Source organism: Necropsobacter massiliensis (assembly GCF_000827595.2).
Lineage (GTDB): Bacteria > Pseudomonadota > Gammaproteobacteria > Enterobacterales > Pasteurellaceae > Necropsobacter > Necropsobacter massiliensis.
Genome location: NZ_LN776186.1, coordinates 102236 through 159906, shown reverse-complemented (window position 1 = coordinate 159906; position 57671 = coordinate 102236). Strand labels below are relative to the sequence as shown.

The window sequence follows — 57671 nt, the reverse complement described above, 5'->3', positions numbered from 1 at the left end:
AAGCGCGGCTTCAGCTTCCGCCAGATACATTACCGGCGGCGCAATCGCTACATCGCAGCCCTCAACCCCCGCAAGTTCGACGTTTAACCCGTTGATCAACGCTTTGGTAAATGCTTTGCTACCGTTTAATTTCCAGTTACCCATAACTAAAGGACGACGTGCCATTTGTTTTTCTCCATTTCATTAATAATAAAAATAACCGGTTTACTATACCAAATTTTTCTATTTTTTCGGCACTTTTTCGCCGTTTGCAAAAAAATTTTTTCGCAACAGATGATTATTGTGCGGCAAAAAGATACAATCCACTGTATGAATGTTACAAAAAATAGCCGATTGACCGTAATATGAAGATCTTTAAAGCCGAACAATGGAATCTTGACAGTCTGCACGCTTTATTCGAGCGCTATCGCATGGCACAGGGCATGCCGGAAAGCCCGGAACGCACCCGCGCCTTTCTGACCGATCGTATCCGTTTTAGCGAAAGCATCTTTTTCATGGCGGTGGATGATGTCCGCCAACCGCTTGGCTTTATTCAGCTTTATCCCCGTTTGTCTTCGCTTCAGCTTCAGCGCTATTGGCAGCTGACGGACATTTTCGTCGCCGAAAGCGCTAATTACACCGAAATTTATACCGCACTTATCGCCAAGGCGAAAGAATTTGTGCGCTATACCCAATCTACTCGCTTGGTGGTTGAACAGCAATCCTGCCAGGAGGCGATGTTAGCGCGCGAAGGATTCAGAATTAACCCGCAGAAACGCATTTTCGAATTGAACTTAACCGAATCACCGCAATAAAACAGGACAACGCCGGTTGCCCTCAAAGTAATGTTTGAATCTGTGGCGGGATCACTTTCGGTGCCGGAATCAAAATCTGCTTATGCCGGCTTAACGCGCCTTTTTCCAACACAATCGTGCTTTTCGGCACTTTAAACGTTTTGCTCAGAAACTTCAGTAAGTGGGCGTTCGCCTGTCCGTCTACCGGCGGTGCGGTGATGCTGACTTTCAATTCTCCGTCATGCACGCCCGCAATTTGATCCCGACTCGCCTTAGGCTGTAGAAAAATCCATAGGCGTAAATCATGGTTTATTTTCTCTGCTACCGGCATAAAAAACCCGAAAAAATGACCGCACTTTGCCGCTTAAGCCAGCGGCCACAGCGCCGGGAACACATCATACAGCACGCGGTTAGCGTAAAACAGGATAAACGCCAAAATCATCGGCGCAAAATCGATCATGCCGGTGTTCGGCAAAATCCGTCGAATCGGATTTAGTAGAGGCTGCGTCAGTTGGTATAAAGTATATTGCAGCGGGTTTTGGGCGCGGTTAAACCAGCTCATGATCGCCTCAATAAAAATCACATACAGCGCCGCTTCACCGAAGGTGCGTAAGCTGTGCAGCAAACCGATAAACAAATAATTGATCGGATTGGCCACCACCAGCGTGGAACCGAGCATATTCAGCAACGGATATTTGATTGTACCGAGTATGATTGTCAGCGCAAGCGCCGCCAGATTCAGATTTTTCACCGTCGGAATCAGTTTTTGCAGCGGCGCCAACAACGGATTGGTCAGCTTTACCAAGGTTTGCGACAGCGGATTATAAAAATCCACCCGACAAAACTGAAACCAAGCGCGCAGGAGCAAAACGAAACAATACACATTAATTAACGTATAGACTAAAAATTGAATTGAATTTAATCCCATTGTGATTCCTTTGAATTATAACCAGCCTTTGTGTTTAAAATATAAATAAGGCGCAATCGCAGCCAACACCATTAATCCTAACGCCATCGGATAACCGAAAGCAAAATTCAATTCCGGCATATCGTGAAAATTCATGCCGTAATTGGAGGCGACCAATGTCGGCGGCAGAAAAATCACCGACACCACCGAGAAAATTTTAATAATCCGGTTCTGTTCAATATTAATAAAACCCATTGCCGCCTGCATTAAAAAATTGACTTTTTGGAACAACGATTCATTATGCGGCTGCAATGATTCAATATCGCGCAGAATTTCCCGCGCCTGTTCCAGCTGATTGGCGGGTAGCCGCGTTTTGCGCACCAAAAAGCTCAGCGCACGCTGCGTATCCATCAGACACAGGCGCACTTTTGAACTGGCGTCTTCCTGTTCGGTCAAGGTTGCCAGCGCCTCATCAAAGGCTTCACCCTGTTTACCGTCTAAAATCACCCGGCTTAATTTTTCCAGATCTGCATACACATTTTCGATTACGTCCGCCAGCTGCTCAATTTTGGTTTCAAACAGATCCAACAGCACTTCATAGGCGTTGCATTCCACCAGCCGCTGATTGCGCGAACGCATGCGATATAAACGAAACGCTGGCAATTCGCGATCACGCAGGGTAAACAAACGCCCGTCGCGCACGGTAAATGCCACGCTGGCTAAGTCGGCGTAGTCGTCTTCGTCTTCACAATAAAAAAACGAGTGCAGATGCAAACCGTCTGCGTCTTCAAAAAAACGCGCAGATGCCTCAATGTCTTCCAGTTCAAGGAAGGATGCCAGACTTTGCCCCAGCCCTTGCTGCAAAATCTCACGTTCTTCACGGCTCGGTTCGAGCAGATCCAGCCAAATGGCAGTGTCCAATTCAGCATTGGTTTCATCAATACGAACCAAACGCGCTTCTTCAAGTGCGAAAGCATTAATCATTTCTTCATACTCCTTTGAAGGAATTATGAACAACGCTATGAACAAAGAAAAATCAAACAATATCCCCGCTGACTGCGCTAGAAATTTTTATTATTCGATTTAAAAGATACCTATGAAATAAGGTAATGAAAACTTACCCGCGAAACCCCGCCGATAAGCTAATGACGAGATTTAGATAAAAGATTGCAATCGGTATCGACTATGACTGTCCAAAGTGTGTGTCCTCTTGTTACTAAATCGTGCCGAATGTTACGCCCGAAAGACTACTTCGTCAAGAATTTTACACAACAAAATCCCGCCTTTAAGACGGGATCGACAAAACACTTATTTAGCCGGATAATCCCACCAAATATCAAACAGTTCACTGATTTCAACCTGCTGCAATCCGTTATTTTGCAACCAGTTTTTCACCGTCTCACGGTGACTTTCGTCGCACTTGCCCAGTTTTTCCAGACAAACCAAACCTTCCCAGTGCAAATAGCCGCTGCCTTCGTATGCCAGACCGTGCGGGCGAATCACTTCGTTAATAAACCGATCCACCACTTCGTCAACCTGCTCAATTGGTGTATTTTCCGCGAACTGCCAGTTGACCAGAAAACCGAGCTCCTGAAACTCCGCCAAGTGCATTTTTTTACGTTGTCTTTGATTGCGTTTAATCGCCATATTATTCTCCTTTTGCAGATTAATCTTTAATAAAATACAAATCCCATACGCCGTGCCCCAAACGCTGACCACGTTGCTCGAATTTAGTCAGCGGACGAAAATCGGGGCGCGGAATATAATCACCGGTTACAGAAGTATTACGCAAACCGACCGCACTTTGCAACACCTCCAGCATTTGCTGAGCATAATTTTCCCAGTCAGTTGCCATATGGATAAATCCCTGCGGCGCCAGTTTGCACGTCAGGCTTTGCACAAAGTGCGGCTGGACAATGCGGCGTTTATGATGTTTGGCTTTATGCCAAGGGTCGGGGAAAAACAACTGCACCCCGCCGAGGCTGCCGTCGGCGATACAATCGCGCAGAATTTCCGTGGCATCATGACAAATCAGGCGCAAATTGCGCACCTGTTTTTCCACCGCATAGGCGATACAGGCGCCTACGCCCGGCGTATGCACTTCAATTCCCAGATAATTTTTATCCGGATTGTGCAGCGCCATGTCCACCAGTGATTTTCCCATGCCGAAGCCGATTTCCAAAATCACCGGATGATGATTGCCGTAAATGTGTTCAAAATCAAACGGCGCGTGCTGATGTTCCAACCCATAAAATGCCCAGTGCTGATTCATCATCGCCCGCTGAAAATCGCTCAGCCGCCCGGTACGCAGCACAAAACTGCGTACTTTACGTTTATAACGCCCGTCAGCAGTAAATTCCGCGGTTTCCACGGTTTTCCGTTTCTGATCGGCAAATGTTGTTTTCTGTTCTGTCATGCTTATCCGAATTACAATAAACGGCGCGCATTATGTCTACGCCGCAGTCGGCAGGGATTATAAGAGGTTTGCCGCAAAATGCAAAGTGCGGTATGTTTTTCGCGTGTTTTCGGCGGCGGGTTTATGCTAAAATCCCACCGTTTTTAACCGCACTTTTTGATTTTATGCAGGCACAATCAACCATTGACGCGCCTTTTGCCCGCGCAGTGTTGGCGTGGTATGACAAATTCGGGCGCAAACATTTACCTTGGCAACAGAACAAAACACTGTACGGTGTTTGGCTGTCGGAAGTGATGCTGCAACAAACCCAAGTCGCCACGGTGATCCCTTATTTTCAGCGTTTCATTGAACAATTTCCGAGCATAACTGCCCTTGCCGACGCGCCCTTGGACGAGGTGTTGCATTTATGGACCGGGCTGGGCTATTACGCCCGCGCCCGCAATTTACACAAAGCCGCACAGACCATACGCGATCAGTATCGGGGCGAATTTCCCACCGACTTTGCGCAGGTTCATGCCCTAAGCGGTATCGGGCGCAGCACCGCAGGGGCGATTTTGTCTTCCTGCTTAAATGCGCCTTATCCGATTCTAGACGGCAATGTCAAACGGGTGCTGTCGCGCTGTTTCGCCGTTGCCGGCTGGGCGGGAGAAAAAGCGGTGGAAAACCGTCTTTGGCAATTAAGCGCGCAGGTTACACCGGGCAAACGGGTGGCGGATTTTAATCAGGCGATGATGGATCTAGGCGCCATGGTCTGCACCCGCAGCAAACCAAAATGCACGCTCTGCCCGCTGGCAGCACACTGCCAGGCAAATGCACAGCGCAACTGGCACGATTATCCCGGCAAAAAGCCGAAAAAAACCCTGCCGGTGCGACACAGTTACTTTTTAATTCTGGAAAATCACGGCAAGGTCGCCCTGGAACAGCGACAACATAGCGGTATTTGGGGCGGCTTGTATTGTTTTCCACAATTCGACAGCAAAGCGACGCTGCTGGCTTATTTGGCGCGCCGACATATTGAGCATTATCGCGAATGGCCGGCGTTTCGCCATACGTTCAGTCATTTCCATCTGGATATTTATCCGATTTATGCTCAATTGCACCCGCGACCTTGTGATGACGTACGTACGGAATGGAAAAAAGTGGCGGAAATTACACCTGAATATGAATCTTCGGTACCAAGTGCGGTCAAATATTGGTATGATCCGCAAAATCCTGATCAAATCGGGCTGGCTACGCCGGTAAAAAATTTGTTACTTCAATTTGAGAAAGAGAAAGCATTATGGCAAGAACGGTATTCTGCGAATATTTAAAACAGCAGGCGGAGGGACTGGATTTCCAGCTCTACCCGGGCGATCTGGGCAAACGTATTTTTGATCACATCAGTAAACAGGCATGGGGCGAATGGATGAAAAAACAAACCATGCTGGTTAACGAAAAAAAACTTAATATGATGAATGCGCAACATCGCCAGCTGCTTGAGCAGGAAATGGTCAATTTTTTGTTTGAAGGCAAAGACGTTCACATTGAAGGCTATGTTCCACCATCCGAAAAATAATCTATGAAAAAATTCGTTATTATCGCGTTAATCCCGTTTCTGTTTGCGTGCGGCGGTTCGACGCACAAGGGCATTAATTATGATGAAGCCTTTGCCAAAGATACGCAGGGATTAGATATTCTCACCGGTCAATTTTCCTATAATATCGACCAAATCTGGGGCGTGAACGAACTGTTGGTGGCGAGCCGTAAAGATTACGTTAAATACACGGACAGTTATTATACCCGCAGCCACGTCAGCTTTGACGAGGGGATTATCACCGTGGAAACCCACAGCGACATCAATCGGCTGCATAACGCCATTGTCCACACCCTGCTGATGGGCTCCGACGCCAAAGGTATCGATATGTTCGCCTCCGGCGATGTGCCGATCAGCTCACGACCGTTTTTGGTCGGTCAGGTCGTGGATCATCTTGGTGGTTCGATCAACAACACTATTGTTGCTGGCAATTTTGCCACCTATCTGATCCAAAACAAGTTGCAGGTTCGCCGTTTAAGCAACGGTAAAACCGTGCAGTTTGTGGTGATTCCGATGATTGCCAACCACGTTGAAGTGCGTGCACAGAAATATGTGCCGTTGGTGCGTAAAGCGGCGCGTCGTTACAATCTGGACGAAAGCCTGATTTTAGGCATTATGCAAACCGAATCCAGCTTTAACCCGTATGCGATAAGCTACGCCAATGCCATCGGTCTGATGCAGGTGGTGCCGCATACCGCGGGACGCGATGTATTCCAAATGAAAGGACGCGGCGGACAGCCGTCAAGAAATTACCTGTTCGATCCGGAAAAAAATATTGACGCTGGCGCATCTTATCTGTGGTTGCTACAAAATAAATATCTGGACGGCATTAGCAACCCGACTTCCAAACGGTTTGCTATGATTTCTGCCTATAACAGCGGTGCCGGCGCAGTATTGCGCGTCTTTGACGAAGATCGCGATATGGCGATTGATAAAATCAATCAACTGTATCCGGAACAGGTCTATCGCATTTTGACCTCCAGCCATCCCTCTTCACAGGCAAGAAATTATCTGATGAAAGTCGATAAGGCGCAAAAAAGCTATCGCGTCAGACGCTAAAGCGTGGCATTTAAATGAAGATAAGAGCGGGCCGACAAGCGCGCTCTTATTTTTTAAACCGAATCCGATTTATTTCTATCCTTTTCGTTTGTTAAATGTTCAAACGGGCGGGAAAATAAAAAAATTCTTAAATTAAAGGTTGACTTAACTGCGAAAAAAACGTTTAATACGCACCACTGATGAGTTGCCTCGATAGCTCAGTCGGTAGAGCAGGGGATTGAAAATCCCCGTGTCGGTGGTTCGATTCCGCCTCGAGGCACCACTTTTCCTCCTTAGTTCAGTCGGTAGAACGGCGGACTGTTAATCCGTATGTCGCTGGTTCAAGTCCAGCAGGAGGAGCCAAATTCTGAAAGCCGTTAATGCAAATTAACGGCTTTTTTCATGTTCTTACGGAGTAGCCACGATGTTGAAAAAAACTGCATTAATTCTGACCGCACTTTTTCTGTCCGGCAGCACATTTGCCGCCGACCCGACTTTCACCTTCGGCGCGAAAAAAGCCGATTCGGTAAACGGTCCTTGGTTAAGCGACGGACGTGTCTATGCTAAAAACAATAACAACCGTCAGTTCTGCTGGGAATTAAAACAGCTGCCGGAAACCGCACAGCCGATGAAATTTACTCTCATCATCACCTCACCGGACAAAGCCACCTTCCATTTCAACACTGCCACCAGTGCAGATAACACCCGACATGAATTTGCTTTTTCCGCCGTACCGGACAACGGTCGCATCATTAACTGCTGGAAATTCGATCACTCCGACCCCATCGGCGAATACAGCCTGAAACTGCTTAGCGACACGGCAGAATATCCGCTGCAACGCTTTGAACTCAAACCATAACACCAAGGCGCGCAGTTTGCCGATAATTATCGATTCCGTTTATTTCATCAGGGCTTTAAAGACACATTAAAGCCCCTTTAATATGTCTTCTGCCGTTTTCAATAATCCGCTCGTGGTCGAAACCCAGTCGCGCTTTTCTATTTGTACTGACTCGGGAAAATATCTATAATCTAGCCCTATGACAACACAACAGGACAACATAATGAACGTAGCGGAATATCATCAAAACATCGAACAAATCTGGTTAAAAATTGAAGACGAGCTAGAAAAACAGGATTGTGACGCCGATTGCGACACCCAAGGCTCTGTGTTTACCATTACTTTCGCCGACCGCAGCCAAGTGGTCGTCAATAAACAGGAACCGCTGCTTGAACTATGGCTTGCCAGCAAAGCCGGCGGCTTTCATTTCACCTTCAAAAACAATCAATGGATTAGCGCCGACGGGCAATTATTCTGGCAATGTCTGGAGCAGGCATGCCGCGCGCACGGAGAACAAGTGAGCTTCGCCTAATGAACAATCCGGCGCCAGAACCGGTCGAAAGTGCGGTGCATTTTACTCAAGATTCCGCACCAAGCGACACCGCATTGAATATACTGCGCTCGGTTTTCGGTTATCAATCTTTCCGTCAGGGACAGCAAGCAATCATCAACGCCGCCTTGGCGCGGCGTGACAGTTTGGTCATTATGGCGACCGGCAACGGCAAATCGCTGTGCTATCAAATTCCCGCGCTGTATTTTGCCGGACTCACCTTAGTGATCTCGCCGCTGATTTCGTTAATGAAAGATCAGGTGGATCAACTGGCGGCAAACGGTATTCAGGCCGATTATCTGAACTCAAGCCAAACCTTTGAGCAGCAACAACAAGTGCAGCACAAAGCCATGTCCGGGCAGCTGAAACTGCTGTATATTTCACCGGAAAAAGCCATGACCAACAGCTTTTTTCATTTCATTTCTCATTGCAAAGTCAGTTTTATCGCCATCGACGAAGCCCACTGTATTTCCCAATGGGGGCATGATTTTCGTCCGGAATATACCCGACTCGGCGGTTTGAAAAGCTGTTTTCCGCAAGCGCCGATTATGGCGCTGACCGCCACCGCCGATCAAACCACTCGGCAAGATATTCTACAGCATCTGAATTTGCAGGATCCGTATATTTATATCGGCAGTTTTGATCGCCCGAATATTCGTTATACGCTAGTGGAAAAATTCAAACCCATGGAACAGCTGTGCCGCTTTGTGCTGGGGCAAAAAGGCAAAAGCGGCATTATTTACTGCAACAGCCGCAATAAAGTGGAGCGCATCGCAGAAAGCCTGCGCAAACGTGGTGTGGCGGCGGACGCCTATCATGCTGGTCTGTCGAGTGAACAGCGTGAACGGGTGCAACACGCATTTCAGCGCGATAATATTCAGGTGGTGGTCGCTACCATCGCTTTCGGTATGGGCATTAATAAATCCAATGTCCGTTTTGTCGCACATTTTGATTTGCCGCGCAGTATTGAAGCCTATTATCAGGAAACCGGTCGAGCTGGACGCGACGATTTAGCGGCAGAAGCCGTGCTGTTCTATGAGCCAGCCGATTACGCTTGGCTGCAAAAAATGCTACTGGAAAAACCAGAAAGTCCACAGCGCCAGATAGAACAGCATAAACTGGAAGCTATCGGCGAATTTGCCGAAAGTCAAACCTGCCGCCGGCTGGTGTTGCTTAATTATTTCGGCGAACGGCGCCAAACACCCTGCAATAACTGCGATATTTGTCTCGATCCGCCGAAAAAATACGACGGTCTGCTGGACGCGCAAAAGGTCATGTCCGCGATTTATCGTGTTGGGCAGCGTTTCGGCAGCCATTATGTCATCGGTGTGCTACGCGGATTACAAAACCAGAAAATTAAAGATAACGCTCATGACCAACTCAGCGTGTACGGTATCGGCAAGGAACATAGTCAAGAATACTGGCAGTCGGTTATTCGTCAGTTAATTCATTTGGGATTAGTGCAGCAGGTGATTGATCAATTCAGCAGCAGTCTGCGCCTGACCGAAAGTGCGAAGCCGGTGCTGCGTGGTGAACAGCCGCTGCAACTGGCAATGCCGCGCGGTTCATCGGTCATCAACGCACAGGCACCGCTGAAAAGCGTGTTGCCAAATTACGATAAAGATCTGTTTGCGCGCCTGCGTTTTCTGCGCAAGCAAATTGCCGACAAGGAAAATATCCCGCCGTATATTGTCTTTAATGACGCCACATTACAGGAAATGGCGCAATATCAGCCGACCACCAGCCACGAAATGCTACAGATCAACGGTGTCGGGGCAATTAAGTTGGAACGCTTCGCACAGCCGTTTATCAGCATCATCCGAGAACACCGCTCAACTATGCAACGCAATAAAAACCCGCTGCAATTGCGTTAACTCTTCCCGTTGCCGAAATTCTTGCTAAAATGACCGCACTTATTCGTTACACAGGAGAAAGATGCTATGAAACTGTATTATTTGCCGGGCGCCTGCTCGTTCGTGCCGCACACTGCGCTGGAATGGATCGGACAACCGTATCAGGCGCAAGCCGTTTCGCGCGATATGCTGAAATCCGCAGAATACCTTGCGCTTAATCCGTTAGGCAGCGTGCCGGTATTGGAAGACGGTGAGCTCGTGCTGTCGCAGAATATCGCGATTTTGTCTTATTTGGATGATGTATATCCCGATGCCCGCCTGTTCGGCAGCAAAACCGTGCGCGATAAAGCCAAGGCGATGCGCTGGCTGGCTTTTTTTAACGCCGATGTACACAAAGCCTTTGTCCCGCTGTTTCGCCTGCCGAACTATGCAGATGCCAACGATGCACTCGGCGCTGCCGTCCGGCGTGATGCAATCCAGAAAATACTAGCGTATCTGAGCGTCGCCCATCATCATCTGGAAAGCCATATTTTCTTTGGCGAACAAATTTCTGTCGCCGATATATATTGCTATGTCATGCTGAACTGGTGCGGCAAACTGGGTATTGATATCAGCGCATTCAATCAATTCAAAGCCTTTATTGCGCGGGTCGAAGCGGATAACGGCGTGCAAAATGTCAGAAAGCAGGAAGGATTAGCCTGATTGAGCGGCGTTTTCGCCGATTACCCATAAACAAAAGACATTGCGCCTGACGCGCAATGTCTGTATTAGCCGTTTTCGCATTATACCTTCACCGAAAACCGGATTACATATGCACCGAAAAGTGCGGTGTATTTTTTTACAGTTTTTCCACCAATTCCACCGCGGCACCGATATAAGTGGCGGGGGTAAGCTGTTGCAGACGGGCTTTTTCTTGTGCCGGAATATCCAGCTTCTCGATAAAGTCGTGCATCGCCTGTTCGTCCACCCGTTTGCCGCGGGTAAGTTCTTTCAGTTTTTCATACGGTTTTTCAATGCCGTAGCGGCGCATTACGGTTTGGATCGGCTCTGCCAGCACTTCCCAGTTTTGGTTCAACTCATCACGCAGATGCTGTTCATTCACTTCCAGTTTGCTGATCCCTTTACAGGTCGCAGCATAGGCAATCAGACAATAACCTAAACCGACACCGAGATTACGCAGCACGGTGGAATCGGTAAGATCGCGCTGCCAGCGGGAAACCGGCAGTTTTGTCCCTAAATGCGCCATTACCGCATTCGCCAGACCGAGGTTGCCTTCCGAGTTTTCAAAATCAATCGGATTGACCTTATGCGGCATGGTGGAAGAGCCGATTTCGCCAGCGACAGTGCGCTGTTTAAAGTGATTCAGCGCAATATAGCCCCATAAATCGCGGTCAAAATCAATGATAATGGTATTAAAACGCGCCACCGTATCAAAAAATTCGGCGATATAATCGTGTGGCTCGATCTGTGTGGTGTACGGGTTCCACGTCAGCCCCAACGACGTGACAAAGGCTTCACTGAATGCGTGCCAGTCAATTTCCGGATAAGCAGACAAATGGGCGTTATAATTGCCGACCGCACCGTTAATTTTACCCAGTATATCCACTTGTTGCAGTTGTCTGTACTGGCGTTTTAAGCGATATGCCACATTCGCCATTTCTTTACCGACGGTGGACGGCGATGCCGGCTGACCGTGGGTGCGGGATAATAACGGAATGCTTTTATACGCCTGTGCCAAACGGCTGATTTCGTCAATCAGGGTTTGCCATTGTGGCAAAATTACGTCTTCGCGTGCGGTTTTCAGCATTAAGGCGTGCGACAAGTTGTTAATGTCTTCTGAGGTGCAGGCAAAGTGGATAAATTCACTGACGGCAGCCAGCTCCGGCAGCGCCGCACTTTTCTCTTTCAGGAAATATTCCACCGCTTTCACATCGTGATTGGTGGTACGCTCGATTTCTTTAATCCGCTGCGCATCCTGCAAACTGAAATTTTCCACGATATCGTTAAGGTAATCGTTTGCTTGTGCGGACAACGAAGGCACTTCCTGAATCTGTGCAGTGGCAGCCAGTTTTTGCAACCAGCGAACTTCAACGGTAACACGGAATTTTAACAGCCCGAACTCGCTGAAAATGCCGCGCAGCGCGCCGGCTTTATCCTGATAACGCCCGTCGATAGGGGAAAGTGCGGTTAATGCGTTGAGTTGCATAGAAATTTGCTCCTAGAGAGATGAATAAAGTTGTTGTGCCATCGCGGCGATTTTACGGCGTGAAAAGAGAATCTGCCATTTACTGCCGCCGACCTGACGCCATAATACGGCAGAGCGAATGCCCGCTAACAGGCAAGCGCGGATTCGATTATGCATCGGCAGCTGCTGTAAATACTGCGGTGCGCCTTTCACTTGAATTTTGTTGCCCAACGGGCTGATTACATCGACATAAATGCTGGCGATAGTGGACAGCATCTGTTCGTCAAACAAATCATAATGCTGTAGTTGGGTCGGCAAATACTGAATTCGACGCGCCAATTCGGCTTTTGCCTGCGGATTCTTATGCAGCTTGCCCTCTAACGCCAGTAAACTCAGCCAATAACGGTTCAGTTCCGGCTCACTGCCGTTCAGCTGTTCCATTAAAACCTGCAACCCCAATGTCAAATGACGTTCGTGCCCACCGTAAATCGCCAGAATATTTTCCGGAGCGGTTTGCAGCAAAGTAGACAGCGAAGTATGAAACGCCTCCTGATCCGCTTGTCCGTGCAGGGCGAACTGCTGAACCAGTTTGGCGGACTGACAAACGCCGGCAAGGGCTAAGGTGATGTCGTAGTAATTAGCCATAGGAATCGTAATAACTCGTTGTAATCAAAAGCAAGCCGAAAAATGTGAGCAATATAGCATTTTTCCGCGGTGTTTTAAAGGTTATCCCAAATGCTGTTATAATAACGCCGCGTTAATCATAGAGGATAAAAACCATGAAATTCTTCACTAAAACCCTGCTGATTTTGACCGCACTTTTGCCCTTGAGCGCGTTCGCCGATATTATTGCGGAGCAGCCCGTAGTGTTTGCCACCGCAAAAGCCGGCGAGCCAAGCGCGGTGTTTATGCGCCTGACAAATACCGCCGACCAACCGGTTAATCTGGCGCTGGCGGAAAGTGCGCTGCCATCCCGTTTGGAATTACACGGCATGCAAAATGGTAAAATGCTGACGCTGGCAGGCATTGAAATTCCGCCGCACAGCAGTGTCGAATTAAAACGCGGCGGGCTGCATATTATGGTGTTCGATTCGGCGCAGGCATTGACGCCAGACAGCGAATTTCCGCTAACGCTATTTTTCGATAACGGGGAAACCCTGCCGCTACGCGCGAAAGTCATTGCTCACTAGAGCAGGCTTTTGGAAAAATAATTAAACCGGTTATGCAGCGTCCAGCCGGCTTTTTGCCAGAACACCGCTGCCGCTTCATTGGACTTAAACGCCAGCAAGCGACCTTTGGTGATATGTTTAGCTTTCAGCACATTTTCCACTGTTTCCAGCAGCGCGGTGGCAATGCCTTGCCCGCGATACGCCGTCGCCACCGCAGCATGATAAATGGTGGCGCGGCGTCCGTCGAATCCGCACATCACTACGCCTACCACCTTGCCGTCTGCTTCGGCAATATAATTCAGATCGGGATTAAAATCTAAAAAGGCGGCGATTGCCGTCGGATTGTCGTCCACTGCATGCAGATCCATGCCTTCAATACTGTTCCATAACGCATAAACCTGCTGATAATGAGAAGCGAGCATCGGTTTAATAATAACGTTCATATTTCCTCGTTGAGTAGAAAAGTAGAAAAAGTGCGGTCTTTTTCACCGCACTTTGGTCGAATAGTCAATACATTATTTGATTTGCCGTTCTATCACGCCGCCGCCAAGGCAAACTTCGTCTTGGTAAAATACGGCGGATTGCCCTGGTGTGACGGCAATTTGCGGCTGATCGAAACGGACTTCGATACAATCGTCCGCCAGTGGAATAACTGTGCAGGCAATATCCGTCTGACGATAGCGGGTTTTCACCGTACAGCGCAACGGTTGGCTCAAAGGACGGCGATCCACCCAATGCAATTGTTGAGCAATTAATCCGCTGGCAAGCAGGGCGGCATTATCCAGCCCCTGAGCCACCACTAACACGTTATTTTGCAGATCTTTTTCCACCACATACCACGCGTTTTCATCTTTGCCTTTAATGCCGCCGATGCCGAGCCCCTTACGCTGCCCAAGGGTGTGATACATCAAACCGTCATGACGGCCAATAATTTCGCCCTCAGTGGTTTTAATCTCGCCCGGTTGTGCCGGCAGAAAACGCGCCAGAAAATCTTTAAATTTACGCTCACCGATAAAACAAATGCCAGTAGAATCTTTCTTCTTCGCGGTAACCAGCCCCAGCTCTTCGGCAATGGCGCGCACTATCGGTTTTTCAATGTCGCCGACCGGAAACAGACTTTGCGCCACCTGACGATGACTTAGGGTATAGAGAAAATAGCTCTGATCCTTATTATTGTCCAAACCGCGCAGCAATTGCGTCTGCCCGTTGACATCGCGCCGGCGCACATAATGTCCGGTAGCGATATAATCGGCGCCCAGATCTTCTGCGGCATAATCCAGAAAGGCTTTGAATTTGATTTCTTTGTTGCACAAAATATCCGGATTTGGGGTGCGGCCGGCTTTATATTCCGCCAGAAAATGTTCAAATACGTTGTCCCAGTATTCGGCGGCAAAATTAATTTTATGCAGACGAATGCCCAGCTTATCGCACACTGCCTGCGCATCGGTTAAATCTGCCGCGGCGGTGCAATAATCAGTGTCGTCGTCTTCTTCCCAATTTTTCATAAACAGGCCTTCAACCTGATAGCCCTGCTGCTGCAAAATGAAAGCGGAGACGGAAGAATCCACTCCGCCCGACATGCCGACAATCACTTTTTTGCGGCTGTTATCGGCAACCTGCGCCGCGCTCAATATCGGCGAATGCTGTCGGTAAGTTTCTGATTTCATGATATTCTCCGGCACAAAAGTGCGGTCGTTTTTGATAAAGTTTTGCGGTTCGGTTTCATTCGGATGATTTTGCCTGACGCCGCCGGCTGACAGTTTCGCCGCCAATGCCCCAGTTATCCATATCCACTTCATCGATAACTACCACCGTGGTTTCCGGATTTTTACCCAATACCCGCTGTAGCAGATCGGTTATCCCGCGGATAAGCTCGGCTTTCTGTTGCGCGTTCGGCGCTTCTTCGCCGCCGGTCACTTTGATATTCACGTAAGGCATAATGCACTGCTCCGAAAAATTATTTTACTTCGTAAAACTGTGTTTGATTTTTATTAAAGCGCGCTAACTCTGCCGGATCCGCTTCACCTTTCGCTACTTTCTCTTTCAGATTATCGCAAGGTTCTTCACAGTCGCAGACTTTTTTTAGCCCGAGGCTGGAAATACCGCCACAGCTGCCAGCGATGGATTTTTTCTTTACGATATAGCCTAATGACATCCCGAGAATGACCAGAATAAATAGCCCGAACGTGATTAAAAATAATTGCATAAGTTATTCCTTGTTATTGATCAGTTTTTCAAATGCGGAAGACATTTTGGTGCTGAAGCCGTCTCCCGTTTTAATAATCAGATACACTGGCAAATCGTATTGTTCCGCCACTTGTAGCGCTTTATCCTCACCTAATACGAACAAACCGGTGGATAATCCGTCGGCGCTCATTGACGATGGGTTCAACACCGTAATTGAGGCAAGGTGGTGCTGAATCGGGTAACCGCTTTTCGGATCAATTTCGTGTGAAAAACGTGTGCCGTTCTCTTCAAAATAATTACGGTAATCGCCCGATGTCGCCATTGCCAAATTACCCAGTCCGATCACCTGTTCCACCGCTCTTGAGCCGTCAAAAGTCGGTTTTTCAATGGCGATTTGCCATGGTTTTCCTTCAATATTGCGCCCCTTGGCACGTACTTCGCCACCGATTTCTACCAAATAATTATCGATGCCGATATGTTCAATATATTGCGCGACCTTATCGACACCAAAGCCTTTGGCAATGGAAGAAAGATCAACATAGAGTTCGGGAACGGTTTTTTCAAGATAAAAATGCCCGTCCTTTTCTATTAATTTCAGCTTTTCAATGCCGACCCATGCCTGCCGCTGCGCCAATTGCTGCGTACTCGGTTGTTTTTCAACCCGTTTTTCCGGACCGAATCCCCATAAATTCACCAACGGTCCAACGGTAATATCCAGCGCGCCCTCGGTGATACGATTTAAACGCAGCGCTTCTTTGATAACCGTAGCCAAATCAGCTGAAATTTCAACCGGCGTGTCTGTTTGCCGATACTGATTAAAGCGACTGAGCTCCGAACTCGGAATATAGGTGGACATTTTGTCATTCACGTCTTTTAAAATCGCTTCGATCTGCTCGTGGGTCTGTTCGACCGGCTGGGTCGCATCATCATCGTTGATATATTTAATATGATAGGTGGTACCCATGGTTTTGCCGCTCAGGCTGATAATCTCCGGCGCTTTCTTGCAGGCGCTCAAGCTCAAAGTGAATACCAGCGCGCAAAACCAGATAACAAGTTGTTTTCTTTTCATAATGTCGAAATGCCTGAATATCTCATTGCAAAATAGAAATACCTGTGGCATTAAAATGGATTATTTGTTTAATTCTTCCAGCAACACCGGAATGTGACTTTTTTGCGGATTTTTCACCGCACTTAGCAACAACACATTATGATGCTGCTGCGCTAACGCTTTTAACTGCGCCAATCCCTGCTGTTGTTCGGTTCCAAGCAACTCCTGACGATATTGCACTTTGAACAGGTCAAAATTGGCGTCCGGATCCTGATGAAACCATTTGCGCAAGGCATTGGACGGCGTAACGGATTTCAGCCATAAACAATGCTGAAACAACGCCTTACGCACGCCGCGCGGATAAAGCCGGTCAACGAACACCGCACATTGATTTTCCTGCGGGACGAAATCATAAATACGCTGGACACTGAACATAATTTTCTCCTTATCCTATTTATCGGTTAAATACCGGTTGCAATACAAGAAAGGATTTAGCGTTTTGCCTGCCGAATAATGGTTAAAGCGGTCAGATTTCTGACCGCTCTTTTTAAGGTTCGTGGTTTATCAACCGCCGAAATCATCTAATAGGATGTTTTCGTCTTCTACACCCAAGTTTTTCAGCATGCCGATAACCGCGGCATTCATGACCGGCGGTCCACACATGTAATATTCACAGTCTTCTGGCGCTTCATGATTTTTCAGATAATTCTCATACAGCACGTTGTGAATAAAGCCGGTGTAGCCGTCCCAGTTGTCTTCCGGCAACGGATCGGACAACGCCACATGCCAAGTAAAGTTCGGGTTTTCTTCCTGCAATTTATCGAAATCTTCCACATAGAACATTTCGCGTTTGGAACGTGCGCCGTACCAGAACGAAATTTTGCGTTTGGAATGCAGACGTTTTAACTGGTCGAAAATATGCGAACGCATTGGCGCCATACCGGCACCGCCGCCGATAAACACCATTTCTGCATCGGTATCCTTGGCAAAGAATTCGCCAAACGGACCGGAAATCGTTACTTTATCGCCCGGTTTCAGTGACCAGATATAAGAGGACATTTGACCCGGCGGCACATCAGGATTACGCGGAGGCGGTGTAGCGATACGCACGTTCAGCATAATAATGCCCTTTTCCTCCGGATAAGACGCCATGGAGTAAGCCCGGATGATATGCTCGTCCACTTTAGACACATAGCGCCATAAATCATATTTATCCCAGTCTTCGTGATATTCCGCTGGCACATCGAAGTCTTTATAGTAAACCGTATGCGGTTCGGCTTCAATTTGAATATACCCGCCGGCGCGGAACGGCACTTCTTCGCCTTCCGGAATCGCCAGTTTCAGCTCTTTAATGAAAGTGGCTTTGTTATCGTTGGAGATAACGGTACATTCCCATTTTTTCACTCCGAACACTTCTTCCGGCAATTCAATTTTCATGCTGTTCTTCACGTTAACCTGACAGGAAAGGCGATAGCCCTCTTTCGCTTCACGCTTAGAAATATGGGAAAGCTCGGTCGGCAGAATATCGCCACCGCCATCGGTAACTTTTACCACACATTGACCGCAGGAACCACCGCCGCCGCAAGCCGAGGACACAAAGATACCTTTGCTTGCCAGCGCACCTAATAATTTACCACCGGCAGGCAGGCTGATCGCTTTGCTCGGATCGTTATTGATTTCAATTGTAATGTCACCGCTGTTTACCAGTTTGGATTTAGCGAATAGGATAATCACCGCTAAAACCAACACGATCACCGTGAACATCGCAATACCAAGAGTAATTTCCATTGTCTATCCCCTTTCTTACAACTGAATACCTGAGAACGACATAAAGCCGAGCGCCATCAGACCTACGGTGATAAAGGTGATCCCTAAACCGCGCAGACCGGCCGGTACATCGGCATATTTCATTTTCTCAGTAATCCCTGCCAGTGCCACAATCGCCAGCATCCAGCCAGTACCTGCGCCAATGCCGTACACAACCGATTCGGCGAAATTATAATCGCGCTGTACCATAAAAGATACGCCACCGAAGATTGCGCAGTTTACGGTGATCAGCGGTAAGAAAATCCCCAATGCGTTGTACAAAGCGGGGAAAAACTTATCCAACACCATTTCCAGAATCTGCACTAACGCAGCGATCACCCCGATAAAGGTAATGAAGTTCAGGAAACTTAAGTCAATGCCTTCTACCAACGCACTGTCTTTAAGAATTAAAGAATACACCAGTTGGTTCACCGGTACGGAAATGCCCAATACCACAATCACCGCAATCCCTAAGCCGAACGCGGTGGACACCTTTTTCGACACCGCCAGAAACGTACACATTCCGAGGAAGAAAGACAGCGCCATATTTTCGATAAATACGGATTTAACAAATAAGCTAATATAATGTTCCATCGATTATTTCTCCACCTGTTCCGGTTTCCACGTTCTTAAACCCCAGATTAAGAAACCAATGATAAAGAATGCGCTCGGCGCAAGTAAGAACAGACCGTTAGTCTGATACCAGCCACCGTCCTGAAGAGTTTGAAAGACGGTCATACCGAATAACTTACCGGAACCGATTAATTCACGAATAAAGGCGACAGTCACCAAAATAGCGCCGTACCCCAAACCGTTGCCGATGCCGTCTACAAAACTTTCCACCGGCGCCGATTTCATCGCGAATGCTTCCGCACGTCCCATTACGATACAGTTGGTAATAATCAAACCGACGAAAACGGATAATTGTTTTGATAAATCATAGGCATAAGCGCGCAGAATCTGATCCACCAAAATAACCAGCGAGGCGATGATCGCCATCTGCACGATAATACGGATACTGTTCGGTATATAGTTACGGATTAACGAGATAAAGAAACTCGAAAACGCCGTAACCAAACTTACCGCGATTGCCATTACCACGGCGGTTTCAAGTTTCGTCGTTACCGCCAGCGCAGAACAGATACCTAAAATCTGTAATGCGATCGGGTTGTTATCAATTACCGGTGAGAACAATAACTTTTTAAGATTTGAACCAGCCATCAGTTAGCCCCCGCTTTTAATTTTGCCAAATACGGACCGAATCCTTTCTGACCCAACCAGAATTTAAAGGAATTATTCACCCCGTTACTGGTTAAGGTCGAACCGGAGATCGCATCAATGCCGTGTTCTTTATTGGATGCAGCACCTTTGCCGACAAATAATGCCGCCTTATCGCCGTCAAATAATTTCTTACCGGCGAATTGCGCCTGCCAGCGCGGATTTTCAATTTCACCGCCCAATCCCGGCGTTTCACCATGCTCGTAATAAGTAATACCGTTGACGGTATTGCCATCCGGCTGGACGGACAGAAAACCATACATGGTTGACCATAAGCCGCGCCCGTAAATCGGCAATACGACCTGTGAAACCTGCCCGTCACCACCTTTGACCAAATACACTTCCGCCAGATTAGCGCGGTTGCGGATGCCGGCCTGATCCTCTTCGGCGGAAAGCGCCTGACTTTGTTTCGGATCTTTCACTGCCGCTTTAGCATCAAAGTTAGCCGGGCAATCAGTGTAATCACCGCTATCCAACTCAACGCAGCGGGCTTCAATATTTTTAGCGAAAATCTCTTTGATTTGCCCGGTTTTGGTATCCGCTTTTAATAAACCGGCGACACTGAGAATATTCTTTTGTTTATCAAGTTGTTTTTGTTCTTCCTGAGTCGGTTTCAGCAATACCGCCGAACCCGCTACAATAACGGAACAAACCAAACTTAGCAGCACAACAACCGAGATTGTTCCGCCGATACTGTCTTTATTAAATTTAGCCATTGCGTGCTCTCCGACGTTTAATATTTGCCTGAACTACAATGTAGTCGAATAACGGCGCAAACAGGTTAGCGAATAAAATAGCCAACATCATGCCTTCCGGATATGCCGGATTTACTACACGGATAAGCACCGCCATAACACCGATCAAGGCACCGTACCACCATTTACCTTTATTGGTGAATGCGGCGGAAACAGGATCGGTTGCCATAAACAACATACCTAAGGCAAAACCGCCTAACACCAAATGCCAGTACCACGGCATAGCAAATAGCGGATTAGTGGCTGAGCCGATAACATTAAACAAGGTTGAAGTGGCGATCATACCGATCATCACACCGGCGATAATCCGCCAAGATGCGATGCGGGCGACCACAATAACCAGCGCTCCGATTAACAGCGCAAAGGTGGACACTTCGCCGATAGAACCCGGCAGGTTACCTAAAAAGGCATCCATCCAAGTAATCGGCTGCCCAGTCGCAACATGTTTTAATGCCGCCTCACCGCCGCTTGCCCATTGAGACAATGCGGTAGCGCCGGAAAAGCCGTCGGCGGCAACCCATACCATATCGCCGGAAATCTGTGCCGGATATGCGAAGAATAAAAACGCACGCCCCGCTAGCGCCGGGTTCATAAAGTTTTTACCAACACCGCCGAACACCTCTTTCGCCACCACGACACCGAAGGTCGTCGCCAGTGCCGCCTGCCATAACGGCAATGTCGGCGGTACGATTAACGCCAACAGAATGGAGGTGACGAAAAACCCTTCGTTGACTTCATGTTTACGCACCATGGCAAACAGGACTTCCCAGAAACCGCCAACCAAAAAGACGACCAAATAAATCGGTAGGAAGAAAATCGCTCCCAGCGCCATTTTTGCCAGCACCCCGGCATCCGATGTAACCAGACCCAGCGCATTGGCTAAAGCAAAATGCCAGTCGCTAACCACACTTTGCGCCAGATTCTGCGCGAAATCGCCGACATTCAACGCAGCAATCGCCTGTTCTCCGACATTGAACATACCGTAGAACATCGCCGGAAACAATGCCAGCCAGACCAATACCATCATGCGTTTCGAATCCAACGCATCGCGGATATGGGACGCTTTTGTCGTTACCGTACCCGGCGTATATAAAAATGTCGCCGTCGCTTCGTATAATGCGAACCACTTTTCATATTTACCGCCCGGTAAAAATGCAGGTTCCATTTTCTCTAAAAGATGTTTTAAACCCATTTTTAACCTTCCTTCTCGATCTTATCCAGCGCTGCGCGCAGCATCGGGCCGTATTCATTTTTACCCGGACAAACGAACGTGCATAACGCCAGATCCTCTTCGTCCAGCTCCAAACAACCTAATGCCTGCGCACTGTCCGTATCGCCTGCGGCTAAATCACGCAGCAATAATGTCGGAATAATATCCAACGGCATTACCCGCTCATAAGCGCCAATCGGCACCATTGCGCGATGACCGCCGTTCAAGGCGGAAGTAAAGTTAAACAACTTATGTCCGAAATGACCTAATACGGTGCGGGTGATTGAGAATTTATTCGCGCCCGGCATAATCCAGCCCAAAAACTCTTTATCACGGCCCTCGGCAATCACCGACACCTGCAACGCATAGCGCCCCAGATAATCTACCGGGCCGGCAGCAGTATGACCGCTTAACACAGAACCGGAAATCACACGATTTTCACCGTCTTTCAATTCATTTGCAGTGAGTTGATCCAGTCTGGCGCCAAGTCGAGTGTAAATCAGACGGGGATTTTTCACCTGCGGGCCGGCTAACGCCACCACCCGACCGGTATATAGTTCGCCGCTGGTAAATAATTTACCGATAGCAATAACATCTTGATAATTAATATACCAAACCGATTTGGCGGCGCCGACTGGGTCAATGAAATGAATATGCGTACCGCTTAGCCCGGCCGGATGCGGACCACTGAAATCATGTACCGCCAGATTCGGCAACTCGACAGTCGGAATGCTGCTGCCAGCGGCTTTACAGAGGTGTAATTTGCCCTCATGCAGCCGACTTAATACGGTCAGCCCGTTGGTAAAGTCCTGTTCGTGTTCTTTTAACACCACTTCCGGATTTGCCGCTAGCGGATTGGTATCCATGGCGTTGACAAAAATCGAGGCGGGTACCGCATCAACCGCCGGAATTTTACTGAACGGACGGGTACGAAGTGCGGTCCATAAACCCGAAGTTTGCAGATTTTGACGAACCTGTTCGGCGCTCAGCGTATTCAGCTCGGCGGCGGAATATTTAGCGAAAGTGATTTGTTCATCACCTGCAATTTGAATTACTACGGATTGTAATACTCGCTTGGCACCGCGATTAATCGCGCTGACGGTTCCGCTTGCCGGCGCGGTGAAAAGCACGCCGGGATTCTTTTTATCTTCAAAAAGCACCTGACCTTTTTTCACCACATCGCCTTCCCGCACCTTCATGGAAGGACGCATTCCCACATATTCTTCGCCAAGCAAGGCAACTTCGGTAACGGTGTTACCGCTACGGATTACTTGTTCCGGACTTCCCGCAATAGGAAGATCCAAGCCTTTTTTAATCGTAATCATATTGTTTGCACTACTTTTCGTTAGATTAAAAATACAGTTACCGCACTTTTATCGCTTAACGGTCAAAAGGCGGCAACCTCGTCTTGAGTAATGATTTTCAGAGCTATCCGGACTATCTGCAAACATGACAAAATAGTAATAATAGTTCTCCAACCATATAAAATTTAAAACTCAAATTCTGTTGTGTCGAGCGTCTATTTTGTGAACAAAATATAACGTTAAAATTTCGTAAAAATTAGCGACTCATTTTAACCAAATAATAAAGTTCATTCCACTTAAGCACGGCATTTTTCAGTGTTTTTGCGAAAAAAAAATAGAATACTTGCCAAAAATCAACTTTTCATCTCACGAAAAAATCCTGCCGTACCGACAATGAGGTAGCCGACTGCGCATTACTGCCCGACGCCAGCGCAATTGGTAGACGGTGGAATCTGACAGTTTAGATTTTCCCATTCCGACGGACTGTAAGTATGTAATGCCAGCGCATGAATGCCGTTTTGTAAATCCGCCGCCAGCAATTGATAAATACGGCGGTGACGCGCAACTTTCGGCATGCTGGCAAATAACGCACTGACAAGCACGATCTTAAAATGCGACTCACCGCCGCGCCCCGAACTGTGACGATGACTTTCGTTTTCAATGTGCAAAAAGTGCGGTGCAAATTCGGCATGAATTTTAGCCTCGAGTTCCTGTTGTTTGGACATCTTATTTCCTTAATAAATTTTTGCTGCTTTTCGCGCCCAGAGACTATACATTAGACGGGAAGTTTGCAAGAATAACAGTCACTTTTTTTGACTATTGAGGTGAATTATGGGTTTTAAAAAACTTTCCGCCGCCGTATTCATAGCCGGCGCGGTGCTACTGAGCGCCTGCCAAAGCCAACCGAGCAGTACATTACGTTTCACGCCGCCGGCACCGACGACGCAGTTTAACGCAGCAAACCAGAATGCGGTGCTGAATGTCGCAACGCGTGATGCGCGTACACAACCTGAAATATCCAGTTATGTAATCGACGGCAACGTGTTTAAACTGTTTGCCGAACCGACCGTGACCCAACTGTTTGATCAGGTAATCAAACAGGATTTGAATGCCAAAGGCTTCCGCATTGCCGCCACGCCGGCGCAATCTAACAGCAACGTATTGGTCGACGTGACGAATTTTTATGCCAAAGTCGAACAGGGCAATTTGCGTTATAAAATCGATTCCAGCATACAGCTGAATGTACAGGTACAGGGCGCCAAAGGACAATTTACCAAGAAAATCGGCGGTACCAGAACGCAAGAAGGTGCGTTCAGTGCGAAAAACGACGAAATTCAGAAAGTGTTAAACCAAACCTTCTCTGAGGTGGTACAGGCGATTTATCGCGATCAGGAAATCGCCGCGGCGATTAACAAATTCAGCCATTAACCGCCCATCAATGTTGCATTGATCGCTGTGTCAAACGGTGATCAATGCTTTTAGTGCACAGCATTTTCCTTATCTACCGACCACAAAGATTGATTATACATTTCAGTTATCAGTGGCTTTTTTATTGCGCTGCCCATACAATAATTCGATTATCGTTTAGCGTATTCTACCGCTCAATCAAGGTTCGTTATAAAATCGCAGCGCGCCGAAAATAATCGGACAATCAAATAATAAAAACGGATAACTTAATGAAATTAGACAAAAATACTGATCAGCATACGCCAATGATGCAGCAATACCTTCGTTTGAAAGCAGAAAATCCCGATATTCTTCTGTTTTATCGCATGGGCGATTTTTACGAACTGTTTTACGATGACGCCAAAAAAGCGGCGGCGTTGCTGGATATTTCACTGACTAAACGCGGACAATCAGCAGGACAGCCGATTCCTATGGCGGGCGTGCCTTATCACGCGGTGGAAGGCTATCTGGCAAAACTGGTGCAGCTCGGCGAAAGTGTGGCGATTTGTGAACAAATCGGTGATCCGGCCACAGCGAAAGGACCAGTGGAACGCCAAATCGTGCGCGTAGTCACCCCCGGTACAGTAAGCGACGAAGCGCTCCTGCCGGAACGGCAGGACAACCTGATCGCGGCGGTATATCAAGAAAAAGAACGCTTCGGTCTGGCCACATTGGATATGACCTCTGGGCGTTTTCAGCTCAGCGAGCCAGACTCCAAACAGAGCCTACAGGCAGAATTACAGCGGATTCAGCCGGTCGAGTTGCTATATTGCGAAGATTTTGCCGAGATGTCGCTGATTGAACAGGCAAAAGGTTTACGTCGTCGCCCGATTTGGGAATTTGAATTAAAAACCGCCGTCCAGCAATTAAACCGCCAATTCGGCACCAACGATCTGCGCGGTTTCGGCGTAGAAAACGCACTGCTGGGACTGTGTGCTGCTGGCTGTCTGCTGCAATACGCACGGGAAACCCAACGCACCGCGTTGCCGCACATTCAATCTATCAGCCTGCTGCAAAACAGCGATAACATTCAGTTAGATGCCGCGACTCGGCGCAATCTGGAACTGACCCAAAATCTTGCCGGCGGTACGGACAATACGCTGGCATCGGTGCTGGATAAATGCGTCACTCCGATGGGCAGCCGTCTGATTAAACGCTGGATTCATCAACCGATTCGCGATATCGACAAACTACGCCAGCGCCAACAAAAAATTAGTGCCATTTTACAACAGGATCTGATCAGCGAATTGCAGCCGCATTTGCAGCAGGTCGGCGACATGGAACGGATTCTGGCACGCATTGCGCTGCGTTCTGCGCGCCCGCGCGATTTAACCCGCCTGCGCGCTGCGCTGGAACAAATTCCCTCTCTCAAACAATTGCTACAAGGCGAAAGTTGTCAAATTTTGACCGCACTTTCACAACAAATAGACGATTTTTCAGCACAATTAGATTTACTACAACGGGCAATTATTGATAATCCGCCGCTGCTCATTCGCGACGGCGGCGTAATCGCCACCGGTTATCACGCCGAACTGGACGAATGGCGTTCGCTGGCCGAGGGCGCCACGCAATATTTGGAAGATCTGGAAAAACGGGAACGGGAAACAACCGGCATCGATACGCTGAAAATCGGCTTTAACGCCGTACACGGCTATTATATTCAAATCAGTCAGGGGCAGACGCACAAAGCGCCGATTCATTACGTTCGCCGTCAAACCCTGAAAAATGCCGAGCGTTACATTATTCCCGAGCTGAAAACCTACGAAGATAAAGTGCTTAAAGCCAAAGGCGCCTCTCTGGCGCTGGAAAAACAGCTTTACGAAGAAATTTTCGACCAATTATTACCGCACTTGGGCGCATTACAGCGCGCCGGGCTGGCGCTGGCGGAGCTGGATGTGTTAACCAATCTGGCAGAACGGGCGCAAACGCTGAATTATGTGCCACCCCAGTTCAGCGAACAGATCGGCATCAATATTCAACAAGGGCGTCATCCGGTGGTGGAACAGGTGCTGAAAGCGCCTTTTATCGCCAATCCCGTGCAGTTGGACGGTTCGCGCCATTTACTGATTATCACTGGTCCGAATATGGGCGGGAAAAGTACCTATATGCGCCAAACCGCACTGATTACTTTAATGGCGTATATGGGCAGTTTCGTGCCAGCGGAAAGCGCGCTTATCGGTCCGATTGATCGTATATTTACCCGCATCGGCGCCTCCGACGATCTGGCATCTGGGCGTTCGACATTTATGGTGGAAATGACCGAAATGGCGAATATTTTGCATCAAGCCGGCGCTCACAGTTTAGTGCTGATTGACGAAATCGGGCGTGGCACATCCACCTACGACGGCTTATCCCTTGCTTGGGCATGTGCGGAATGGTTGGCAACACAGCGCCGCTCGCTGACCTTATTCGCCACCCATTATTTTGAACTGACCGTATTGCCGCAACAGCTACCCGGCACTGCCAACATTCACCTCGACGCCCTGGAACACAACGACACTATCGCCTTTATGCACAGCGTGCAAGACGGAGCAGCCAGCAAAAGTTACGGGCTTGCCGTCGCCGCGCTGGCAGGCGTGCCGCAGCCGGTGATTAAACTGGCGAAACAAAAACTCAAACAGCTGGAAAAACTCTCGCTGCAAAACAGCAGCCTCGAGCCGCGTGCAGTGCTGACCGACCAACATACACAGGGCGAACTTGCTTTAATGGAAGAAGACGAATGCCAACACGCCGTACTGGCAATGCTGGAAAAACTGGATCCCGACGACATGAGCCCCAAACAGGCACTGACGTATTTATACCAGCTGAAGAAAATGGTTGAGTAAACGAACTCGCTAAAAAGCATAACAAAATGATATTGTTATGCTTTTTATTAGTTAAGTGACATTCATCGCTTGGCGGGAAGATCAACCGCCCGATTCCGCCGTTTCATCCTCGGCTTTTATAGCTATCAATTTTTCCACTTCCAAATCATGATGCAGCAGCGCCACGTCCGGCAACGTTTTGGTGGCTTTGGCGGATAGATCCTTAAACCGTCCAACTTTGCCCGCCAGACCTTGCTGCCCCACCAGTGCGGTGACGGTGCTGTTATAATGCGTGCTGACGGTGGCAAGCGTGCTGCCCAGCTTTGCTAGACGCTCCGCCACCAAACAGATTTGATTATAAATCTCGCCGGCTTTTTCGCTGATTTCTTTCGCCTCCCGATTGCCGCGCTCAATGCGCCACAGGTTCGCCACCGTACGCAAAATCGGCATCAGAGTGGTATGGGAAACCATGATCACATTTTTTTCATAGCCGTAATTAAACAGGGTGCCGTCTATTTGCAGCGCTTCGATATAAGCCGGCTCCAGCGCAATAAACATCAGCACGAAATTCGGGCTGCGCATGCCGATCAGGTTGCTGTAATCCTTATGCGACAAATCATCAATATGATGGCGCAGGGCTTTAATATGTTCACGCAGAAAATGCTGCCGTTTGCTTTCATCTTCGGTGTTGACCGCACTTTCATACGCCACCAACGACATTTTACTGTCGATAATAATATGTTTATCGTCGGGCAAATTCAGGATGAAATCTGGATAATTATGCTTGCCCTGCGCATCTTTGAAATGCGCCTGCGCGCTGTAATGGGCATGTTTAACTAACCCTGCCAGCTGTAGCGCCCGTTCAAGTTGCACCTCGCCCCAGTTGCCCAGCGTTTTTTTCTCACCTTTCAGCGCCGAAGTCAGATTATTGGCCTCTTGCGACATAGCCAACCCGACCTGCAACACTTTTTTGATTTCCGCCTCCAATCCCGCGTTGCCTTTCACGGCTTCGGAATGAATTTCATTAACCCGTTTTTGAAAGCCCTCAATTTGCTCCCGAAACGGTTTTAGCAGGCTGTCTAGCGCCGATTGGTTGCTTTGACTGAAACTGCGGCTTTTCTCCTCTAAAATCCGGTTCGCCAGATTCTGAAATTCGACACCAAGCTGCTGTTTGGTCTGATTAAAATTCTGCTGCTGTTCGGCGAAGTGCTTTTCTTTTTCCGTTAGACTGGTTTTCAGTGCCGTCAATTCACGCAAAAGTGCGGTGCTTTTTTCGTTTAAATCGAAATATTCCCGCTCTTTGCGCGCCAAACTGTCACGGCTTTGCTCAAGCTGCCGACTTAAACTGTCCGCTTGCGCCCGGGCTGCGCCAAAACGCTCATTTAACGCGGTAATATGGGCGGCGACGGTTTCATGCCGGGCTTGCTCTTGGTCTAGTTCTTGTTGCAGATATGCGATTTTGTCATCCCGCTCCAGCAAGCGTACCTGCAATCCGTCGGCGGTGGTCTGCGCTTTAATCAGCCCTTGTTCCGACAACATTTTTTGCTGCGACAGCTGCTCATATTTTTCCAGTAACTGATTGTAATCATTAATATTTTTATTTAAATCCTGTTGTAGGCGCTGAATTTCCTGTTTACGCCGGATGCAGATAAACAACAACACCAAGCCCAGCAAAACACACAGCAGCGCCGCTAACCATTGATTCTGAGTAAATTCAAGCATAGCTATTCCTTATTTTGCCGCTTAAGTATAAACTAATTTCTTTTTGAATAAACCGCCAACTGATTTTATGTCAACCACTCAGCTTTATCTTGCCTCCAACAGTCCGCGCCGCTTACAGCTGCTGCAACAGCTCGGATTGCAGGTCGAGGTTTTCAGCGCCGAAACGGACGAAACCCCGTTCAGCGGCGAATGCCCGTCCGCTTATGTGCTGCGCATGGCGCAACAAAAAAACAGCGCCGCGCTGGCACTGTGGCAAAAACAGCGACAAAAACCACCGCACTTACCGTTTCTGTCCGCCGATACTATCGTGGTGGCGGAAGGGCGGATTCTCGGCAAACCGCGTAACGAGGCGCATGCCGTGCAAATGCTGGCAAGCCTGTCTGCGCGCAGCCATCAGGTAATAACCGCTGTCTGCCTATTTCATCAAGGTCAGCGGCATTGCCTCACGCAAATCAGCCGGGTATGCTTTAAGGCGCTGACGGAAGATGAAATTCGGCGCTATGTTGCCAGCAAAGAACCGCTGGATAAAGCGGGCGCCTATGGCATTCAGGGCATGGGCGGCGTTTTTGTCCACCATATTGAAGGCAGTTTTACCGGCATTATGGGGCTGCCGGTATTTGAAACCGCACAGCTGTTATGTCATGCGGGCATACTGCTGCCATGAAAACGACACATTGTCGATACGTTGCTTTCCTGTGTATTGTCGCTTAAAATTGCTGACGGTAAAAGCAAAAACGGTACGCCGGCGCCAACATAGACGGCTTATCGGCGACACCTAACCAACCCAATTTTGATACCGGAACGCCTTATGAACAACAGTCTTTTTCAACCAACCAAACAGACCGAGCGTTGCCCGCAGTGCGGTTCACCGCTGGTGATGAAAAAAGGCAAAAAAGGCTTGTTTTTAGGTTGCAGCCATTATCCGCACTGCGATTACCTCAAACCCTTACATCCGCAACATGAAAATAAAATCATTAAATCGTTGACTCAGCGCTGCCCGCAGTGCGGTCACTGGTTACAGTTAAAACAAGGCAGTTACGGCATGTTTATCGGTTGCAGCAACTATCCACAATGTCATTTCGTGGTACAAGAAGAAACTCCGCCGCCGCAACAGGCAATCGGTTGCCCGGCATGCGGGCAGGGTAATTTAGTGCCGAGACGCGGACGGCAGGGAAAAATATTCTACGGTTGCAGCCGATACCCGAAGTGTAAATTCACTTTAGCCGACCAACCTTATGCTATCACTTGTCCGGCATGTGGCGGACAGGTGTGTAGCTTAAAAAAAGAAAGCGAAACCCACCGCACTTGGCAATGCGCTGCACGCGGCTGCCGGCATATTTTTGAAACAGCATTATGAACACACAACAACAATCCAATGTTCAATTTATTGTTGAACAACTCAAACAAAATCAGGTTGTCGCTTATCCCACCGAAGCCGTATTCGGTCTGGGCTGCAATCCGCTCAGTGAAAGTGCGGTAAAAAAATTACTGGTTTTAAAGCAACGCCCTGTGGAAAAAGGCTTGATTTTAGTCGCACCAGCCTTGAGTTATCTACAACCTTTTATCAATATTAATCAGCTCAACGCCAGCCAGCTACAGCGCCTCAACACCCGTTATGAGCGCCCGACCACCTGGCTGGTTCCTGCCGCGCCCGCTGTGCCGACATATTTAACCGGACGGTTCGACAGTATTGCAATCCGTCTGTGCCAACATGAAGCGGTGCGCTTGTTGTGCGAACAAACCGGCTTTGCGCTAACCTCCACCAGTGCCAATTTAAGCGGACTGCCGCCCTGCCGAAGTGCGCAGGCGGTTAAAACACAGTTCGGGGCGGATTTTCCAGTGTTAGAAATGGCAATCGGACAGGCGAAAAATCCGTCGGAAATTCGTGATCTGCTGACCGATCAATTGATCAGACAAGGATAATTATGGATAAATACGCGGTTTGGGGTAACCCGATTGCACAAAGCAAATCCCCGCAAATTCACCGGCTGTTCGCCAAACAATGTCATCAACAATTGGAATATACGGCAAGGCTGGGCGATTTACAGCAATTTGAACGCCAACTCAGCGACTTTTTTGCCGCCGGTGCACAGGGCTGCAATATCACCGCACCGTTTAAAGAACGGGCATTTCAGCTGGCGGATTGCCACAGCGAACGCTGTCTGAGTGCTGGCGCCTGCAACACGCTGAAAAAACAGGCGGACGGCAGCCTCTATGCCGATAACACCGACGGCGCCGGTTTGGTTAGCGACTTGCAGCGTTTAAACCTGCTGAAAGCGCATCAATCGGTGCTGATTTTAGGTGCTGGCGGTGCTGCCAAAGGCGTGCTGTTACCATTATTACAGGCGCGCCAGCAACTGACCGTCGCAAACCGCACCTTAAGCAAAGCACAAGCACTGGCGGAAAATTTTGCCCGTTACGGTACAATTCAGGCATTAGCGATAAATGCCATCCCGCTGCAACAATTTGATTTGATCATCAACGCCACGTCTTTAGGTCTACAAGGCAAAACCGTAGATATTGAGGCGCGGATTGTGCAGCAAGCCGGTGCGGTTTACGATATGCAATACGCCAAAGAGGCAGATACGCCATTTCTTGCGTGGTGCAAAAGTCTCGGCGTGCAACATTGCCATGACGGATTCGGTATGTTGCTCGGACAGGCGGCACATTCCTTTTACGTGTGGCGCGGCGTTATGCCAGATATTAATCCGCTGCTGAATCATTTCTGCTAAAACCTCAAATAATTGATCAATTGTTGCGAAAATAGCGAATAAAATACGCTTTTTTATCCCTAGCGTTTTATTCGGCGGTTTTCGCAGTTTTTAGCAAGATAAATTAATTTATTAAAAAATTCAGAATATCTATCCAAAACAAATTATAAAAACAGCACTGTAATCTAGAAAAACAAATAAAAACCCTCTGCCGATAATATTTTTAACTATTGACTAGAAATAATATTGCGCTATATTCCTAACCCTTATGACATTCATTTAACAATAAAAAAGGTAGTAATATGGCTCAGTCAACTGCTAAAAGAGAAACTTTCTCAGGCCGCAGAGCCTTTATCATCGCCGCGATCGGTTCCGCTGTCGGTCTTGGCAATATTTGGCGTTTCCCTTATGTCACTTATGAAAACGGCGGCGGCGCGTTTATCGTGCCTTATGTGATCGCGCTGCTCACCGCAGGTATTCCGCTGCTGTTTCTGGATTACGCCATCGGTCACCGCCACCGCGGCGGAGCGCCCTTATCCTATCGCCGCTTTAACCGCCATTTTGAAACTTTCGGCTGGTGGCAGGTAATGGTGAATGTGATCATCGGTATTTATTACGCCGTCGTGCTCGGCTGGGCGGCAAGCTATACGTATTTTTCCTTTACCTCCGCGTGGGGCGATAAACCGATTGATTTCTTTATCGGTGAATTTCTGAAAATGGGTGATATTTCCCAAGGCATCAGCTTTGATTTCGTCGCCATGGTTACCGGACCACTGATTGCGGTTTGGCTGGTTGCTTTAGGTGTGCTGGCGCTGGGGGTACAGAAAGGTATTGCTAAATCATCCAGCATTTTAATGCCGCTGTTAGTTATCATGTTTATCGTTTTGGTGATTTCCTCGTTGTTCCTGCCGGGTGCGGCTAAAGGGCTGAATGCGCTATTCACACCGGACTGGTCAAAACTGTCTGACCCAAGCGTGTGGATCGCCGCTTACGGGCAGATTTTCTTCTCGCTGTCGATCTGCTTCGGCATTATGATTACCTACGCCTCCTATCTGAAAAAAGATTCGGATTTAACCGGTTCCGGTTTAGTGGTCGGTTTTGCCAACAGCAGCTTTGAACTGCTAGCGGGTATCGGCGTGTTCGCCGCACTCGGTTTTATGGCAAACGCCGCCGGTCAGGAAGTGAGCGAAGTGGCAAAAGGCGGTATCGGCTTGGCATTTTTCGCTTTCCCAACCATTATTAATCAGGCGCCGTTCGGTCATGTACTCGGCGTACTATTCTTCGGTTCCTTAACTTTCGCTGCACTGACCTCGTTTATTTCAGTGATTGAAGTGATTATCTCCGCGGTACAGGATAAATTAAGAACCCGCCGCATCAAAACCACCTTTATCGTCGGTATTCCGATGATGTTCGTTTCGGTTATGCTGTTCGGCACCACCACCGGTTTGCCAATGCTGGACGTGCTGGATAAATTCATCAACTATTTCGGTATTGTCGCCGTTGCTTTTGTTTCCCTGATTGCTATTGTCGCCAACGAAAAACTCGGGGTGTTGGGTGCACATTTGAACGAAACTTCCTCATTTAAAGTGGGCTTTTTCTGGCGTTTGTGTATCGTTATCACCACCGGTATTCTCGCCTTTATGCTGTTGAGCGAAGGTGCCAAAGTCTTCTCCGAAGGCTATGAAGGCTATCCAAGTTGGTTTGTAAATATCTTCGGCTGGGGAATGTCGGTCAGCTTAGTGATCATTTCGTTCCTGCTTTCCCGCTTAAAATGGAAAAATGAAGAACTGATGCAGAAAAAAGGAGAATAACATGAACAGCAGTGCAATCATTATGATGGTCGTTGCCTTGGTGATTATCTGGGGCGGGCTGGTTTACGCCATCAAACGCTTGCCGAAAGAATAAAAACGTCGGCAAAAAGCACCGCACTTTTGCGCATAAGGCGATGATATATCGACTCTCGCCAATCACCATCCCGCCCGTTACCAATTATCGGCGCGGGATGTTTTGTTATTGTTGCATCGACTATCCGTTTTCTTCATTATCGCGCAGGCGTTTTTGCATAAACTGCGCGGTATAATCGCTGTTCGGATTATTTTGCAACTGCTCAAAAGTGCCGCGTTGAATCACTCTACCTTTTTCCAGCAGCACCACAAAATCGCTCAGTCGGCGCACCTCATCAAGGTCATGACTGACAAACACAATCGTTTTATGCCATTTCGCCTGCAACGTCAATAATAACGACTGTAGGCTGTCGCGGGTGATCGGATCCAATGCGGAAAAGGGTTCGTCCATCAGCAGAATCGGCGTATCGCAGGCAAACGCTCGGGCAATGCCGACCCGTTGTTTCATACCGCCCGACAATGCCTGCACCGAACTTTCGGCACTATCAGCAAGCCCCACTTCATTCAGCCAGCTGCGCGCCCGCTTATGCCGCTCAAGACGGTTAACCCCTTTAACTTTCAAACCGTATTCAATATTTTCAATCACCGACAAATGCGGCAGCAAACCGAAATGCTGAAACACCATGCTGACCTGATTGCGGCGAAATTGTTGTAGGGTTTTCAGATCAAAATGCGCTAGATTTTTTCCGTTAATCAGAATTTCACCCTCAGTCGGTTCCAGTAAACGGTTAATATGACGCAACAAAGTGGACTTGCCGGAGCCGGACAACCCCATAATACAACTGATTTTGCCCGCCGGCAGCGCGAGGCTGACCTGCTCCAGCGCCGGTTGGGTGCCATAATATTTAGTAACCCGATTAAATTCAATACTGTTCATGTTGTCCGCCACCGGATTTCCGTCGTTCACTGTTTGCCTCCGTAACCTTGCGTAATGCGATCGACAATAATCGCCAGCACAACGATGGCGCCGCCCGCCTGTAATCCCTGTCCCACATTGAGGGTTTGAATCGCCTGCAAAATCACCTGTCCTAATCCCGCCGCACCAATCATCGACGCCAATACCACCATGGACAACGACATCATTACCGTCTGATTCACGCCCGCCATAATCTGCGCTTTAGCCGACGGCAAAATAATCCAGCACAGCATTTGCCAACGACTGCTGCCGAACGCCCGTCCGGTTTCCAACAATTCGGGCTCAATGCGACGAATGCCCAGCACGGTCAACCGAATTAACGGCACAATGGCGTAAATAATACAGGCGAACATCGCCGGCACTTTACCCAAACCGAACAGCATCAGCACCGGAATCAGATACACAAAGCTCGGCATAGTCTGCATCACATCAAGCAGCGGCAAGATGAAACGATAACAGCGCTGCTGTTTAGCCAACACAATACCCAGCGGAATCCCCAGAATTACGGTCAAACCAATCGAAACCACCATTAACGCCACGGTTTGCATGGATGCCTGCCACAATCCCAATGCGCCCAACAAAAACAGTCCGACGCCGCTAAACAGGGTAAACAGCCGACGTTTGGTGCTGTGCCAAACTACCAGACACACCGATAAAATAAACATCCACGGCGGCAAGGCAAGAAAAAACCGCTCCACCGGATTAAGCAGCGAATTTTGCAAAATCAAACTAACCTGACGGAAATAATCGCCGTAATCATGAACGGTATTTTTCAGCCAGCGGTTGAACGGCTCTTGCATCGACCACTGCGGAAAAAAGGTTGCGCCCGCATGTTGCTCGGCAAATTGTGCCGACAGCCGACTTGCCGTCTCGGCAGACACCCATTGCCGCCAATAGTGCGGATATTGCGCCAGAAACTGTGTTGCCTGTTGTTCACCGTTGTGCTGTTGTTCGTTCATTATCAAAATCTGGCGATTCAGCGTATCGGCATCCAACTCCACCTTTTGCAAAAACGCAATCAATTCGGGGTATTTTTCAGCAAATGGCGCGGATACCGCAACCGACAAGCGCGAGACCGGAAAACCCGACACGCAGCTGTCTTTGCTTTGCGCATCCAGCAATTGCGTCCAGCAGCGCGCATCAAAATCCGGAAACGCCAAAGGTACAAAACGATATTTCGCCATTAACCCGGTTGGTTGCCAATAATAAAACAGCAGCGGCTTGCGCTGTTCATAATAGGCGGAAATTTCACTGTCCAGCGTCGAACCGGTGCCGGTAGCCACGTTGTTAAACTGCTTATCCAGATTCAGATTATGCAATAAGCGAGTATTAAAGACTTCGCATGTCCAGCCAGCGGGACAATTCAGAAAACGGGCGCGTGTGGGATTGTTCGGGTCACGAAACAAATGAGCAAACCGCGGCAAATCATTAACGCTTGTCAATTCAGGATATTGTTGCCGCACATAATCCGGAATATACCAGCCCTGCGTGGCGCCGCCTTTTAGGGTATCGCCGACAATACGGATCTGCCCCTCGGCAATCGCGCGCGTCATCACCTCCGAGCGCCCAACCCAAACCTCAGCGATAATCTGAATATCATTTTGAATCAGCGCATTTTCCAGCGCCACACCGGCACCCGAAATTTCTTCTGTCGGATAGCCATAGCCTTTTTCAATAATCATACGCAGCAGTGCGGTGGTAAATTGCCCGCTTTCCCAGTCCAAACGAGCAAATTTTATCGGCTGCTGTGCCGCCTGCACAAACGTAGTGCATAAACACAGCAGCCACAGCGTTCGGATCCATTTCCGCATAATTTCTTCACCTTCGTATCGCTTTACTTTCGTTCTCTACACTTTAAAGCAAAAAGTGAAAATCACGAAATGATTCTGCCCATTTGTTTATCCCGGCACGGGCAAATAAATCCTTTAACGCGAGGGATGTTTATAAACCGTATAAAAAACGACCGCACTTTACAACCAGCATAACAAGAAAAGTGCGGGGCATTTTTTGATTAAAATCGACCTTTGCCGAAAACGCTCGGATTTTCCACCGCACTTTTGCGCGGCAAGCCTGCCATTGCTAACGGTGGGGAGCCATTTTTTCCAATAAGAAATCAATAAACACTTTTACCCGCTTCGCTTTCTGGCTGTGTTGCAAATAAAAAAGATAAGAAGGCGGAAACATGATCCAATAATCCGGCAGCACCGGCACCAGATGTTTAGTGCAAGGATGTAGGCTAAAAATCCGCCCGATCCCCATGCCTTGCTCAACAGCATCGATCGTTGACATCATATTATTGGTGATAATGGAAAGCGGAATATCCAGCGTAAGCTGCTTGCCGTCGTCGTCATACACATTGGTTTCCGCCAGCTTATTTGAAGTGGTAAAACGAAAGCCGACCTGCTTATGCCGTTTCAGTTCAGCCAGCGTTTTCGGCACGCCATATTGTTCGGCATAGCGTTTGGATACATAAAAGCCCATTTTGCCAGTTTCTGTCAGTTTACGTGCGACAAAATGCTCGTCTAACCGATCGCCCATGCGAATGCCCACATCAAATCCTTCTTTTAGAATATCCACTATGCCGTTGTTAATGGAAATTTCCAGCAACACCTGCGGATAGCGCCGGCAGAACTCGGCATAGTGCGGTTGCAAAATACTGTAATAATGAAGATCGGAAAGGGTAATGCGCACTTTACCGCAAGGTATTTCGCTTAAATCGCGCACGTCTTCAACGGCGAAATGCAGCGACTGCACCAGTGGCAATGTACTGTCAAATAAACGCTGACCCGCATCAGTCAGCTCCATTTTGCGCGTAGTGCGGTTAATCAGCGGTAAACCGATATATTGCTCCAGCGATTTCAGCGACTGGCTGACTGACGGCGATGCCTGCTCTAGTTTACGTGCGGCAGCGGCAATCCCGCCTTCAATGATAATGGTATGAAAAACCACAAGATAACCGAAAATTGAACCGTTCATCATGACATGCTCCGATTATTAGGATATTCCTAACAAAGAATTAGGTTTATTCGGTCTTATCATAATAAAGCAACGGATTATAATCAACTGCATCGAACAAGGTGTGTTCGTCAACATGAACAGTTAATCATCAATGCAGAGAATTCAATATGAAAACAATTAATAAACTGGCGCTTGTACTTTTTGCCGGCGCATTATCCCTGAACGTAATGGCCGATACTCCCGACAGCGAAGCGGATTATCAGGATTATATGGCATTAAACACGGCTAAATCCGCTAAAAGTGCGGTGGATAACCGCGCAGATTACACTAACGATAATCTGACCGACGGCGAACAAGACTACCGCGATTATATGTCTCTCGCCGCCCAAGCGCACCATCATATCAGTGCGCAAAAATAACTAAAAATCGACCGCACTTTTCCCGTGCGGTTTTTTATTACCTAAATTATTCCCGTTACCTCGGTTATTTTTCCCTAAAAAACTATCACTCCTGCCAAAATCGCAATCGTTTTCTTGATAAATTTGTGTGATTTTCCTCACATAACGCTATTTATTTTGTAGAATAATCGGCGGATTTTATTATAGTTTGCGCTGTTAAACAGGTCTGTAAAGGCGCAGGAGAAGATAAAAATGGACAGAAGACAATTTCTTAAACTTGGTGCCGCCGGAATTTTGGTATTAACCGCCGGCGGTTATACACAAGCAACAGAGAATAACATGGCAAAATTACGCATTATCGCCACCACCGATATACACAGTTTCTTAACCGATTTCGATTACTATAAAGACGCACCGACGGAAAAATTCGGCTTCACCCGCGCCGCCAGTTTGATCGCACAGGCGCGCAAGGAAGTGGCTAATTCCGTTTTGGTGGATAACGGCGATTTAATTCAGGGCAATCCGATTGCCGATTATCAGGCTGCAGTGGGCTATAAAGAAGGGCGGGAAAACCCGGCAATCGCAGTGCTGAACGCGATGCGATACGACGCGGGAACGCTCGGCAATCATGAATTTAACTATGGCTTGAGCTATCTTAACGACAGCATCAAACAGGCAACATTTCCGATCGTCAACGCCAATGTGGTAAAAGCCGGTACGGATGAACCGATGTTTACGCCGTATGTGATTTTGCCAAAAGAAATTCGTGATGAACAGGGCAACAAACAAACGCTTAATATCGGCTATATCGGTTTCGTGCCGCCGCAAATCATGGTGTGGGATAAAGCCAATCTGGCAGGAAAAGCACAAGCGCGCGATATTATCAAAACCGCACAGCACTATGTGCCGCTGATGAAACAAGCGGGCGCGGATATTATCATCGCGCTGGCGCATACCGGGCCGTCCGACGAACCTTACAGGGAAGGGGCGGAAAACGCGGCGTTTTATCTGGCGGACGTGAAAGGTATTGATGCGGTGATCTTCGGGCATTCGCACCGCTTGTTCCCGAATAAGGAATTTGCTAACTCACCGCATACGGATATTCAAAAAGGAACGGTAAAAGGCGTGCCGGAAAGCATGGCGGGATATTGGGCGAACAATATCAGCGTATTGGATCTGACTTTAACCCGACAGAACGGAAAATGGCTAGTCAGCGACGGTACAGCGGCGCTACGCCCAATTTACGATGCAGAGAAAAAAACCGCGACGGTGGAAAATCATCCGGAAATTACCGCACTTTTACAGCCGGTGCATGAGGCAACACGACAATTTGTATCTCAACCGCTTGGCAAAGCCAGCGATAATATGTACAGCTATCTGGCGTTAGTACAGGATGATCCGACTATCCAAATTGTCAATCAGGCACAAAAAGCCTATGTGGAAAATGCGCTACAAGCATTGCCGCAGCTGGCGGGCATTCCGGTGCTTAGTGCTGGCGCCCCGTTTAAAGCAGGCGGCCGCAGAAATGATCCGACCGGCTATACCGAAGTCAATAAGGGCGAACTGACCTTCCGTAATGCGGCGGATTTATACCTTTATCCGAATACGCTGGTGGTAGTCAAAGTCAGCGGCGCAGAACTGAAAGAGTGGCTGGAATGCAGCGCTGGCATGTTCCGCCAAATCGATCCGCACAGCGACAAACCGCAAAGCTTGCTGGATTGGGAAGGTTTCCGCACCTATAATTTTGATGTGATTGACGGCGTGGAATATCAATACGATATTACCCAGCCGGCGCGCTATGACGGCGAATGCAAACTGATCAACCCACAATCCCAACGCGTGATTAAGCTGACCTATCAAGGCAAACCGGTTGCTGCCGATGCGCAGTTTTTAATCGCCACTAACAATTACCGCGCTTATAGCAACAAATTCCCGGGCACTGGCGACAGCCATATCGTATTTGCCTCGCCGGACGAAAACCGGCAGATTCTAGCCAATTACATCAGCAGTCAAAGTAAAGCGCATGGTCAAGTCAGCCCGAAAGCGGATAAAAACTGGCGTCTGGCGCCGATCCAAACCGCCACTAAACTGGATATTCGCTTTGAAACCTCACCTAGCGATAAAGCCCGCGCTTTCATTGCCGAAAATGCGCAATATCCGATGCAATTCGTCGGCAATGATGATATCGGGTTTGCGGTTTATCGGGTGGATCTGAGCAAATAATCCGCGCTTGATAAACTACAATGCCGATAATCCTGCGAATTATCGGCATTGGTTCAATTTAAATCTTCCGATTGCCTGTATAAATTGCTCGGCAGCAATGGAATTATCGATAAAAACAATCAACCCAAAGTATTGATATCTTACATATCAATCTGCCGCTAAATATCTTTTTGTTTATCAAGCAGTTTTTTACGCAGAAAGAAGACAAACAAAATATCGTGCAAGGCTATATTTTTTGCGAAATCCAATCTTCGCCTGAAATTGCAGTGCAGTACCCGAAAAAAACGCTTTTCATTGATGATTTATGCGTGGATACGACAGTGCGTGAACCCAAAATAAGCGAAAATTGTATCGATTTTTGCAGGCTTTCGCCAAAGAAAACGGCCGCGATAATATGACTCTTTATGTGTGGAATGAAAACGCGGTTGAAAGAGCGGTTATAATTTATAGAGATTTTAATAAAATCCGATCCTTAATTTTATACTTAATCATACCGAAAACTCAGTGAAAACCGACCGCACTTTTTATGCCTTCTTTGCCAAACGTTCCATTAAAAACCGTGCCAGTACGCCGATTTTTACAATTTGACGGCTGTTTGCTGAATAAAGCAAATGGATGGCATCCTCTTCGGTGGTGGCGGAGGGCTGAATTTGCCAGTCGGACAGCAAATTAATCAGTTTTCCTTCCGCCAATTCCTCCGCTACCAGCCAATCGGGTAAATGCGCAATACCGATCCCCGCCAGCGCGTATTCACGCAGAATATCGGTGCTGTTGCCAAGCAAATTGCCTTTTACGTTCACCGCCTGTATCGGACGTTCCGGCTGTCTGAAAAACCATTTCTGCACATAGCCGCGATAGCTGTATAACAAGCAATTGTGATGTGACAGCGCATCGGGCGTTTGCGGTGTGCCTTTGCGAGCGAGATAATCCGGACTGGCGCAAAGCAACCGTTGCTGCGGTGCGATAAATTTAGCAATCAAATTATCATCATTTATCTTACCTAAGCGCACGGCTAAATCGAAACGCTCCGCTTGCAAATCTACATATTCGTCCGAGCCGTACACCTCTAGTTGAATTTTAGGATATTGACGGGCAAACTCTGCCAATATCGGCGCAAGCACTTTTGAGCCGTAAGCATGCGCAAAGGTAATACGCAGCTTGCCTTGCGGTTGATCAAGCTCTAATTTCAGTGCCAAATTGGCACTATCCAGATCGTCTAAAATAGTGCGGGTTTGCTGTAAATACAGTACGCCGGCGTTGGTCAATGCAATCTGTCTTGTGGAACGATGAAATAACGCCGTACCAAGGGATTGTTCCAATTGGTCAATTTGCCGTGTGACCGACGACACGGCCACACCAAGTTGTTTGGCTGCGGCAGTAAAATTACCCGTTTCGGCAACGGTATGAAAAGCGGTTAAGGCAGAGAAATAATCCATTGAACAATCCTTTTTTGCGTTTTATACAAATAATCTTTTATTTTTCTGCCATACTTGCTTTCAATTTCTCTTCGCAGCGTGCGCTTAATACCAATTTTGCCCTTGCCTGTGCCAGTTTATCGGCGGTATCTTCGCCGATACCGGACGATGCGTCGATAATGATCACAACCTTGCTCGTTAAATATTGCATGGCATTTTTATCCTGTTGATTAGTACATATTGATTATAAATTTTTAATGGTTTCAATCAGCGCCTGTGCATAAGTTTTCGCTTCCGTTTGCTGGCGAGCGATAGCTTGCTCATTTCGCCCCACATAGCTAACGCCGTTTAAATACATGGGTTTGATAAATTCAAGACCGCACAATGCTGCCGTCATTTCAAATGCGGCAAGAAAATCCGCCACCGTATGTTTGAACGCACCGTCTTTTTGATAAACCTCGTGCGGTGCACCAGTGGTAAAAGAAATCAGTAATTTTTTACCGGCAAGTTTCGCGCCGGAGCCGTGGGCGAAACCGTGCACGAAGACATCATCCAACCATTTTTTCATCAGCGCCGGCATGGAATACCAGTAAAACGGGAATTGCCATACGATTACCTCCGCCGCTAATAATGCTTGCTGTTCTGCTGCGACATCAATTCGATAATTCGGATACAGCGCGTCTAACTTGCGAATTTGCGCTTGCGGTAATGCCTGAGCTAATTCGCCTAAAATTACAGTATTTGCGACAGATTGGGATAAATTCGGATGACCTGAAATGATTAATAGGTTTTTCATGATTTGTTTCTCGTATTAAATGACAAAAGATTTGCGGTAACCACACCGCCCGTAGAATGCCTGTTATTATAATGACCTAAATTCATTTGATAAGATGACGAATAATTAATTAACTATTAGAGAAAAACTAATAATTTATTACAATTAAGGCAATAAATTTACGCAAGAAGCGACGATGAACAGTTCAGTTTACGATCACTTCACTATTTTGCACACAATGGTAAATGAAGGCGGTAAATTACCGTAATAAACAGGCAAAAAACATGCTGTTGGCTTTGTTCAATATTAATTAAGATAAAAAAATATTGCCAAAAATGACCGCACTTTATTTATGCCAAATGGGTTATATCATTGATTTTTTCAATAATAAAACGCCCATTCTGCTCATGTTCGTCCTGAATATAGCGCACTACATTAATCGCGGTGTTTGCCAGACTTGGAATTTGCTGGTTGGCGCGGTGATTTTGCCAAGTGGAACCGGCAAACAGCGCCAACAGCAAGCGCAAAGTATGCCCATGAGACACCAGCAGAATATCGCCTTTATCATGCACCTGAATAATATCCCGCACCGCACCCATCGCCCGTTCAGCAAGCTGCGCATAGGTTTCGCCCTGATTGATTTCTGCGGTATAGGCGGCGGGATCGTGCTGTATCTGCCAAAACGCCTCGGTATCGCGAATGGTATCAATCACAATACCTTCCCAGCTGCCGAAGAACTGTTCGTTTAAGCCTTGATGCTGAAACAACGGCACCCGACGATCAGCCAGAATATAGCGCGCGGTATCGATTGTGCGCTGCAAAATACTGGAATAGGCGGCAACCAGAGGTACATTGCGCAGTGCTTGTCCGGCAAGGCGCGCGCCCTGCACGCCTTGTTCGGTTAACGGCGAATCACCATGCCCTTGCAATAATCCTTGCTCGTTCCACACCGTGCGCCCGTGCCGAATTAAATAAAATCGAAGGTCTTTGTTCATCTGTTATCTCCAAATAAGCCCGATTATAATCCGTCGGCTTAAGATAGCCAAACCAAAACGGGTAAAATTACGCACCAATTATCCCGCTATCGGCGCTCTTGCCGGATATAATAGGCGTTCACGCAAACCACAAAAATATTTAATCCCACCACAGGAAAAGAACCGATGAGTAATCCGTAAATCACAAAACAGACGGCACCGATAGAATTAACAAATCTGAGTTTCACCACATCTTTTAAAAAAAACGAACCTGCCACTAAACACATAGCAAGATAACCAAGACTCTCAATTAGCATTTTTTCTCCTTAACAATAAATGGATTTATATTATACGGAAGCTTATTTTAACCGTTATTCAGGAAAATGTGCGTGCAGACGAAAAACGCAAAGGATTGCTTAAACAAAAGATTAAACTAAATCAAAAAAGAGGATTGCAGCGGAAATATAAAACGGCAGAATTGCAGAACCCGTCTGCCGTTTTAAGTGAGAAATTACGACATTCTGCCGTTTTCGATATAAATTACCTGATCACAAATCGCCATGGTGGAAGCGCGGTGGCTAACCAGCACAATCAGTTTATCCGCTTTCGCTTTCAGCAACGATTGCAGAATAATGGCTTCATTTAGGCTGTCCAAATTACTGGTCGGTTCGTCAAGCAGAATAATCGGCGCGTTATGCAAAAAAGCGCGCGCAATACCGATTCGCTGTTTTTCGCCGTCGGACAGGCTGTTGCCAAGCTCCGTTACTTTGGTGTCGTAACCGTCCGGCAAGCTCATAATAAATTCGTGAACGGCGGCTTTTTTCGCCGCCTCAATCACTTGTTCACGGCTGCAAGTGCGGTTCGCCATCAAAATATTTTCATAAACGGTTTCGTTAAAAATATAAGTCTGCTGAGTAATATACGCCATATTATCGCGCAGATTACAGGTGTTAAGTGCGGTCAGATTTTCACCGTTTATTTGAATTTCGCCCTGCTGCGGGTCATAAAACCGCATCAGCAGCTTCAACAAAGTACTTTTTCCGCTGCCGCTGCGACCATGAATCCCCAAAATCTGTCCTTTGTTTAATTGCAGCGATACGCCGGACAAAATCGCATCCTCGCCATAGGCAAAACCGATATTGCGCGCGCTCAGTTGTTGGATGCCGGTTAGATTTTTGCCGTCGGTGACATCCCGCAAGGTCGGTTGTTCCGCCAATAAACCCAGCACCCGCTCACCGCTTGCCAGCGTTTGCAGCAAATTATTGGATAAATTGCTCAGCGCAATCACTGGTCCGTAACTGGACATTAGCAAGATCACCGCAATAAGCAGCCCGCCGAATTCAATCTGTGCCTGATAAAACAGCAGCAACGCAGCGAATAACATCAAAATATTAAAAGCGGATACTGCAATTTCCGTATAAGTCCGCACTTTGGCTTCCTGCTGTTTAATGCGTAAAAACGCCTGATCAATCGCCTGACTGCGACGCTGGATTTCGCTCAAACGACGACTTTCATCGCCAAAGAGCTGAATCTCTTTCATACCGCGGATACTGTCGAGAAAATAATCATTCATATCCCCCACCAGCTCGCGGTATTTGCGACCATCGTCGCGCGCCAGTTTAGTGGTCAGCAGCGGCAGGAAAAAACCGACGGTCAGATACGCCAACAGCGCGATCAACGCAAGCCAGGCAGAAATATGGCAGAAAACCACCAGTAAAATCAACGAGGTTAAAAATGCGATCACAATCGGCGCAATCGTATGTGCATAAAACACTTCCAATAATTCAATATCATTGGTTACCAACGACAGTAGTTGCCCTGCTTGCTTACCTTGCAATTTAACGAACGCCAGTTTGCGCAGCGCGCCGAATACTTTATCACGCAACAGCGCCAGCAGTTTGAAAGCAATATAATGACCGGACATCTGTTCCAGATAACGCAGCACGCCGCGTAATGCCGCCAGCACTAAAAGTGCGGTCAAAATTTGGCTAATATTGAAATGCGTGTCGAACCCCAACAAATGAACCAGCCCCATAGCGCCCAGCACCATAATGAAAATCGCCGCCAGAAAACCGAGCGTACCCATAATCACGGTAAAGCTCATAATATGCGCCAGCGGCGTTACCAATTTCAGCAAATGCCACATCACAACAAAGCCGTTTTTACGCATGATTTGCCTCCGTTCTGAGATTTTCCAGCTGTTTTTGTCGATTAAACATTTCCGTATACAGTCCGTTTTGCGCCAGCAGTTGCGGATGCGTGCCTTGCTCCGCCAAACTGCCTTGCTGTAATACATAGATTTTATCCGCCGCCACCGCATTGGCTAAACGATGCGAAATCATGACAATGGTTTTGTGTTGTTTTAAGCGCTGAATAAAATGCAAAATAATTTCTTCGCTTTCCACATCAATATTGCTAGTGGCTTCGTCGAAAATATACAGCGATGCATCATGCAGCAATGCACGTGCCAACGCCAAACGCTGAATCTGCCCACCGGACAGATTATTGCCGCGGCTGAGCAACGGCATATCCAAACCGCCGTTTTCACGCACAAAATCGGCTAAATTCACCTGTTCCAGCGCTTGATAAATCTGGTCATCGGTCGCTGCAGGTTTTGCCATCAGCATATTTTCCCGCAGTGATCCTTTAAACACATAGCTGTTATGACTGACCAACGACACATGGCGGTAAAACGATTCGCGCTTCAGCTGTGAAGATAATTGACCGTTAAACTGAATTTGTCCCTGTTGCGGCTGATAAAACCCCATTAATAAGGACACCAACGTCGATTTGCCGCAGCCGCTTTTGCCTACAAACACAGTCAGCTGTTTCGGTTCAATGGTTAGCGTCAGCCCGTTAATCGCAGCTTTCTGCGGCGAATAGGCAAAATGCAGATCATGAATATCCACCCATACCTCATTTTCTGCCTGAAAATCCACCGCACTTGGATTTTCCGCCAACGGCGTATCCAGTAAGGCGAAAATTTTCTCCGATGCCGCCTTTCCGTTCATCGCCACATGAAAAAAGGATCCCAGCAAGCGCAACGGAATAAAAAACTCGGCGGAAAGTAAAATAAATAAAATCACGCCAAACACCGTTATACTGCCGTCCTGATATTGCAGCAGCGCGGTTAAAATCCCTATCGCAGCACCACCATAAGCCAGTAAATCCATAATGGAAACGGAATTAAGCTGCATGGTCAGCACTTTCATGGTAATGGTGCGAAAATGTTCCGCTTCAATATCCATTTGCTGGGCTTTATAATCGTCATCCTGGTAAATTTTCAGCGTCACCAATCCCTGTAAATTATCCAGAAAACTGCTGCCCAGCCCCACATAGACCGACCAATATTTACTTAACAGGCGCTTGGCAATTTTATTCACCGCAATAATCGACAGCGGAATCAACGGCACACATAGCAATAAGATCAATGCCGTCGGCGGGTTGAAAAACACCAAAAAGACGAACAGGGTAAGGGGCGCAAGCAAGCTGTAAAACAGCTGCGGCAGATAACGCCCGAAATAAATTTCAATCTGTTCTACACCTTCGGAAGCGATTTGAATAACAGAAGAGGTGGATTGCTGGTTAACCTGATTTAACGGCATCGCCGACAGCTTGCGATAAATCAGGGTGCGTAGCCGATGTTTAACATGAGTACTGGCGTAATAAGAAGATTTTACTGCCATTTTCCCGGCAAATGCACGCAAGATCAGCGCCGCAATTAAAACTGTCGCAAAAATCACCGCACTTTTTAGGCTTAAACTATGCGTCCAGGCATTTTGTAAACACAGGGCAAACGCCACCGCACTAACGATGCCACCGAGCAATGCCAACCAGTTCCACAGCACCGTTATGGCAATCCATTTTTTGCTGTCGGGGACAGTGTTAATTAATCGCTTATCGATCATCATAAAATGATTTCCTTACTGCTACGATTGAAAATAAGAAAACTTGAGTGATGAAACATCACTCAAGTCGGTTAAAAAATATCAACGGATTAAAATTCGATTTCAGCACTTAACCTGAAATTCCTACCCGGCGAGTAAAAACGGTTAATTCCTCTGCCGGTGGTTTGATCAATCAAGTTGCTGGTACCGAACGGCTTAATTGAACGCGCCGATTCCCAAGTAATATATTTACGATCGGTTAAATTATAAACGCCAGCCTGTAATGTCAGGTTTTTAATCGGTTTATAGTAACCAATCAAATCGATCATGGTGTAAGCGTCGCTACGCCATTTCAGATAACTGTCTTTTGAGCCGTCCTCTTTGTGATACATGTTATAGGTATCTTCTTTGTTTTTGCGCCCCACATGGGTAACAAAGATATCCACACCAAAAAGATCATCCGGATGCTGATAGCCTAAACCGTACACGCTGGTACGCGGTTGAATCGCATTCATCGGAATTTTGCCTTCCATTCGACCTTTCTGATAAGTGTATTTATAACTCACATGCAACCCTTCAAGTGCGGTCAAAAATTTCCCCAATTGCAGTTCGGATTGCACTTCAAAACCGTTCACCACCGCATTTTGGCGGTTTTTATTTTGGTACAGTGAAAACGGTATGGTGCTGCCACCATTGGTGATTTTGTAATTTTTCTGCCCCAAATAAACCAAATCGATAAAATTCTGATATTTGGTTCTAAAGAAACTGGCGGAAATAAAGCCCAGTTCATCTTTATGCAGCGTCAGCGCAATTTCGCGGGTACGCGCAATTTCAGGCTCCAAATGCAAATTCGGCAAAATCGTAAAGTCCGGGTGCTTAAAGGTGAAATAAATTTCATCTTGTGTCGGCGCTCTAAACCCTTTTGAATATCTCGCCTGTAGGCGCAAGAAATCAAGCGGATCCAAGGTCGTGGTTAAATCATAAGAATGCGCTTTAAATTTTTTCCGCTGTGCAATGTAATTGATATTATCAATGGCATTCTGGCGTTGAATTTCTTCACTCGGCGGATCATAGCTTCCCATCCAGTTTTTCTCGCCTGGCGGCAGAGGAATGTACAGATCTTTAACCATATCATCCGGTAATTTCGGCGTAACACCCGGAATATAATTCGGCTGATATTTAATATGATCATAACGATAACCGACATCAAAACCGATATAATCGTTCAGCTTAATTTTATCGATAAAATATAACGCACCGTTTTTCGACTTAACCGGCAACAGGAACGAAAATTTCGGATCGGTTTTCGGACAAAGATAACTATTTGTACTATAACCACACTCTCTTAGCTTGCCGTTCCAGTCCAGACCGAGAGACTGTTCCGTCCACCATCTGGCTTCCGTAGCATCATGTCCTGCTTGATTAACCATTTGTTTTTTTGTACGGTTATAAACACCGCCATATTGCACATGATGTTCGGAACCGAAAAGGATAAAATTTTTGGTTAAATCAAGATTGATTTGGCGAGATTTAGTATCTAAATCACGCTCCTGCCATAAACGACCGAGATAACCTTTGCTGTTCGGCACGATAATCGTATCTTTCCAGCTGGCTTCTGAAGAAGAAGCGAAAGTTTTTCCAGTATTTGGATCAGTATATTTTTTATCTAAATTCAGCGGGACTTTTTCATAATTGTCGGTCCAGCCGATTCTCCGATCGGCAATAAGCGGCGAGTTACAATCGAATAGCGAACAATCAAACCAAAAACTATTTAAACTCTGGCGTTTGAAACTGCTTTTTGTCTTGTCTCCCAAGCCATAATAAGGAAACGGATTGCCGTTTCTATCAACAATTTCTTCTTTACCGTCAATGATCTTGGTGCGCACCGGATCACCGTTGGCATCAACGATTTTGCCGTTTTTCAGCTGTAATCCCACCGGATTGCGGTTTTCTTCACAATGCGAACCGTCGCAATATTCATCGGTTCTGGCACGGTTTTTAATAAATTGATCGGAATAACTGATTTTTAACGTGTCCCAGAAAAAATTAGCGGCATAATTTTCATAGCTGACGAAATAATGTTTGCGCTTACTTTTATCATTGGTTCGACGCAAGTCTTCGGTATCAAAATCAATGGTTTTCGCCTTATTCAGATTATAGGAAAAATCATGCCCGCGACTACGGTTCTCATACAAATCAAATCCGCGCCCACGGTAAAACGATGATTTTCATTCGGAGAAACGGAAAATTTTAATAATGTACTGTCTTTTTCAATCGTATAAGGATCGGTTTTTTCCCTTAATTTTCCTTTAATTTCTTCGGCATATTTATAATCGTAATTTTCCAGCTCATGCCCTTTGCGTTTCGCTTTAATCACCAACGCGTCAAACCATTTATAGCGCCCCGCTAGCGTTAAAGCGTTCAGGCGTTGATTATCTCTGGTGGTATAACCGGTTTTGTAGCCGACGTAATAATCTTTATCGAGCAGAAAATCTCTTGCGTCTTTGGTTTCAAACATCACTGCGCCGCCCAACGCACCGCTTCCTGCTTTAACGGAATTTGCGCCTTTGCTAATAGCAACCTGCTTTAAGGTTTCAATTTCCACCGAATTACGCGTATTGTTAAAATTGCCGTAGCCTTCAAACAGTTCTTTAAACCCCTGCGAAGACAAGGTTTCCGCCTGATGCAGACCGTCAACGGTAATCGCCACTCGGTTTTCATCTACGCCGCGAATAGCATAACCGCTGCTGCCGAAACGCCCGCTTTCTACAACACTGACTCCCGTTTCATAACGCACTAAATCACGGCTATCCTGCACCTGTTGTTTTGCCAGCGTTTTTGCCGTTTTGTTAATTTCACCGATATTCTGTTCACGAATACTATGCTGTTGCCCATTATCATTCACATAAATCGTTTCCAGTGCGGCGCCATCTTTTTCCGCTGTTTGACTAAAGGCTGCGGCGCTGTAACCCCAAATTGCAATTGTTATTATTGAAATTTTAAATAGCTTTGCTTGATCACAAGGCATAAATAAATCCTTTTAAGACCCCAAAATATAAAAACCGCGCTATTTTAAAGATTTTAATGTCACTTTACAAATGATAATTATTATCAAAATTAAATATTTTTGAAGTGGATCACAGTTTTTAGTAAAAACTGCCAGATAACTTACGAAAGTTAATTATCCGATTTCTTCAGTTGCAGTGTTTGCAAAGCATTTGATCGTTTGAAAGGTCAGTTTTTTCGCCTTGCGACCACGGTTTCAGGTGATCAGCTTCTATCTGCTCAATTTCAAATGTCTTCTTGCAACTTGGACAAACGCCTTTTTATCTTTATCGCTTAAATCCCGATTTGCCTTCAAAAACAACCGAATAAACTGCTATAATCTGTCTCAATTTATCATCAAAATGAGACAGATTATGCGCCAACTCAAAGAACTCACCACCAAACTCAAAGAAATTTTCCAAATCAACCGTGCCGATTTGGATTTTGGGATTTATCGTATTTTAAACACCCGTTCAAGCGAAATTGAGCGTTATCTTTCAGAGGCTTTGCCGCAGAAAGTGCGTCAAGCATTGAGCGAACAAAACAACGAACAGGCAAACGGCTGGCAAGAAGAATTAAAACAGCTGGAAAATACGCTGCAAGCGGCTGGTGTGCCGTTTGAAAGCAGTGCGAAATATCAAGAATTAACTGCCAAAATTAGTGATGCCAAACAATCAGGCGGCGATATGGAAACAGCGGTTTATCGCCATTTGCTCACCTTTTTTAGCCGTTATTACGAAGAAGGCGATTTTATCAGCCAACGCCGTTATAAGGGCGATACTTACGCCATTCCGTATGCAGGCGAAGAAGTGTTGTTGCATTGGGCGAACAAAGACCAGTATTACACCAAATCGGGCGAGAATTTCAGCAACTACCGTTTTCAATTAGCAGACTGCAGAACGGTTTTTTTCCGTTTAAATGCGGCGGATGTGGCGAAAGATAATCGCAAAGACAACAATGATAAACGTTTGTTTACGCTGGCAACGGCACAAACCATTGAAAAAGAAGATGAAGAGGGCAATTGCTACACGCAAAGCATTCAGCCGATTTTGCAATCGGAAAATGGGCAAGAATTGGTGATTTTGTTTGACTACAAACCTTTTGAAAAATCCGCCAAGCAAGAAAAAATCTTGGAAGTGGATTTGGCTGCTATTTTTGCAGATGAATTGGTGCAAACCAATTGGCAAGCATTAAGCGAAAAACAGCCAACGGAAAATAATCCAAACCGCACCATTTTGGAAAAACATTTATCTGATTACACGCAAAAAAACAGTGCCGATTATTTTATTCATAAAGATTTAGGCGGTTTTTTAAATCGTGAATTAGATTTTTATATTAAAAATGAAGTGATGAATTTAGACGAATTGCAAACGGTAAATGATTTTCGCCATATTGAGCAAAATTTGCGTTTAATTCAAACTTTGCGAGAAATTGCCCAAGATTTAATTAAATTTTTAGCACAATTAGAAAACTTCCAAAAGAAATTATGGTTGAAAAAGAAATTTGTGGCGAATCATCATTATTTGATTACGCTTAATCATATTTTGGCATTGCCGCAAGCGGTGGATTTTTTAGATGAAATTGCAGGCAATGAAAAACAACTTTCCCAATGGCAAACGCTGTTTAATGTGTCTGCCAACGAGGCTAATGCCTTTTTCAATGAAGCGAAAACCCTTGCGGGGGGGGCAAAGTCCTTTAAAATCAATAACTTACGAAAATTTATGCTTTTTAACGGTTGATACCTCTCTCTTTTCAGGGCGTTTCCAATCCACACTCCTTTCAGCCCTTTCTATCCATTTTGGCGATGATTTTGAAAGCCAAATCAATGGCACATTAATCCATTCTGATAATTTCCAAGCCTTAAATTTATTGCAAGCGAAATATCAAAACCAAGTGAAATGTATTTATATTGACCCGCCGTATAATACGGAAGATGATAGAACAAAAGGAAAATTTATTTATAAAGATGGTTATCCAAGCTCTACTTGGGCTAGCCTTATTCATTCTCGCCTTCAATTAGCTAAACCGCTTTTAAATCAAACTGGTGTGATTTTTCAAAGTATTGATGATAATGAGCAAGCAAGATTGAAATTAATTTCAGATGATGTTTTTTCTTATAAAAATAGTATTGGACATTTTATTAGAAAAACAAAATCAATGACTGGTGATGATGGCAATGGTTTAAATATTCAGCACGAGTATTTGCTTATTCACTGTATTGATAAAAATTCTTTGAAAATGAAAGGAGAAGAAAAAACGTTGGCTGGTTATTCTAATCCTGATAACGATCCAAATGGAGATTGGATATCTGGCGACCCAAGTGCAAAAAGTGGGGGAGAAACAACATACTTTCCTATCAAGAACCCTTATACTGGGTTGGAAGATTATCCACCAAAAGGAAGATATTGGGCTTTTTCAAAGGAAACAATGGAAAAATATATTCAGAGTGGGCGAATAAAATTTAAGAAAGAATATAATAAAAAACATCGCGGATTTATCTTTAAAAGATATGCAGAAAATTTGACGAGTGATTTTGACCCAATTGGCACATTATTTTCAACAAATAATGAATATATGAATTCTGCTGCAACAACAGAATTAAATCACTTATTTGTGGAAGGTAAATTTGATTATCCAAAACCAACATTATTTGTGCAAAAACTAACAGATTATTCTACAAACAAAACCGACGTAATCCTAGACTACTTCGCAGGCTCTGGCACAACCGCCCACGCCGTGATTAATCTGAACCGTGAAGATAGCGGCAATCGCCGTTATATTTTGGTGGAGCAGGGTGAATATTTTGACACGGTGTTAAAACCCCGTGTGCAAAAAGTGATTTTTAGTGAAAACTGGAAAGATGGCAAGCCGCAAACGGTCGCTTCTAGTGAAAAATCTGCAAATTCGGGTAGCTTCAACGGCGTGCCGCAAATCGTGAAAATTTTAAAATTAGAAAGCTATGAAGACACGCTGAATAATTTAGCTTTACAACGCAAAGGCTTATTTGATGAGCTACCCGAAACCGCTCAACAAGATTATTTGCTGAACTATATGCTCAATATTGAAAGCCAAGGCAGCTTGCTTAATCTTTCGCATTTTGAAAAACCGTTTGATTATCAGCTCAAAATTAGCCAAAACAGTGCAGGGGCATTTGTATTTCAACGCATTGATTTGGTTGAAACCTTTAATTATTTAATCGGCGCAAATGTGTTGGATATTGACGATAAACGCGAAGAAAAAGGTTTTGTGGCGATTGAATGTCATTTAAACGGAAAAAGTGAGGACAAAAAAACGCTTATTTTTTGGCGTGATGTAGAGCGTGTGGGTTATGACGAATTGGAAAAATTCTTTGCCAAACGTGCGATTAACCCTGCCGATTGCGAATATGCCCAAATTTATTTAAACGGCGACCATTGTTTAGAAACGGCGTGGGACGGCGAGAAAAGTGGCAGCCTAAAAATCCTAAGCATTGAAGCAGAATTTTTAGCACGTATGTTTGCGGAGGCGTAAAAATGGCAAAAAACAAAACCTTCCATTTTGACCAGCATTTAATTTTAAATCGCTGGCTGTTTTCGCTATTTGGCAAAAAAACGTTGGCAGAATTTAAAACACAAATGGCAACGGCGGAAAACGGCGAATTTACCGCACAAGACGGACACAGCCAATATTTTCATCATTTAAGTAATGTCTTGTTTTTTGGCACGGAAAATCTTTTTAGCGAAGCGGATTTTGCCGAATACGATTTACGCATTGTGAATTATTGGCAAAAAATCACTGAAAAACGCAACCGCGAAAGCGGCGATGTTTTGCGTCCAAAATATTTTCAATATTTATCGCTGCTGTTTACCGAAATTTATTTAGATTGGTATTTCAACAAAAAAGACGATTTATTAAATGCCTTAAATGCAGAACTCAAAAAATATGCCCAAGAAAAAGGTGAAAAAGCGGCGTTGAATTTTGAAGATTATCGCTTGGAGAGCTTAAATAAAATCGCTTTTTGGAACGCTACAGGCAGCGGTAAAACATTGCTGATGCACGTCAATATTTTGCAATATTTGCACTTTTTTGGGCAAATGAGACCGCTTAACCAGCAAAATCGCCCCGATAAAGTGATTTTGCTCACACCAAACGAAGGTTTAAGCCAGCAGCATTTAGCGGAATTGCAGCTTTCAGGTTTTTCAGCCATGCTTTTTGATAAAAATCAGAGCAGTCAAATGCAGTTTAATTATGCCAACGATAATGTGGGCATGGGTTTAACGGTGGAAATTATTGACGTTAATAAATTGGCGGAGAAATCAGGCGAAAAAACCGTTTCAACCGAAGCCTTTGACGGCAATAATTTGGTGTTGGTAGACGAAGGACATCGCGGCACATCAGGCGAACAGTGGCTGTTGCGGCGTGAAGCCTTGGTAAAAGGCGGTTTTGCTTTTGAGTATTCGGCAACGCTGGGGCAAGCGGTGGCAAAAGGCAAAACCATTGCAGGCGAGAGAGAAGAACGGCAAAAAGCCAAAGCCAAATTATTGTTTAACAAAGGCAGCTTAAAAGGTTTGTCGGAAGAAGATTTAGCGAAATTGGAATTAGACGAGCTGGAAATGGCAAAAATCCGCACCAAAGCCGTGTTGGAAACCTATGCCAAATCGGTGTTGTTTGATTATTCCTACAAGTATTTTTATGCCGACGGCTACGGCAAGGAAAGCCTGATTTTAAATATGAAAAAACAGGGCTTTGATGACAATTTACCGCTGTATTTTGTGGCAAGTTTGCTGTCGTTTTACCAGCAGCTTTATCTGTTTGAAACGCATAAAAAAGCACTTGCTGAGTGGCAAATTGAAAAGCCACTTTTAGTGTTTGTGGGGAATAAAGTATCGGATGATAACAGCGATGTATTAAAAGTAGTTCGCCAGTTGGCTTTCTTTGTGAATGAACCTGAAACCGTACAAAAATGGTTGCGTGAGTTAATTTTGGATAATGCCCAGCTTTTGAACGAGAAAAATGAGCACATTTTTAAAGGACGATTTACGCCGCTTTTGCATTTTTCAGACGACATCAACGCGCTTTATCAAGATATGTTGAGCAAAATTTTCGCGACCACACATTTAGCAAGATTGCGTTTAACGCATTTGAAAAAGTCAGACGGCGAATTGGCGTTGTCCATTGGCGAAAATGGCACAAAATTTGGCGTGATTAACATTGGCGACGCGGCAGGATTATTAAAAACGGCAAACGAAAGTTATGCCGCCGAGTTTGATGCCGTAAACGATGAGTTTAACGGTGGACTTTTTGCGGAAATCAATAAAAAAACAGGCACTGTTGCAAATAGTCGGTGGTGATAAACTTATCATCCCCTTTTGCTGATGGAGCTGCACATGAACCCATTCAAAGGCCGGCATTTTCAGCGTGACATCATTCTGTGGGCCGTACGCTGGTACTGCAAATACGGCATCAGTTACCGTGAGCTGCAGGAGATGCTGGCTGAACGCGGAGTGAATGTCGATCACTCCACGATTTACCGCTGGGTTCAGCGTTATGCGCCTGAAATGGAAAAACGGCTGCGCTGGTACTGGCGTAACCCTTCCGATCTTTGCCCGTGGCACATGGATGAAACCTACGTGAAGGTCAATGGCCGCTGGGCGTATCTGTACCGGGCCGTCGACAGCCGGGGCCGCACTGTCGATTTTTATCTCTCCTCCCGTCGTAACAGCAAAGCTGCATACCGGTTTCTGGGTAAAATCCTCAACAACGTGAAGAAGTGGCAGATCCCGCGATTCATCAACACGGATAAAGCGCCCGCCTATGGTCGCGCGCTTGCTCTGCTCAAACGCGAAGGCCGGTGCCCGTCTGACGTTGAACACCGACAGATTAAGTACCGGAACAACGTGATTGAATGCGATCATGGCAAACTGAAACGGATAATCGGCGCCACGCTGGGATTTAAATCCATGAAGACGGCTTACGCCACCATCAAAGGTATTGAGGTGATGCGTGCACTACGCAAAGGCCAGGCCTCAGCATTTTATTATGGTGATCCCCTGGGCGAAATGCGCCTGGTAAGCAGAGTTTTTGAAATGTAAGGCCTTTGAATAAGACAAAAGGCTGCCTCATCGCTAACTTTGCAACAGTGCCTTCTGAAACGAAATTACAGATTACGGTTAAAATATAAAAAAAAGCCACCAATCCTGCCGGATACGGTGGCTTAAATACAGAATTAATTAATTTATTTCAGTATGTTATCACACATCAGCTGAAGTGTATTGATAAACCTTGCTGCATGAAAACCATCACAGACTGCATGATGAACCTGTACAGAAACAGGTAATAGTACGCGGTCACCTTCCTGCTGAAACTTTGCCATTGTAAAAACCGGGGAAAAATAATCATCATTTCCGGTGATATTCAGATTAAATCCGTCAAAACTCACCCAGGGTAACGATGATATATTCAGGTGATTCTCCGGTAAATTTCCCTGCGGAAACAACCTGGTATCATGCTGATATTCTGCTGTTACCGCGTTATAACCCGCCATAAACTCACTGAGATCCGGAAAATAACGGCAGGACAGTGCGGAGAATGTTTCGGTTTCTTTATGAAAGACAGTAAAGACCGGGTCTGACTGTTCCCAGTAAATCAGTTCATTATCTTTCATTGCCATCCGGAACTCCGGAAACTGATTAACAGCCCGGGAGATCAGGTAAATCATCAGCGGATAAAACTTATAACCGGTTTTCGCCAGTGCAGTACGCAAAGCGGTAATATCGAGTTTGGTGGTCAGGCTGAATCCGCATTTAATCTGCTGACGATAAAGGGCAAAATGTTCCCTGCGATTCCAGGTATTCAGGTCAATCCGGGTAAAATTCATGGTTATTCCTTCTGATTAATAGTGAAAAATATTAATAATCAGAAGGCAGTCTGGTTGTCTCAATGGGTAACATTCCGTCCTCCGTAAGCTGTCTGGTATTCAGTAATAATACCCGATACGGGCTTAATCTGTATTAAGCCCGGTTTTATTTATTCCGGCCACTCATCCGCAAATACATAGCGGATCAGTTCTGCGGATTCACGGGGCGGTGCTCTCAGCACATCCGCCATTAAATCAATTTCCATCTGACAGGTTTGCAGCTTGTCTTCCGCCAGCACATACGGATCATCCGTCAGGAAACTATCGCCGTATTTATCCACCGACCCCTGTATTTGTGCCGAAAATAATGACTGAATTTCATCAGCGGAATAATGCGCAACCGGAGCCCCTTCACCGGCTGAATTCACCAGATCCAGCAACGCTCTGTTACCGATAATAAAGTCACGGTACCCGGCGGAAGCCTTTTTCATATCCGGCGGGCCAGACACTTCCGGATGCAGCACACGAAAGCAGAAGTCACCGGAGGTATCCTGCGCCAGTGCTTTCTGCAAAAATTCCAGCCGCATTTTCCCGTAATTAATCACCGCGTCATCCCCCGCGAGATAAAGCAGTTTTTTAATATTTTCGGTGGCCCACTGTTGCAGGCGCATATAGTACTCTAAACAGGGCACTGTTGCAAATAGTCGGTGGTGATAAACTTATCATCCCCTTTTGCTGATGGAGCTGCACATGAACCCATTCAAAGGC

Annotated in this window: 56 protein-coding genes, 2 tRNA genes and 3 pseudogenes (1 of these 61 cut by a window edge); 25 read left to right on the top strand and 36 right to left on the bottom strand. The window is 46.5% G+C overall.

All coding sequences use genetic code 11. The features are described 5' to 3' along the window. Positions 1-165: the start of a triose-phosphate isomerase gene (gene tpiA, locus BN3349_RS07835; protein WP_040976775.1), read on the bottom strand. The gene continues 603 nt to the left of window position 1, outside the view; only the first 165 of its 768 coding nucleotides appear in the window; the start codon lies at positions 163-165; its stop codon lies off the left edge, out of view. 179 nt (positions 166-344) lie between these two features. On the opposite strand from tpiA, the gene BN3349_RS07830 reads away from it, so the two are divergent. Then, complete coding sequence (locus BN3349_RS07830; protein ID WP_040976774.1) at positions 345-794, top strand: hypothetical protein; 450 nt, start codon at positions 345-347, stop codon at positions 792-794. A 22-nt stretch (positions 795-816) separates the two neighbouring features. On the opposite strand, the gene yggU is transcribed toward BN3349_RS07830, so the two are convergent. From yggU to trmB, 5 genes are all read right to left on the bottom strand, one after another. Next, on the bottom strand, positions 817-1104 hold the full coding sequence (gene yggU / locus BN3349_RS07825) for a DUF167 family protein YggU (protein ID WP_040976773.1): 288 nt from the start codon (positions 1102-1104) through the stop codon (positions 817-819). Between the two features lie 33 nt (positions 1105-1137). After that, on the bottom strand, positions 1138-1701 hold the full coding sequence (locus tag BN3349_RS07820; protein ID WP_040976772.1) for a YggT family protein: 564 nt from the start codon (positions 1699-1701) through the stop codon (positions 1138-1140). A gap of 15 nt (positions 1702-1716) precedes the next feature. Then, on the bottom strand, positions 1717-2664 hold the full coding sequence (gene corA, locus BN3349_RS07815; protein ID WP_040976771.1) for a magnesium/cobalt transporter CorA: 948 nt from the start codon (positions 2662-2664) through the stop codon (positions 1717-1719). 324 nt (positions 2665-2988) lie between these two features. Next, entirely contained in the window at positions 2989-3327 is a 339-nt protein-coding gene (locus BN3349_RS07810; protein WP_040976770.1) for a YggL family protein, read from the bottom strand. A gap of 19 nt (positions 3328-3346) precedes the next feature. After that, positions 3347-4096, bottom strand: a complete 750-nt coding sequence (gene trmB, locus BN3349_RS07805; RefSeq protein WP_040976769.1) for a tRNA (guanosine(46)-N7)-methyltransferase TrmB — start codon at positions 4094-4096, stop codon at positions 3347-3349. Between the two features lie 164 nt (positions 4097-4260). Between trmB and mutY the strand changes: the two are divergent. The 9 genes and pseudogenes from mutY to BN3349_RS07760 form a co-directional block, all read left to right on the top strand. Continuing rightward, positions 4261-5395: pseudogene (gene mutY / locus BN3349_RS07800) on the top strand (A/G-specific adenine glycosylase); the annotation flags it as partial. Continuing rightward, positions 5376-5651 carry an oxidative damage protection protein gene (locus BN3349_RS07795; protein ID WP_040976768.1) on the top strand — a complete coding sequence of 92 codons (276 nt, stop codon included), beginning with the start codon at positions 5376-5378 and terminating at the stop codon, positions 5649-5651. The pseudogene mutY and the gene BN3349_RS07795, both read left to right, overlap by 20 nt. A 3-nt stretch (positions 5652-5654) precedes the next feature. Then, entirely contained in the window at positions 5655-6728 is a 1074-nt protein-coding gene (gene mltC / locus BN3349_RS07790; protein ID WP_040976767.1) for a membrane-bound lytic murein transglycosylase MltC, read from the top strand. 186 nt (positions 6729-6914) lie between these two features. After that, positions 6915-6990 (top strand) — tRNA-Phe (locus BN3349_RS07785). A gap of 4 nt (positions 6991-6994) precedes the next feature. Continuing rightward, positions 6995-7070: transfer RNA gene (locus BN3349_RS07780), tRNA-Asn, on the top strand. Between the two features lie 61 nt (positions 7071-7131). After that, the gene (locus BN3349_RS07775; protein ID WP_040976766.1) at positions 7132-7566 is read left to right on the top strand and encodes a PM0630 family protein; all 435 of its coding nucleotides are present in this window, start codon (positions 7132-7134) and stop codon (positions 7564-7566) included. A 202-nt stretch (positions 7567-7768) separates the two neighbouring features. Continuing rightward, positions 7769-8077: an iron donor protein CyaY gene (cyaY, locus tag BN3349_RS07770; RefSeq protein ID WP_040976765.1), complete on the top strand. Its 309-nt coding sequence runs from the start codon at positions 7769-7771 to the stop codon at positions 8075-8077. Beyond that, the gene (gene recQ, locus BN3349_RS07765) at positions 8077-9969 is read left to right on the top strand and encodes a DNA helicase RecQ (protein ID WP_040976764.1); all 1893 of its coding nucleotides are present in this window, start codon (positions 8077-8079) and stop codon (positions 9967-9969) included. Before cyaY ends, recQ begins: the two co-directional genes overlap by 1 nt. A 66-nt stretch (positions 9970-10035) precedes the next feature. Continuing rightward, entirely contained in the window at positions 10036-10650 is a 615-nt protein-coding gene (locus BN3349_RS07760) for a glutathione S-transferase family protein (protein ID WP_040976763.1), read from the top strand. 136 nt (positions 10651-10786) lie between these two features. On the opposite strand, the gene purB is transcribed toward BN3349_RS07760, so the two are convergent. After that, positions 10787-12154 carry an adenylosuccinate lyase gene (purB, locus tag BN3349_RS07755; protein ID WP_040976762.1) on the bottom strand — a complete coding sequence of 456 codons (1368 nt, stop codon included), beginning with the start codon at positions 12152-12154 and terminating at the stop codon, positions 10787-10789. A gap of 12 nt (positions 12155-12166) precedes the next feature. Beyond that, positions 12167-12778 carry a high frequency lysogenization protein HflD gene (gene hflD / locus BN3349_RS07750; RefSeq protein ID WP_040976761.1) on the bottom strand — a complete coding sequence of 204 codons (612 nt, stop codon included), beginning with the start codon at positions 12776-12778 and terminating at the stop codon, positions 12167-12169. 134 nt (positions 12779-12912) lie between these two features. On the opposite strand from hflD, the gene BN3349_RS07745 reads away from it, so the two are divergent. Then, a complete protein-coding gene (locus BN3349_RS07745; RefSeq protein WP_040976760.1) occupies positions 12913-13323 on the top strand; it encodes a copper chaperone PCu(A)C in 411 nt (136 codons plus the stop codon). On the opposite strand, the gene BN3349_RS07740 is transcribed toward BN3349_RS07745, so the two are convergent. The 13 genes from BN3349_RS07740 to BN3349_RS07680 all read right to left on the bottom strand — a co-directional run bounded on the left by BN3349_RS07740 (position 13320) and on the right by BN3349_RS07680 (position 23615). Further along, positions 13320-13745 (bottom strand): GNAT family N-acetyltransferase, encoded by a 426-nt coding sequence (locus BN3349_RS07740; RefSeq protein ID WP_032107909.1) that lies wholly within the window; start codon positions 13743-13745, stop codon positions 13320-13322. The two genes, BN3349_RS07745 and BN3349_RS07740, sit on opposite strands and share 4 nt — an antisense overlap. A gap of 72 nt (positions 13746-13817) precedes the next feature. After that, a complete protein-coding gene (gene mnmA / locus BN3349_RS07735) occupies positions 13818-14969 on the bottom strand; it encodes a tRNA 2-thiouridine(34) synthase MnmA (protein ID WP_040976759.1) in 1152 nt (383 codons plus the stop codon). A 55-nt stretch (positions 14970-15024) separates the two neighbouring features. Next, positions 15025-15240, bottom strand: coding sequence for a tautomerase family protein (locus BN3349_RS07730; RefSeq protein ID WP_040976758.1), 216 nt, complete (start codon positions 15238-15240; stop codon positions 15025-15027). Between the two features lie 19 nt (positions 15241-15259). Further along, positions 15260-15508: a (Na+)-NQR maturation NqrM gene (gene nqrM / locus BN3349_RS07725; protein WP_032107906.1), complete on the bottom strand. Its 249-nt coding sequence runs from the start codon at positions 15506-15508 to the stop codon at positions 15260-15262. Positions 15509-15511: 3 nt separating this feature from the next. Next, the gene (locus tag BN3349_RS07720) at positions 15512-16558 is read right to left on the bottom strand and encodes an FAD:protein FMN transferase (protein WP_040976757.1); all 1047 of its coding nucleotides are present in this window, start codon (positions 16556-16558) and stop codon (positions 15512-15514) included. Between the two features lie 60 nt (positions 16559-16618). Beyond that, positions 16619-16972, bottom strand: coding sequence for a DUF488 domain-containing protein (locus BN3349_RS07715; RefSeq protein ID WP_040976756.1), 354 nt, complete (start codon positions 16970-16972; stop codon positions 16619-16621). A 129-nt stretch (positions 16973-17101) separates the two neighbouring features. Beyond that, positions 17102-18325, bottom strand: a complete 1224-nt coding sequence (nqrF, locus tag BN3349_RS07710) for an NADH:ubiquinone reductase (Na(+)-transporting) subunit F (RefSeq protein ID WP_040976755.1) — start codon at positions 18323-18325, stop codon at positions 17102-17104. Between the two features lie 15 nt (positions 18326-18340). Continuing rightward, on the bottom strand, positions 18341-18937 hold the full coding sequence (gene nqrE / locus BN3349_RS07705) for an NADH:ubiquinone reductase (Na(+)-transporting) subunit E (protein WP_032093184.1): 597 nt from the start codon (positions 18935-18937) through the stop codon (positions 18341-18343). A 3-nt stretch (positions 18938-18940) separates the two neighbouring features. Further along, positions 18941-19564 (bottom strand): NADH:ubiquinone reductase (Na(+)-transporting) subunit D, encoded by a 624-nt coding sequence (locus BN3349_RS07700; protein ID WP_032107901.1) that lies wholly within the window; start codon positions 19562-19564, stop codon positions 18941-18943. Next, positions 19564-20337 (bottom strand): Na(+)-translocating NADH-quinone reductase subunit C, encoded by a 774-nt coding sequence (locus BN3349_RS07695; protein ID WP_040976754.1) that lies wholly within the window; start codon positions 20335-20337, stop codon positions 19564-19566. Before BN3349_RS07695 ends, BN3349_RS07700 begins: the two co-directional genes overlap by 1 nt. Further along, a complete protein-coding gene (locus BN3349_RS07690) occupies positions 20330-21568 on the bottom strand; it encodes an NADH:ubiquinone reductase (Na(+)-transporting) subunit B (protein WP_040976753.1) in 1239 nt (412 codons plus the stop codon). The genes BN3349_RS07695 and BN3349_RS07690 overlap by 8 nt, the downstream gene beginning before the upstream one ends. 2 nt (positions 21569-21570) lie before the next feature. After that, the gene (locus tag BN3349_RS07685; protein ID WP_040976752.1) at positions 21571-22911 is read right to left on the bottom strand and encodes a Na(+)-translocating NADH-quinone reductase subunit A; all 1341 of its coding nucleotides are present in this window, start codon (positions 22909-22911) and stop codon (positions 21571-21573) included. 392 nt (positions 22912-23303) lie between these two features. After that, the gene (locus tag BN3349_RS07680; RefSeq protein ID WP_040976751.1) at positions 23304-23615 is read right to left on the bottom strand and encodes a BolA family protein; all 312 of its coding nucleotides are present in this window, start codon (positions 23613-23615) and stop codon (positions 23304-23306) included. 106 nt (positions 23616-23721) lie between these two features. On the opposite strand from BN3349_RS07680, the gene BN3349_RS07675 reads away from it, so the two are divergent. After that, a complete protein-coding gene (locus BN3349_RS07675; protein WP_040976750.1) occupies positions 23722-24318 on the top strand; it encodes a YajG family lipoprotein in 597 nt (198 codons plus the stop codon). A 248-nt stretch (positions 24319-24566) separates the two neighbouring features. After that, entirely contained in the window at positions 24567-27161 is a 2595-nt protein-coding gene (mutS, locus tag BN3349_RS07670; RefSeq protein ID WP_040976749.1) for a DNA mismatch repair protein MutS, read from the top strand. Positions 27162-27242: 81 nt separating this feature from the next. Here the strand turns inward: mutS and BN3349_RS07665 are convergent, their stop codons facing one another. After that, positions 27243-28862 carry a DNA recombination protein RmuC gene (locus BN3349_RS07665; protein WP_040976748.1) on the bottom strand — a complete coding sequence of 540 codons (1620 nt, stop codon included), beginning with the start codon at positions 28860-28862 and terminating at the stop codon, positions 27243-27245. 67 nt (positions 28863-28929) lie between these two features. Between BN3349_RS07665 and BN3349_RS07660 the strand changes: the two genes are divergently transcribed. From BN3349_RS07660 to BN3349_RS07635, 6 genes are all read left to right on the top strand, one after another. Continuing rightward, complete coding sequence (locus tag BN3349_RS07660; RefSeq protein WP_040976747.1) at positions 28930-29526, top strand: Maf family protein; 597 nt, start codon at positions 28930-28932, stop codon at positions 29524-29526. A gap of 144 nt (positions 29527-29670) precedes the next feature. Next, entirely contained in the window at positions 29671-30219 is a 549-nt protein-coding gene (locus BN3349_RS07655; protein WP_040976746.1) for a DNA topoisomerase family protein, read from the top strand. Then, positions 30216-30785, top strand: coding sequence for an L-threonylcarbamoyladenylate synthase type 1 TsaC (tsaC, locus tag BN3349_RS07650; protein WP_040976745.1), 570 nt, complete (start codon positions 30216-30218; stop codon positions 30783-30785). Before BN3349_RS07655 ends, tsaC begins: the two co-directional genes overlap by 4 nt. Before the next feature lie 2 nt (positions 30786-30787). Beyond that, positions 30788-31594 (top strand): shikimate dehydrogenase, encoded by an 807-nt coding sequence (aroE, locus tag BN3349_RS07645; protein WP_040976744.1) that lies wholly within the window; start codon positions 30788-30790, stop codon positions 31592-31594. A gap of 281 nt (positions 31595-31875) precedes the next feature. Then, a complete protein-coding gene (locus BN3349_RS07640; RefSeq protein ID WP_040976743.1) occupies positions 31876-33384 on the top strand; it encodes a sodium-dependent transporter in 1509 nt (502 codons plus the stop codon). Between the two features lies 1 nt (position 33385). After that, entirely contained in the window at positions 33386-33478 is a 93-nt protein-coding gene (locus tag BN3349_RS07635; protein WP_032107888.1) for a methionine/alanine import family NSS transporter small subunit, read from the top strand. Between the two features lie 120 nt (positions 33479-33598). Here BN3349_RS07635 and BN3349_RS07630 read toward each other — a convergent pair whose 3' ends face one another. From BN3349_RS07630 to BN3349_RS07620, 3 genes are all read right to left on the bottom strand, one after another. Then, a complete protein-coding gene (locus tag BN3349_RS07630; protein WP_052461931.1) occupies positions 33599-34384 on the bottom strand; it encodes an ATP-binding cassette domain-containing protein in 786 nt (261 codons plus the stop codon). Beyond that, complete coding sequence (locus BN3349_RS07625; RefSeq protein ID WP_040976742.1) at positions 34381-36204, bottom strand: glycine betaine ABC transporter substrate-binding protein; 1824 nt, start codon at positions 36202-36204, stop codon at positions 34381-34383. Before BN3349_RS07625 ends, BN3349_RS07630 begins: the two co-directional genes overlap by 4 nt. A gap of 268 nt (positions 36205-36472) precedes the next feature. Then, entirely contained in the window at positions 36473-37372 is a 900-nt protein-coding gene (locus BN3349_RS07620; RefSeq protein ID WP_306456850.1) for a LysR family transcriptional regulator, read from the bottom strand. A 146-nt stretch (positions 37373-37518) separates the two neighbouring features. Here BN3349_RS07620 and BN3349_RS07615 point away from each other — a divergent pair, with 146 nt between their 5' ends. Then, the gene (locus BN3349_RS07615; protein ID WP_040976741.1) at positions 37519-37770 is read left to right on the top strand and encodes a hypothetical protein; all 252 of its coding nucleotides are present in this window, start codon (positions 37519-37521) and stop codon (positions 37768-37770) included. 231 nt (positions 37771-38001) lie between these two features. Continuing rightward, positions 38002-39972, top strand: a complete 1971-nt coding sequence (cpdB, locus tag BN3349_RS07610) for a 2',3'-cyclic-nucleotide 2'-phosphodiesterase (protein WP_040976740.1) — start codon at positions 38002-38004, stop codon at positions 39970-39972. A 524-nt stretch (positions 39973-40496) separates the two neighbouring features. Here cpdB and BN3349_RS07605 read toward each other — a convergent pair. From BN3349_RS07605 to BN3349_RS12285, 9 genes and pseudogenes are all read right to left on the bottom strand, one after another. Beyond that, entirely contained in the window at positions 40497-41408 is a 912-nt protein-coding gene (locus tag BN3349_RS07605) for a LysR family transcriptional regulator (protein WP_040976739.1), read from the bottom strand. A 37-nt stretch (positions 41409-41445) separates the two neighbouring features. Next, positions 41446-41598: an SDR family NAD(P)-dependent oxidoreductase gene (locus tag BN3349_RS11975; RefSeq protein WP_143933748.1), complete on the bottom strand. Its 153-nt coding sequence runs from the start codon at positions 41596-41598 to the stop codon at positions 41446-41448. 33 nt (positions 41599-41631) lie between these two features. After that, on the bottom strand, positions 41632-42183 hold the full coding sequence (locus tag BN3349_RS07600; protein WP_032107882.1) for an NAD(P)H-dependent oxidoreductase: 552 nt from the start codon (positions 42181-42183) through the stop codon (positions 41632-41634). 329 nt (positions 42184-42512) lie between these two features. After that, positions 42513-43157: a histidine phosphatase family protein gene (locus BN3349_RS07595; protein WP_040976738.1), complete on the bottom strand. Its 645-nt coding sequence runs from the start codon at positions 43155-43157 to the stop codon at positions 42513-42515. 86 nt (positions 43158-43243) lie between these two features. Further along, positions 43244-43453, bottom strand: a complete 210-nt coding sequence (locus BN3349_RS07590; RefSeq protein ID WP_040976737.1) for a YgjV family protein — start codon at positions 43451-43453, stop codon at positions 43244-43246. A gap of 194 nt (positions 43454-43647) precedes the next feature. Continuing rightward, complete coding sequence (locus BN3349_RS07585; RefSeq protein WP_040976736.1) at positions 43648-45306, bottom strand: amino acid ABC transporter ATP-binding/permease protein; 1659 nt, start codon at positions 45304-45306, stop codon at positions 43648-43650. Next, on the bottom strand, positions 45299-47047 hold the full coding sequence (locus BN3349_RS07580) for an ABC transporter ATP-binding protein/permease (RefSeq protein WP_040976735.1): 1749 nt from the start codon (positions 47045-47047) through the stop codon (positions 45299-45301). The genes BN3349_RS07585 and BN3349_RS07580 overlap by 8 nt, the downstream gene beginning before the upstream one ends. An 86-nt stretch (positions 47048-47133) precedes the next feature. After that, a pseudogene (locus BN3349_RS07575) lies at positions 47134-50051 on the bottom strand (TonB-dependent hemoglobin/transferrin/lactoferrin family receptor). A 166-nt stretch (positions 50052-50217) separates the two neighbouring features. Continuing rightward, a pseudogene (locus tag BN3349_RS12285) lies at positions 50218-50328 on the bottom strand (HNH endonuclease); the annotation flags it as partial. A 102-nt stretch (positions 50329-50430) separates the two neighbouring features. On the opposite strand from BN3349_RS12285, the gene BN3349_RS12230 reads away from it, so the two are divergent. From BN3349_RS12230 to BN3349_RS07555, 4 genes are read left to right on the top strand one after another with little or no spacing between them, the layout of a single operon-like run. Further along, positions 50431-51807: a restriction endonuclease subunit M gene (locus tag BN3349_RS12230; protein ID WP_245853768.1), complete on the top strand. Its 1377-nt coding sequence runs from the start codon at positions 50431-50433 to the stop codon at positions 51805-51807. Next, on the top strand, positions 51695-53578 hold the full coding sequence (locus BN3349_RS07565; protein WP_306456852.1) for a site-specific DNA-methyltransferase: 1884 nt from the start codon (positions 51695-51697) through the stop codon (positions 53576-53578). Before BN3349_RS12230 ends, BN3349_RS07565 begins: the two co-directional genes overlap by 113 nt. Positions 53579-53580: 2 nt before the next feature. Next, on the top strand, positions 53581-55398 hold the full coding sequence (locus tag BN3349_RS07560; RefSeq protein WP_082024892.1) for a DEAD/DEAH box helicase family protein: 1818 nt from the start codon (positions 53581-53583) through the stop codon (positions 55396-55398). A gap of 36 nt (positions 55399-55434) precedes the next feature. Next, on the top strand, positions 55435-56139 hold the full coding sequence (locus tag BN3349_RS07555; RefSeq protein WP_001067855.1) for an IS6-like element IS26 family transposase: 705 nt from the start codon (positions 55435-55437) through the stop codon (positions 56137-56139). Between the two features lie 143 nt (positions 56140-56282). Here the strand turns inward: BN3349_RS07555 and BN3349_RS07545 are convergent, their stop codons facing one another. Both BN3349_RS07545 and BN3349_RS07540 read right to left on the bottom strand, forming a co-directional pair. After that, complete coding sequence (locus tag BN3349_RS07545) at positions 56283-56924, bottom strand: type A-2 chloramphenicol O-acetyltransferase CatII (protein ID WP_001011939.1); 642 nt, start codon at positions 56922-56924, stop codon at positions 56283-56285. A gap of 149 nt (positions 56925-57073) precedes the next feature. Then, positions 57074-57574, bottom strand: a complete 501-nt coding sequence (locus tag BN3349_RS07540; protein WP_001239317.1) for a hypothetical protein — start codon at positions 57572-57574, stop codon at positions 57074-57076. Positions 57575-57671: the final 97 nt, after the last annotated feature.

Excerpts from the sequence above, each read along its gene's own strand:
- BN3349_RS07830 (WP_040976774.1), top strand. The coding sequence starts at position 345 with ATGAAGATCTTTAAAGCCGAACAATGGAATCTTGACAGTCTGCACGCT.
- yggU (WP_040976773.1), bottom strand. The coding sequence starts at position 1,104 with ATGCCGGTAGCAGAGAAAATAAACCATGATTTACGCCTATGGATTTTT.
- BN3349_RS07820 (WP_040976772.1), bottom strand. The coding sequence starts at position 1,701 with ATGGGATTAAATTCAATTCAATTTTTAGTCTATACGTTAATTAATGTG.
- corA (WP_040976771.1), bottom strand. The coding sequence starts at position 2,664 with ATGATTAATGCTTTCGCACTTGAAGAAGCGCGTTTGGTTCGTATTGAT.
- BN3349_RS07810 (WP_040976770.1), bottom strand. The coding sequence starts at position 3,327 with ATGGCGATTAAACGCAATCAAAGACAACGTAAAAAAATGCACTTGGCG.
- trmB (WP_040976769.1), bottom strand. The coding sequence starts at position 4,096 with ATGACAGAACAGAAAACAACATTTGCCGATCAGAAACGGAAAACCGTG.
- BN3349_RS07795 (WP_040976768.1), top strand. The coding sequence starts at position 5,376 with ATGGCAAGAACGGTATTCTGCGAATATTTAAAACAGCAGGCGGAGGGA.
- mltC (WP_040976767.1), top strand. The coding sequence starts at position 5,655 with ATGAAAAAATTCGTTATTATCGCGTTAATCCCGTTTCTGTTTGCGTGC.
- BN3349_RS07775 (WP_040976766.1), top strand. The coding sequence starts at position 7,132 with ATGTTGAAAAAAACTGCATTAATTCTGACCGCACTTTTTCTGTCCGGC.
- cyaY (WP_040976765.1), top strand. The coding sequence starts at position 7,769 with ATGAACGTAGCGGAATATCATCAAAACATCGAACAAATCTGGTTAAAA.
- recQ (WP_040976764.1), top strand. The coding sequence starts at position 8,077 with ATGAACAATCCGGCGCCAGAACCGGTCGAAAGTGCGGTGCATTTTACT.
- BN3349_RS07760 (WP_040976763.1), top strand. The coding sequence starts at position 10,036 with ATGAAACTGTATTATTTGCCGGGCGCCTGCTCGTTCGTGCCGCACACT.
- purB (WP_040976762.1), bottom strand. The coding sequence starts at position 12,154 with ATGCAACTCAACGCATTAACCGCACTTTCCCCTATCGACGGGCGTTAT.
- hflD (WP_040976761.1), bottom strand. The coding sequence starts at position 12,778 with ATGGCTAATTACTACGACATCACCTTAGCCCTTGCCGGCGTTTGTCAG.
- BN3349_RS07745 (WP_040976760.1), top strand. The coding sequence starts at position 12,913 with ATGAAATTCTTCACTAAAACCCTGCTGATTTTGACCGCACTTTTGCCC.
- BN3349_RS07740 (WP_032107909.1), bottom strand. The coding sequence starts at position 13,745 with ATGAACGTTATTATTAAACCGATGCTCGCTTCTCATTATCAGCAGGTT.
- mnmA (WP_040976759.1), bottom strand. The coding sequence starts at position 14,969 with ATGAAATCAGAAACTTACCGACAGCATTCGCCGATATTGAGCGCGGCG.
- BN3349_RS07730 (WP_040976758.1), bottom strand. The coding sequence starts at position 15,240 with ATGCCTTACGTGAATATCAAAGTGACCGGCGGCGAAGAAGCGCCGAAC.
- nqrM (WP_032107906.1), bottom strand. The coding sequence starts at position 15,508 with ATGCAATTATTTTTAATCACGTTCGGGCTATTTATTCTGGTCATTCTC.
- BN3349_RS07720 (WP_040976757.1), bottom strand. The coding sequence starts at position 16,558 with ATGAAAAGAAAACAACTTGTTATCTGGTTTTGCGCGCTGGTATTCACT.
- BN3349_RS07715 (WP_040976756.1), bottom strand. The coding sequence starts at position 16,972 with ATGTTCAGTGTCCAGCGTATTTATGATTTCGTCCCGCAGGAAAATCAA.
- nqrF (WP_040976755.1), bottom strand. The coding sequence starts at position 18,325 with ATGGAAATTACTCTTGGTATTGCGATGTTCACGGTGATCGTGTTGGTT.
- nqrE (WP_032093184.1), bottom strand. The coding sequence starts at position 18,937 with ATGGAACATTATATTAGCTTATTTGTTAAATCCGTATTTATCGAAAAT.
- BN3349_RS07700 (WP_032107901.1), bottom strand. The coding sequence starts at position 19,564 with ATGGCTGGTTCAAATCTTAAAAAGTTATTGTTCTCACCGGTAATTGAT.
- BN3349_RS07695 (WP_040976754.1), bottom strand. The coding sequence starts at position 20,337 with ATGGCTAAATTTAATAAAGACAGTATCGGCGGAACAATCTCGGTTGTT.
- BN3349_RS07690 (WP_040976753.1), bottom strand. The coding sequence starts at position 21,568 with ATGGGTTTAAAACATCTTTTAGAGAAAATGGAACCTGCATTTTTACCG.
- BN3349_RS07685 (WP_040976752.1), bottom strand. The coding sequence starts at position 22,911 with ATGATTACGATTAAAAAAGGCTTGGATCTTCCTATTGCGGGAAGTCCG.
- BN3349_RS07680 (WP_040976751.1), bottom strand. The coding sequence starts at position 23,615 with ATGTCCAAACAACAGGAACTCGAGGCTAAAATTCATGCCGAATTTGCA.
- BN3349_RS07675 (WP_040976750.1), top strand. The coding sequence starts at position 23,722 with ATGGGTTTTAAAAAACTTTCCGCCGCCGTATTCATAGCCGGCGCGGTG.
- mutS (WP_040976749.1), top strand. The coding sequence starts at position 24,567 with ATGAAATTAGACAAAAATACTGATCAGCATACGCCAATGATGCAGCAA.
- BN3349_RS07665 (WP_040976748.1), bottom strand. The coding sequence starts at position 28,862 with ATGCTTGAATTTACTCAGAATCAATGGTTAGCGGCGCTGCTGTGTGTT.
- BN3349_RS07660 (WP_040976747.1), top strand. The coding sequence starts at position 28,930 with ATGTCAACCACTCAGCTTTATCTTGCCTCCAACAGTCCGCGCCGCTTA.
- BN3349_RS07655 (WP_040976746.1), top strand. The coding sequence starts at position 29,671 with ATGAACAACAGTCTTTTTCAACCAACCAAACAGACCGAGCGTTGCCCG.
- tsaC (WP_040976745.1), top strand. The coding sequence starts at position 30,216 with ATGAACACACAACAACAATCCAATGTTCAATTTATTGTTGAACAACTC.
- aroE (WP_040976744.1), top strand. The coding sequence starts at position 30,788 with ATGGATAAATACGCGGTTTGGGGTAACCCGATTGCACAAAGCAAATCC.
- BN3349_RS07640 (WP_040976743.1), top strand. The coding sequence starts at position 31,876 with ATGGCTCAGTCAACTGCTAAAAGAGAAACTTTCTCAGGCCGCAGAGCC.
- BN3349_RS07635 (WP_032107888.1), top strand. The coding sequence starts at position 33,386 with ATGAACAGCAGTGCAATCATTATGATGGTCGTTGCCTTGGTGATTATC.
- BN3349_RS07625 (WP_040976742.1), bottom strand. The coding sequence starts at position 36,204 with ATGCGGAAATGGATCCGAACGCTGTGGCTGCTGTGTTTATGCACTACG.
- BN3349_RS07620 (WP_306456850.1), bottom strand. The coding sequence starts at position 37,372 with ATGATGAACGGTTCAATTTTCGGTTATCTTGTGGTTTTTCATACCATT.
- BN3349_RS07615 (WP_040976741.1), top strand. The coding sequence starts at position 37,519 with ATGAAAACAATTAATAAACTGGCGCTTGTACTTTTTGCCGGCGCATTA.
- cpdB (WP_040976740.1), top strand. The coding sequence starts at position 38,002 with ATGGACAGAAGACAATTTCTTAAACTTGGTGCCGCCGGAATTTTGGTA.
- BN3349_RS07605 (WP_040976739.1), bottom strand. The coding sequence starts at position 41,408 with ATGGATTATTTCTCTGCCTTAACCGCTTTTCATACCGTTGCCGAAACG.
- BN3349_RS11975 (WP_143933748.1), bottom strand. The coding sequence starts at position 41,598 with ATGCAATATTTAACGAGCAAGGTTGTGATCATTATCGACGCATCGTCC.
- BN3349_RS07600 (WP_032107882.1), bottom strand. The coding sequence starts at position 42,183 with ATGAAAAACCTATTAATCATTTCAGGTCATCCGAATTTATCCCAATCT.
- BN3349_RS07595 (WP_040976738.1), bottom strand. The coding sequence starts at position 43,157 with ATGAACAAAGACCTTCGATTTTATTTAATTCGGCACGGGCGCACGGTG.
- BN3349_RS07590 (WP_040976737.1), bottom strand. The coding sequence starts at position 43,453 with ATGCTAATTGAGAGTCTTGGTTATCTTGCTATGTGTTTAGTGGCAGGT.
- BN3349_RS07585 (WP_040976736.1), bottom strand. The coding sequence starts at position 45,306 with ATGCGTAAAAACGGCTTTGTTGTGATGTGGCATTTGCTGAAATTGGTA.
- BN3349_RS07580 (WP_040976735.1), bottom strand. The coding sequence starts at position 47,047 with ATGATGATCGATAAGCGATTAATTAACACTGTCCCCGACAGCAAAAAA.
- BN3349_RS12230 (WP_245853768.1), top strand. The coding sequence starts at position 50,431 with ATGAGACAGATTATGCGCCAACTCAAAGAACTCACCACCAAACTCAAA.
- BN3349_RS07565 (WP_306456852.1), top strand. The coding sequence starts at position 51,695 with ATGTGTCTGCCAACGAGGCTAATGCCTTTTTCAATGAAGCGAAAACCC.
- BN3349_RS07560 (WP_082024892.1), top strand. The coding sequence starts at position 53,581 with ATGGCAAAAAACAAAACCTTCCATTTTGACCAGCATTTAATTTTAAAT.
- BN3349_RS07555 (WP_001067855.1), top strand. The coding sequence starts at position 55,435 with ATGAACCCATTCAAAGGCCGGCATTTTCAGCGTGACATCATTCTGTGG.
- BN3349_RS07545 (WP_001011939.1), bottom strand. The coding sequence starts at position 56,924 with ATGAATTTTACCCGGATTGACCTGAATACCTGGAATCGCAGGGAACAT.
- BN3349_RS07540 (WP_001239317.1), bottom strand. The coding sequence starts at position 57,574 with ATGCGCCTGCAACAGTGGGCCACCGAAAATATTAAAAAACTGCTTTAT.